This window comes from Candidatus Gastranaerophilales bacterium, from assembly GCA_028696075.1.
Lineage (GTDB): Bacteria > Cyanobacteriota > Vampirovibrionia > Gastranaerophilales > JAILCC01 > JAQVHS01.
In genome coordinates this window covers 1-57,671 of the sequence record JAQVHS010000009.1, presented here as the reverse complement: position 1 = coordinate 57,671, position 57,671 = coordinate 1, and the positions used below count along the sequence as shown (strand labels likewise).

The following is a 57,671-nucleotide window of genomic DNA, read 5'->3' as shown; positions in this document are numbered from 1 at the left end:
CCTGTTGTCAGAAACTTGCATTCCATAATTAATTATTCGGTTGACCAGAATGAAGATAAATTTGTTCTTTTTGGGCATAGCGCAGGTTCTTTTATAACTTTTGAGTATTTGCTTTATAAACTTCCTATGATTGACCCTATAGATTTTTTAAGACAAAGGAAGGTCAGCGAAGCCCGGCTTATGGAATACAAAAAAATATATTCTAAAAATACCTGTGTTGACGGGTTATTATTATCGGGAATTGCAAATTATCTGAGAGACGGTTCTTTTGTTTTAGTTGATAGGGACCATTTAACCGAAAATTATAAAAATATGGCAAATGTTACAAAAGATGCCTGCGTCGCGGATGGCAGTTTAAAGGGCATTGTTTTATTCGGTACACCCGTAACTTTATTTTATTCAGGATTTAATATGAGTTCAAGTAAGCTCTATTTGCATTTATTAAAATACATAATAGAGAATAATATGTTCCTTATATCTGTTAACTATGCCGAAGACCCGTTAGGATTTCCTATATCAACTAATGATAATTATGATTTGATTGCAACGTTTCAGGATAAATACGATTGTACGATAAAACCTAACCATGGTTTCCTTTATGATAAGTCCAATATACGTTCAAACAAATTCGTTGCCTCTGCACACACCTCATATTGGAAAACCCCCAAGTTATTTTCCAAGTCCATTATTGAAGCTTATAACGAGGGGTATGGCAGCTACTACGTAAATGCCATAAGGAAAAAAGAAACATCAGATTCTGATGCAATAACAGACTTAGAGCTTCTGCAAGAAAGCAAGAAGCTATATACACCGCAGAGAAAGAGGATATTCATAAGAGCGAGATAATTATTCTTCCGCTTCTTCTTCTTCTTTTATCCCAAATTCCGCTATGGCTGCTTCTATAGCTGCTTTAACTTCCGGCAGGCGGTCAGGTGAAAAAGTTACCCCTTTTTTTGTAGGGTTCCAATTAATACCGTCATCGGTTGTGTAGTAAACCCTTAAATCAAGATATTTTTTACCTTTATATTCATTTATTGCAATTTGAACCTCTTCGGTAGCGCTTCTTGGAATACTTGCTAAAATATTTGAATCAGACATTTTCATTTCTCCTTTAATTATTTAAACTATGTATTGGAGCAGGGATGCGCCCTTTTCTGTTGATAAATACAGAGTTATTAAACGAATTAACTTTCATAACGGGGGCTTCTCCGAGCAGTCCGCCAAAATAAGCGTAATCGCCTACTTTTTTGCCGGGTACAGGAATAACCCTGACAGCGGTTGTTTTTTTATTTATCATACCTATTGCCATTTCATCTGCTATAATTCCTGATATTATATCGGATGAAGTATCACCGGGAATGGTAACCATATCAATACCGACTGAACATACACTTGTCATAGCTTCAAGTTTATCAAGGCTTAGCGCGCCTTTTTCAACAGCTTCAATCATGCCTGCATCTTCGCTTACGGGGATAAAAGCCCCGCTTAATCCGCCTACATAAGAGGTTGCCATCGTACCGCCTTTTTTAACGGCATCATTTAAAAGGGCTAACGCCGCAGTAGTACCGTGCGCGCCTGTATGTTCAAGCCCCATTTCTTCAAGGATATTAGCAACGCTATCTCCTACGGCGGGTGTCGGTGCAAGCGATAAGTCTATAACTCCGAACGGGATATTTAATCTTTCTGCCAAATCTCTGCCGACAAGTTCGCCCGTACTGGTTATTTTATAAGCAATGGACTTGATTTTATTTGCTACAGCGCCAAAATCAGCATCCTTAGGCAGAGAGTGTAATGCCGCACGTATAACTCCCGGACCCGAAACTCCTATATTTAGCGCACACTCGGGTTCGCCATATCCATGAAAAGCCCCTGCCATAAAAGGGTTATCTCCCGGCACATTACAAAAGACCACTAATTTTGCGGCGCCTAAACCGTCTTTGTCAGCTGTCAGTTCTGCGCTTTTTTTTATGATTTTGCCCATTTCCCATACAGCATCCATGTTTATACCTGCTTTTGAGGATGCAACATTTACGGAAGAACACACTCTATTTGTTACCGAAAGCGCTTCGGGGATACTTTCTATTAATGCTCTGTCGCCTTTGGTATAGCCTTTTTCAACCAAAGCTCCGAAACCGCCTATAAAATCCACATCAACAGCAAAGGCTGCTTCGTCAAGTTTTTTGGCTAAAAGAATATAATCCGGCTCTTTTGCACTTTCACCTATAAGAGATATGGGCGTTACCGCTATACGCTTATTTACCACGGGGATTGAATATTCTTCTTCCGCTTCTTTTGCGTAACGGGCAAGGTTTTTGGCGTAACGGGTGATTTTTTCGTATATCTTATCCCCGGTTTCCTTTATATCGGAAGAAATGCAATCTCTAAGGCTTAAAGACAGTGTAACCGTCCTTATGTCCAGGTTGTGCATTTTTATCATATTAATTGTTTGGAGTATGGATTCTGTTCTTATGTTAAACATTGTTGAACTTCCTAAATAGTGTGCATATTATCAAAAATTGCTTTTTTCTGAACCCAAACTTCCATTTTTAACTCTTGAGCCTGCTTTTGGATAGCCTCTTTTATTTCAAGAAAATTGTAGGTTGATTTTTTTATATCACAAATCATAAACATAACGAAATAATCCTGCACAATCGTCTGGCTTATATCGTCTATATTGATGCTGTATTGTGACATTACCCGGGCTATTTCGGCAACTATGCCTACTTTGTCCGCACCGAAAATTGTTACGATGATTTTTGTGTCTTTCATATTCAACCCCGATTACTCTTCGTTATTGTCTGTTTGTTCTTCGATAAGTTCATCCGCTAAATCCTGAACTGTCTGAGAAGTTAAAGACTGTTGCTCAAAAGTTATTTGCGGGTTATCCGAGGCGGAAGTTTCAGGCAGGGTGTTTTCATCAATCTCCTTATCGTCAGGGTCAACAATTTTGTTAACAACAACAACAGTATCCCCGTCTACAAGGTTTTGTACCCTGACACCGGTTGCAGGTCTTCCCTGCTGTGATATATTACCTGCTTTTTGCCTTGAAACAACACCGTTAGCGGTTACAAGCATAATTTCATCCAACGGGTCTACTATAGTAAGGGTTGTTAATCTGCTTTGTGCGTTTTTAAACTTGGTACAGATTAAACCTATACCGCCCCTGTTTTGCGGTCTGAATTCGGATAACTTGGTTCTTTTCCCGAATCCGTCTGTTGTAATGACAAGTAAATCCGCGTCTTTGTCGTTAGGAACTATATCGCAGCCGATTAAAGAGTCGTCGCGGCGAAGCTTCATAGAGTTTACTCCCCTTGCGCTTCTTCCAAGCGGTCTTAAATCACTGATGGCAAACCTTATTGCCATACCATGGCTTGTTCCTATAATAATTTCGTCTTTTTCATCAGCTTCCTTAACCCAGTACAAATCATCATCGTTATCCAAGCCTATGGCGATGATACCTGTTTTTCTGATATTTTTGAAATTATCAAGCAGAATACGTTTAATATAGCCTTTTCTGGAAAGCATAATTAAATTTTTATCAGCACTAAATTCGCTGACAGGAACTACAGCGGTAATTTTTTCATTTTGGTCTATAGGCAAAATGTTAATAACGGGTAATCCTTTAGCTTGTCTGCCTCCTTCAGGGAAATCATAGACATTAAGGCTGTAAGCCGTTCCTTTTGAGCTGAAGAATAGCACTTTATCATGCATCATAGCGGTAAAGAAATGTTCAACATCATCGTTTTCTTTGGTCTTCATCCCGCCTTTGCCCCTTGTGGCACGGTTTTGTCTTTCAAAGGTATCCAATGCAATTCTTTTAATATACCCCTGACGGGTTATAAAAATAGCCATAGGAATATTCGGGGTTAAATCTTCTATGCTTAAACCGTCATCTTCTGCCGGAACAATTTTTGTTCTTCTTTCATCCGCATATTTATTTTTATCTTCAATCAATTCGGTTTTAATAATAGTTAAAATTTTATTTCTGTCCGCCAGAATTGCTTCGTATTCAGCGATTTTAGCCTTTAATTCCGCATATTCGGCTCTGATTTTATCCTGTTCTAAGCCTGTTAAACGTCTTAATTGCATTTCAAGAATAGCATTCGCCTGGTCGGTATCCAGCCCAAAGCGTGTAATCAAACCGTTTCTTGCTTCTTCTGCGGATTTTGATTTTTTAATAAGTTCAATAACTTCATCCAAAGAACCTAACGCAATAATTAAACCTGCTAAAATATGGGCTCTCATGCGGGCTTTTTTAAGGTCATATCTTGTTCTTCTTGTAACAATTTCTACCCTGTGTTCAATAAATTCATTCAATACTTCAGGCAGATTTAAAAGTCTTGGCTGTTTGCCCACCAATGCAAGCATGTTTACGCCAAAAGTTGTTTGCATTGTAGTGAACTTGAATAAATTATTTTTCACTACTTCAGGTTTAGCATCTCTTTTAAGCTCAATAACTATACGCATACCATCTCTGTCAGACTCATCTCTTAAATCCGATATGCCGGTCAATCTGCCTTCTTTAACGAGTTCTGCGATTTTTTCAATCAAAGCGGCTTTGTTAACCTGATATGGTAATTCCGAAACTATAATGGCTGTTCTGTCATGCCTGCCCGGTCCGCCTGAAACTTCTTCAAAGTCAGCGACAGCCTTCATTACAATGCTGCCTCTTCCTGTTTCGTAAGCTTGTCTGATACCGTTCATTCCGACTATATTAGCTGCGGTCGGGAAGTCAGGACCTTTTATATATTCAGTCAATTCAGACGATGTAATTTCAGGATTGTCAATCATTGCAATAATACCGTCAACAATTTCACCTGCGTTATGGGGCGGAATATTTGTCGCCATACCCACAGCAATACCGCTTACGCCGTTTAAAAGAAGCATAGGTAATCTTACGGGAAGCACCGAAGGTTCTTCTAAACTGCCGTCGAAGTTCGGAACAAAATCAACGGTTTCGCTTTCGATATCGCCAAGCATAGACATTGTAATAGGCGCCATACGGGCTTCCGTATAACGCATTGCAGCGGCGCTGTCCCCGTCTATACTGCCAAAGTTGCCATGCCCGTCGATTGTCTGGTAACGGGTTGAAAAATCCTGTGCCATTCTGACTAACGCTTCGTAAACCGCGCTGTCACCATGCGGGTGATACTTACCGAGAACTTCACCGACGATACGCGCACATTTCTTAAACGGCTTGTCCGAAGTCATCCCCAGTTCGCTCATTGCGAACAAAATTCTGCGGTGTACGGGTTTTAAACCATCTCTTACATCAGGCAGCGCTCTGCCTACGATAACAGACATAGCGTAATCTATGTAAGATTTTTTCATTTCTTCTCTTATATTTACAGGAACTATATTTCCATCACCAAAAAGTGTTTTTTGTTCGCTCAATTTACTCTCCCCTTAACAATTAATTTTTCTTGTTTATACCTAAATATTAACACAAGCAAGCTTTGCTGACAAATAGGTTAAGAAGAAGGAGTATTTCTAAATTTTGAAAATACTGATACTATTAATTTAGTAAATTGCGTAAGGAGAAGAACATGAAAGCTAAGTATAGAATAATTAAAGAGGTTGCTAAAATTTCAGATGATTCTGATGAAATAATTATTTTTACAAAAGCCTTTAAAGCAAAGGGAAAGTTTGTAACGGATTCCACTCTGGACGATGTTATTGCATTAAGGCATGTAAAGGTGGTTCCTGTGGGTATGGATTTTGAACATGATTCCAGTCCTTCCAAAGACGGGGAAACGAGCTGGCTAAATGTGTTTGCTGATGAGGTTGTAGCATTTAGCTTTTTGAAATAGGCAAAGTGAACTCAAAAACCGTTTCTATATCAGGTTTGCTTTTAACTTTAATTTCGCCGCCATGCATTGTGATTATTCTTTGAGATAAAAATAGTCCCAGCCCTGTGCCTATTTTTCTGAATTTTTTGGCGGTAGTGTAATATTTTTCAAAAATTTTATTTATTTCCTGCGGTTCTATCCCTTTGCCGTTATCTATTACCGCGACTTTTACGGCTGTTTTGGCGGAGGAGATTTTTATCCTTATTACAGAGCCTGTATTAGAGTAATTTATTGCGTTGGTGATAATATTTTGAAACACACGCGATATTTCGGCGGCGTCAAATTTTATTTCAGGGATTTTGTTTGCGGCTTTAAGGATTAATTGCTGCCCTTTTTTATCGGCAATAGGCTTTAACTTTGCGATTTCTTTGGCTGCCACTTCAACAATATTATTCGGTTTTTTGCGGATACGATAAGAACCGTCATCTATTTTATAAGTTTCTAATAGCGTATTTACAAGGTTGAGTAAATCATTGTTATTTTGAGCCATATTTGTCAGAACTTCTTTTTGTTCCGTTGAAATTTTGCCGAAAGCTTTATTTTCAAAAAGTTTTATAACGTTAGCTTCCGCCAGAATAGGAACTCTTAAATCATGCGTTAGCGTTGCTATGAAAGAATTTTTCATATTTTCAAGTTCTATTTGTGAGTCTATATTTTTTGAAATTACTAAAATATTTGCGGTATTGTCTTTGTTTAAAAAACGTATGGCTGATATTTCAAAAACCCATTTTAAAAATTTGAACTCCACTTTTATTTTAAGTGTTTTTAATTTTTTATTTTCAAATGTAGACGGTGTTAGTTTTTCGCCGGAATCGTAAAAGCTTATATCGTATTTTTTTAATACATCAAAAATACTTTTGCCTATTAAATCTTTTTTTGATTTGTGCAGCCATTCTACCTGTTTTGCGTTGACACGTATTATTTTATAATCTTCAGAAAGTATCATTAACCCTTCGCTCATAAGATTAAACAGCATACCAAGATATTCGGTTTTTTCGAGCAAATTAATCCGGTATTCTTCAAGCATGCGCTCTCTGTCTTCACAAGCTTCTATCATTTTATTAAAATTAACGGCGGTATTAACATTTTCAATGTTTTTGGACGTGTCGATACGTTTCGATAAATCACCGTACCTTACGGCTTTTATCACTTTATCGATATCTTTTAAAATTTTATCCGGCATAGAAAAGCCTTTTTAAGTTGTGTAACTCTGCTGTTTTATAATATAATTATTAATATAATAATACAACAATCAGATACTTGGTTTGAAGCTCAGAATTAAAGGAGTAAAAATGGCGAGAGTAATGATAGTTGATAATGTGGCATTTGAGCGCATTTCAATGAAAGACATAATATCAAAAGCAGGGCATGAAATTGTAGCGGAGGCGCTTACGGGTAGTGAGGCCATAAAAATGTATCCTGTGTGCCAGCCTGACTATGTAATTATGGACATAGCCATGCCCGATGACGATGGAGTAGCGATTTTGAAAGAAATGCTTCAAAAATACCCGGAAGCCAAAATCTGTATATGTACAGCTTTGGCGCAGCAGGCAATAGTTATAGAGGTAATACAGGCAGGGGCCGTGGATTTCATAGTAAAACCTTACAGGGCGGAAAGAGTTAAGCAGTCAATAAGAAGGGCGTTAGAACAATGATGAAAAAAACATTTTTCTGCATGGTTATTTTGGCTGTTATGATTTGTTTTTCCGGTGCTGTTTTAGCTCAAGAAGCAAGACCTGTTATGCAGCCGTTAAAACTGGAGCATAAAAATAAAAAAGACTACCAATACGGCGATTTTAAGAAAAATTATAAGCCTGTTTCAAATACGGAAGCTAAAGGTGATTTTAGTAACGAAGCGCAATATCCGGCTAAAAAAGAAAAATCCGTGTTGGATATTTTTGTGTCGCTTACGTTTGTCGTTCTTTTGATTTTGGTTACAGCGTGGGTTTATATCCAGTTTAAACGTATTAACCCTCAAAGCCTTCTTAGCGGCAAGTTTTCCAAGCTTGATGAAGACACTTTTAAGATTATATCTTCAATGCAGCTTGGGGCGGGTAAAAGTATTTACCTTATTGAAATTAACGACAAACGTTTAATCGTGGGAACTACACCCTCAAGCGTTAACTTGCTCTCCGAAATGGAGAAAAAAGACGAAAATAAAGCTATGACAGATGAATGCATAGAAAAAATATTTAAAGACAAAGCGATGGATTTTGAACAGCTTGACCAAGAAGTAAAAGAATAATGTCAGATAACAAAGTTATTTTAACCGAACGCAAAAACCATGATACCGTTAATATAGACTTGGCTTCTTCATTGGAAATAGCGCAGATGATTTCTAACGAGGACAAAAAAGCGGTTGAAGCCGTCGAAGCGCAAAAAGAAAAAATTGCGGAAGCAATAGATTTAATAACCGAAAAAATCCTTAAAGGCGGCAATTTGTTGTACTTTGGGGCAGGCACAAGCGGACGGCTGGGGGTATTGGATGCTTCTGAGTGTCCTCCGACGTTTGGAGTTGAGCCTGAACTTGTATACGGTTATATCGCAGGAGGGGATAAAGCTCTAAGGACTGCAATAGAAGGTGCGGAAGATGATTTTGAACAAGGCGGGATTGATTTTTTAAATTCAAACTTTAATGAAAATTCCGTTGTTGCCGGAATAAGTGCAGGCGGTAATGCGCCATGGGTTTGCGGGGTATTGTCTAAGGCAAGAGAAAATAATATTTCTACCGTAGCGATAACATGTAATAGTGAAGCAAAGATTAAAAATCTCTGCGATATTTTTATTTGTCTTCTGACAGGTGAAGAAGCAATTACAGGCTCTACAAGGATGAAGGCGGGAACGGCGCAGAAACTTGTTCTAAATATGTTATCCACGGGAGTAATGGTCAAAACAGGCAAAACGTATCAAAATTATATGATAGACCTTAAGCCGACAAATGATAAACTCAAAGACAGAGCCGCAAGGATTGTATCAGAGCTTGCGAATGTAGATTATAACGCAGCCTGTGAAGCTTTGATTTTGACAAAATACAATGTAAAAGCTGCAATTTTAACCCTGAAATATAATTTTAGTTTAGAAGAAGCTTTGCATATGCTAAAATTAAATGACGGTATTTTAAGGAAAACAATAGTTTATATTGATAAGGAGGGTTCTTATGAGAAATAAATTTTCATTGTTGATAATATTTGCTTCAATTTTGCTGTTTAGCGGATGTGAACAAAATCTTTCCAATCTTGATGTTCAAAAATTGAATGAAAAGGCGCAAGTCTATATGGAACAGGGTGAATATGATAAAGCCATTGCCAGATTAGAGTCGGTTATAGATTTGAATGACACTTTATATCAACCTTATTACAATCTTGGTATTGCTTATAACGAGAAAAAAGATTATAAAAAATCAATAGAAGCTCTTGATAAAGCAATTAAACTAAAACCGGATTTTTCTGATGCATATTATGCACGTTCGATTTCTTATGAATCGGCCGCATTTGCAATTATAAACGGCGAAGAGGACGAAAATTCCGAAGAGGTTTCATCCTCTGATAAAGCGCCTGAACTTACTATAGAACAAAAAGCTTTTGTAGCTGAATATTTTGAAAAATCAAAAGCCGACCTTAATAAATACATAGAGATTTTAAAAGACCCTAAAGATGCTTCGGAAGTCAAAGAACGGATTTTACAGCTTGAAAAAGATATAGAAAAATACAAAGGGAATCATTAATGCTTTCTTCTCCGGGTGCAATTGCCATAAGTACGCCGTTTATAAGTATATATTGGTATGGTATTATTGTTGCGTTTGCGTTTTTTATAGGGCTGGGTGCTGCCGCTTATTTTGGCAAAAAAATATACAACGACAATAATGTCATTGAAAATATTTATGAAATTGCCTTTTGGGTACTTTTGGGCGGAATAGTGGGGGCACGTTTGTATTTTGTGCTGTTAAGTCTGCCTTATTACCTGCAAAATCCGGTTGAAATACTAATGATAAACAAGGGCGGCTTGTCCATTCATGGCGGCTTGTTAGGCGGTATGATTGCAGGGTACTTTTATATCAAAAAGCATAATTTGAGCTTTTTTAAGTATGCGGATTTATTTGCACTTGCTTTGCCGTTGGGGCAGGCGGTGGGAAGATGGGGGAATTTTTTCAACTCTGAAGCATTCGGCAAGCCTGCTGATATTTGGTGGGGGGTTAAAATCCCTTTAGAAAACAGACCCGAAATTTACAAAGCTTTTGAAGTCTTTCATCCTGCTTTTTTGTATGAGAGCCTTTGGAATATTTTTATATTTTTGGTTTTATATTTTGTAATTAAGAGGTTTTTTATTGCGAAAGAGGGCATAGTATTCTTTTCCTATTTACTTTTGTATTCCATAGGAAGAATACTTATAGAAACTGTAAGGGTTGACAGTGTTCTAAATATACTGGAGATACCGGTTGCTGTTTGGGTGAGTTTGGTTCTTTGCGCAGTATCAGTCGGCGGTTTATTTATAAGTTTAAAAGAAAAAACAGACCCGAGCTGAGAAGCATAATAATTGATGAAAATATTAAGAAATAATATACCGCATTATTGCCTCTGGTTGACTCAATAAATCTGGGCTCGCCGTTGTTAATTGGTTTTATTTCTTTAAAATGCTCATAATCATACTGACAAAAAGGGCATAGTTTTATTTTTTCTACAGGTTTTTCCTGGTTGTGTAAAAATTCTTTTTCTAAATTTTTATGGATTTCATGGTTTTGGGCATAGAATTGGAGTATTTGGTAAATAAAAGGCAGTCTTTCTTCTTTTGTTTTGAAAATTTTTTTCATAAATTGTTTCCCCTTTTAATCTAAGTAATTGTTTAAATCCTCTTTAAGTTTTGAGCGGGCTCTTGATAAACGTGATTTAACGGTATTAATATTAATTTTTTCTTTTGAAGCTATTTTTTCATAAGATAACCCTTTTAATTCACGTAATATAAGCATATCTTTTAATTTAACCGGCAAGTCTTGTATTGCGATTTCTATTTTCCCCTTGAGTTCCTCGGCAAGAGAAAATTCGATAGGTGTTTTATCGGTATCAGGTACTTCTTGAAGCGCTCCGATACTTTCAGGTAAGAAAACCGAATGGAATTTGCTTTGTCTTTGTTTTTTTCTTAAAAAATCCAAAAACACATTATTTACTATCCGATTTAACCATGACTTGAATAAAAGCGGGTTTTTCAGGCTTTTTATGGATTTTGTCATCTTCAAAAAAACCTCTTGGGTTAAATCAGGTAAATCATCAGCCTTGGTTTTTTGAGCATTGAAATACTTGTAAATACTGCTTTGCTCTTGTCTGATAAGTTCTTCCAATGCTTTTTTGTCATTTTGTTGAGCAAGCTTTACCAACTCTATAAGAGATTTGTCTTTGTAATCTGTCATAATTAACTGCCTTAGTCGATATTAACAAATTACGATATTTGTGGTGAAAAATGTTTGCTCTTTGTTATATAATCATTAGGTAATAAGCTCGTATTGAAAATAGCCCGATTCGGCTAAATTTAAAGAGGATATGAAAAGAATAATTGATGTGAATGTTAATCGTGCAACGGAAGCACTTAGAATTCTTGAAGAAATTTCAAGGTTCTATCTTAACGATGAAAACTTTTCACGTGAGTTAAAATTTATCAGGCATGAAATTTCTGATGCGTCAGACAAAGCATATAATGCTTTGTTAAATTCAAGAGATGTAGAAAATGATGTCGGTACTGATATTAAGAACCCGACAAAACGAAATGACCTGATGAATATATTCAAAGCTAATTTTAAAAGATTAGAGCAGTCATTAAGGGTTTTGAGCGAATATGCGCCTTTATGCGGTATGAATTTTGAAACATTTGAAAAAAGCAGGTATGCATCTTATACATTGGAGAAGAAAATGTACGAACAACTTCAAAATAAATTAAATAAATACAGACTGGAAGATAAGAAGCTGTATTTGGTAACCAATTCAGATAAATTTGACACTGAAGACGAGTTTTTAAATGCCGTAGCCTCGGCGCTGAAAGGCGGCGTTCAAATAGTTCAGCTTAGGGAAAAGACGGCAGATGCGGCTAAAATAATAAGATTGGGTAAAAAGATAAGAGAACTGTGTTCTATTTATAACGCTTTGTTTATAGTGAATGACAGAATTGATATAGCACAAATTACCAAGGCTGACGGTGTGCATTTAGGGCAGGATGATGCGGATATTAAATCCGCCCGTGCAATTCTTGACCACAATACAATAGTAGGCATTTCCACACATTGCCCCGAACAAGCACTCAAAGCTGTTCAAGACGGTGCTGATTATATCGGGGTCGGACCTGTTTTTGAAACACCTACCAAGGCGGGAAGACAAGCTGTAGGGCTGGAATATGTTGAATGGGCTGTTAACAATGTTAATATTCCGTTTTTTGCCATAGGCGGTATTGACACGGAAAATGTTAAGATGGTTACAGGTCTTGGGGCAAAAAGGGTAGCGGTAGTCAGAGCTGTGATAAATGCCGCTAATCCGGAGACTGCTGCTGAAACCTTTACAAAATTTTTGCTTGAATAAGGGCTTTATCCATGCTTTTATAATTTAAGCATAGAGAAAAGGAGTCAGCTGTTGGGAAAATCCAAATTAACAATGTTTATACTTCTGAGTTTAATTTTGGGTGTTATGTGCGGATGGCTATTTCCTTCTTTTTCAGTTAAACTTGCTCCTTTAGCGGACGGTTTTTTAAGACTTATTAAAATGATTATCGCCCCTTTGATTTTTTCAACACTTGTTGTGGGAATAGCCGGACATGGCAATATGAAGGGGATAGGCAAGCTGGGGATTAAAACCCTGATTTACTTTGAGATTGTAACAACCATTGCACTTATTTTAGGTTTGGTTTTTGCTAATTATTTCCATCCCGGAAGCGGAGTGAATATAAGCGTGTCCAAGGCAAGTATGAATGTTGTCGAGCAAATGCAAAGTTCTGCACATACTGTTAATACTGGCAATATTTTACATGACACGATAGTTCACCTTGTTCCTGAAAGTGTTATACAATCAATGGCACAAGGTAATATTCTTCAAATAGTGTTTTTTGCGGTATTTTTTGCTATTGCACTCGCTTCTATAGGTGAAAGAGGTAAAAATGTTACGGCTTTCTTAAGTTCTATCGCGGATATAATGTTTAAAGTTACCGAATATGTTATGTATTTTGCGCCTATAGGGGTATTTGCCGCTATTGCAAATACGGTAGGTCAAAACGGTATATCCGTGTTGACGGTTTATGCCAAGCTTATCGGAACATTGTATTTAGCGCTTATTGTATTTGTGATTTGTGTTCTGCTGATAGCGTGCAAAATAGTCCGTATCCCGTTCTTAAGCTTGCTTAAAGTTATAAGAGAACCTGCTTTGCTTGCTTTTTCAACGGCAAGTTCGGAAGCTGCATTGCCTAAAGCTATGGAAATTATGGAAAAATTCGGAGTTCCAAAGAATATTGTCAGCTTTGTAATGCCTACAGGATATACATTTAATTTGGACGGAAGTACCCTTTATTTATCTTTTGCAGCGCTTTTTGTTGCACAAGCCAGCGGGATAGAGCTTACCCTTACGCAGCAAATAATGATGATGTTGACACTTATGCTTACAAGCAAAGGTGTAGCCGGAGTTCCAAGGGTTTCTTTGGTTATTTTAACGGGAACTTTAGGTACATTTAATATTCCTATTGCAGCGGTTGCGATTTTATTGGGTATTGACCAGGTTCTTGATATGGGAAGAACAACGGTTAACGTTATAGGTAACTGCGTTGCTACCACTGTTGTTGCCCGTTGGGAAAACTCTTTCTACTACGATAAAATGCATGCGTTTATTTCAAGGAATAAATAAAGAATTATCTGCGTGTATATTTTGAAATAATCGACAGAATAAAAAGCAATAAACATATCAGAACGATTATAGTCAGGTATAAATGCAATGCCCCGACCATAGAGGTAGCAATAATACCGGCTGATACAGTTAAAAGCATAAAAACAAAAACAGTACGATTGGGCGTTAACCCTGCTTTCAGCAGTTTATGGTGCAAATGTTCAGCGTCGGGAGTGAACGGGCTTTTGCCTTTCATTAACCTTCTTAATGTAGCAAAGCAAATATCAAACAAGGGTACTGCCAAAATGAAAACCGGCAAAAATATAGTAAATGCAATAGATTTCATAACGCCTACAATGGCAAGTGCAGCCAGCAAAAATCCCATAAACAAAGAGCCTGAATCGCCCATAAATATTTTTGCAGGGTTATAGTTAAATACCAAAAAGCCTGCCAAAGCACCTGCCAAAATAAAGGATATTAAGGTGCTTGTCGATTGTTCCGGCGTTACAAACAGCGCAACAGTTCCAAGCGTTACAGCTCCTATAACTCCAACCGTACCGGCTAATCCGTCGACTCCGTCAATAAAGTTCATAGCATTTGAAATTCCGACAATCCAAATAATTGTCAGAGGCAGACCCAAAACCCCAAAGTAAACATGTCCTATAAAGGGAAAATTCGCATACAGAATTTGTACACCCAGCAAATAAGCTATTAATGCGCAGCATATCTGTATGAAAAGCTTAAACTTGGCATTAAGTCCGTAGGTATCGTCAACTATTCCCATCAAAAACATAATTGTACCGCCTGCTAAAATGGCGCTTATGCTGTTGCCGAAAGGGTATTCGCCCTGGATAATAATTACTGTGATAAGAGAAAATAATGTTCCTAAAAATATAGCTATACCGCCTAACCTGGGGATAGGTTTTTTGTGTATTTTTCTCTCATCCGGAATATCATAAAATCCTTCTTTTAAGCACATTTTCCTGACCAAAGGAACAAGCGAAACGCTTATTATAAAGGCAACTACAAAACCTGTTATTTGAATTAAAGAAATATTGGGCAGTTCCATCATCTAAGCTTTCATTTCAGGGTAAAGAGGGAATTTTTTGCATAAGTCTAAAGATTTTTGTGCCAATTGCGCAAGTTTTTCTTTATTATCCGCATATTTAACGGTATCTGCAATTATTTGTCCTACTTCTTTTACAGCCTCCTCATCAAACCCTCTTGTTGTAACAGCAGGCGTTCCCAGACGCACTCCGCTTGTAACAAACGGTGATTGAGGGTCGTTCGGAACGGTGTTTTTATTTGCCGTTATATGAACTTCTTCAAGCAAATTTGCAATATCTTTACCCGTTTTACCGCTTTTTCTGAGGTCAAGAGTCAGAAGATGATTATCCGTGCCGCCGCTTACTACCTCCAACCCGTTGTCAATAAGAGTTTGAGCAAGTACTTTTGCATTTGCCGCAACCTGTTTGCAGTATTCTTTGTATTCCGGTTTTAAAGCTTCGCCGAACGCTACTGCTTTTGCAGCGATAATGTGTTCCAGCGGTCCGCCTTGAATACCGGGGAAAACAGCCTTATCTATACCCATTGCATGTTCCTCGCCGCACATAATTACACCGCCCCTTGGTCCTCTTAAAGTTTTATGTGTGGTAGTGGTGATAAAATGAGCGTAACCTACAGGCGAGGGATGAAGCCCTGTCGCTACAAGCCCTGCGATATGTGCTATATCAGCCATTAAATAAGAGCCGGCTTTGTCTGCAATTTCTCTGAATTTTTTGAAATCTATTATTCTGGGGTAGTTGCTTGCACCTGCAATTATCATTTTAGGCTTATGCTCAAGCGCTAGTTTTTCAAGTTCATCATAATCAATATAGCCTTCATCATTAACACCGTAGCTTACAACGTTAAAATACAGCCCCGAAAAATTTACCGGAGAACCGTGGGTGAGGTGTCCGCCGTTTGATAAATCCATCCCCAATATTGTATCGCCGGGTTTCAGGGCATACAAAAACACTGCCATATTTGCCTGAGCGCCGCTGTGCGGCTGTACATTAGCATGTTCAACCCCGAAAAGTTTTTTTAGCCTTTCCTGCGCAATAGTTTCAATTTTATCCACTACTTCGCAGCCGTTATAAAATCTTTTATAAGGCTTTCCTTCCGCGTACTTATTGGTTAAAACCGTTCCGCATGCCGCAAGAACAGCTTCACTTGTGAAATTTTCACTTGCTATAAGTTCTATAGTGTTTTGCTGACGGTGCAGCTCTTCTTTAATAAGTTCGGCAATTTCACTGTCAGTTTTTTTTATTATATCTAATTCCATGTTATTCTCCTCTATTTCCTTACCTCTATTATATATGCTACAGGGAAAAAGGTTTAATGAACTTGAAAATTTCTCTGACTATAGTCTTTTAAGCCAATAGGTGTATACTTAAATTGTTGGTAAAATAAAACAGTGCTTTTGTTAAAAATTGTTAACAATTAGCCTTGTGAGTAGTAAAAAAACAGCTTCACTCGTTTAATATTAACATAAGAAAAGAGTTTAACTATGATGATACATGCAGCTGATTTTAATACGGGATTTAAGGCAAGTAACAGGCTTATGGCTTATGATATAAGCAAGATGCCGGTTAACTCTTTTGCTATAAATGAAAAAGAAGATTATTATACCCCTAAAAAACGTACAAACAGCGCTTATTGGACAAAATTCTTTACAGTGGCAAGTTTTGCATTAACAGGATTATATCTGGCTCACAGAAATAATTTATTTAACCCTGTCAAACGTGAAGCACGCAAGATTTTGAGGTCGGAAGAATTGACTAACAAGCTTAAGGAATATATCTCAACGAAGCTTAATCCCGATTCTTACAATGATTTTACCAATAATTTACTCAAAAAATACGCCGGTGATAAAACAAGGACAGAAGGATTTGTTGCTGCAGCACAGGAAATTATCGGGGATGAAAAAAGATTGACCAAACTGTTTGACAAAGTTTCAAGCAGGCTTGCCGACGACGGAGAGGCGCTAAGACATGGTAATGGCTTTGTATCAGATATGTTAGACCTCTTGGGTATGAAGATAGAAAAACTTGTTCAGTCCTGTAAAAATAATAATTTGCCTTATAAAAATAAACAGGGCGAATTCATGGATAAGCTTTTTTCGGCAAATAACGGAAGCAGTGTAGCTGATGAAACTTTATTTGATATTTTTAAATCAAGAGCGGGTTCTATAGTGGAAAATTTTGTTAAAGAAGCAAATATCAGCTCTACAATTAACAAAGTTTAGTACTTCCTATTAAACTATTATTTATGATAGTATTATCTCATAGAGGATTTTTGAGTGAGGAATTAAGATGGCAAAAAAATACAATATCGGTGTGGATATTGGCGGTACCAACGTAAAAATAGCTTTGATTGATGAAAAGGGGCATATTGCTTATTCCAATAGTGTGCCAACCCGTGCGGAAATGGGTTATGAATACAGTATCAATAATATTATTACTACTATCAGAGAGTCGCTTAAAGAATCTAATAACCCTGTTGCATCAATAGGGGGTATAGGTTTTGGTCTGCCGGGACAAATTGACTCGGTTAACGGTATTGTGAGAATATTGCCTAATGTCCCGGGGTGGATTGATGTTCCTTTAGCAAAAATGGTACAAAAAGAGTTTAATGTGCCTGTAAAAATGGATAATGATGTAAGAGTTGCAACTTTGGGCGAATTGAACTTCGGTGCCGGTATCGGCTGCAAAAATCTTATTTGTTTGACCGTAGGAACAGGTGTAGGTTCAGGTATAGTTCTAAACGGGCAGCTGGTGCGCGGAGCAAGCATGTCAGCAGGCGAAATCGGTCATGTAATGGTAGAGCGCAATGACGGAGCTATTTGTGGATGCGGCTCTACAGGCTGTTTAGAAGCTTACGCGTCAGGGCCGAGCATTGTAAAAATGGCAAAAGAATATATTGCAGGCGGCAAATCTACAAAATACAAAGAAATAGCCGCAGGCAATGAACTTACGCCCTATATGGTTTATGAAGCTGCAAAACAGGGTGATGCCGTGGCAATAAGAATATTTACCATCGTAGGCGAGTATCTTGGCAGTGCGCTGGTAAGTGTAGTTAACCTCTTGAACCCTGAAAGAATTATAGTAGGTGGCGGAGTAGGTCAGGCGGGAGATTTGCTTTTAAATCCGATACGTGAAATTATCAGGAAAAGATGCATCCCGACATCTGCAAACGCTGTGGAAATTGTACCGGCTCAACTCGGTGAAAGCGCAGGGGTTGTAGGTGCAAGTATTTTAGTGGAACAAAAATAGGTAGTTAAAATGCCTGTTAAGCTTATAACCGGTGATGAAAATTACGATATTGAACTTTGTTTGCACGGACTTCGCAAACAAATTCTGACTGATGATTTTGGGTCTATCTCACACAGGGTTTTGCACACCGATGATATGAAGCTCATCATAGAAAATATCGAAACTACCCCGATGATGTTTGGAAATCTTTTGGTGGAAATCCACACTAAAACTCTTTTTACAAGGGGTAAAACAGAGGATGAAAAAAGTCTTAACCGTTTGTGTGAGGACTTGCAAAACCTCGGAGAAGCTTTGCATGTGGTTTTTGTAAGTGAATTTGAACGCGATTCAGGTAAGAAGGCGGATTCTGCGAAAAAACTTTTTAAACTTATTAAACAAATTGGTGAAGTCATTGAGTATAAAGCATTTAAACCTTATGAAACCGATAAAATTTCTGACCGGATTATAAAAACAGCTAAAGAAAAAAAGGTTATCATTTCAAAAAATGCCGCTAACCTTCTTCAACAGCTTGCAGGCTGTGAGCTTAGGACTTTAGACAGTGAGCTTGAAAAACTTCAAACTTTTATTTATCCCGAAAAAGAGATTACGGAAACAGCTGTAAAGCAGATTTGCCAAAATAATGAGAATGTGTTCAGGGTGCTTGATTTATGGCTTCAAAACGATAAATATAATATGCTTGTTGAACTGAATAAAATTTTGTCAAAAGAGCCTGCTCAAAAAATTATTGCTCTCTTCCAGACAATTTCTAAAAGATGGCTTAGAATGAAGCTTGAAGCAAGACAAAATTCACCTGCGGAAACAGCTAAAATAATAGGTGCGCATCCGTTCTTTGTTCAAAAAGAACTCGAAAAGCTCAACAGAACAAGCAAAGATGAACTCGTTAATTTAAGAAAACGCCTGAATCAGGCGGAATTTGATATGAAGACGGGAAAAACGCAGCCGAATTTAGCGTTAGAAACGGCTCTTGTATTATGATAGATGAAGCCTTGAAAACAAAATTTAAAGCCGCATCGGATTTTTTTGAAAGAGCTTTTCTGAAGAACAAACTTTCCCATGCGTACCTTTTTACCGGTAATAATTCTTTTGCGCAGTACGCTTTTGCGCTTAATATTGCGCGTATGCTTAATTGTACGGGTGATAAAACAGACAAATGCGATTGCCTCAACTGTCAATGGGTAAATGCCAACAGGCATCCCGCCGTGATAACGGTTTCACCCGTGGATTTTTATGAGGTAAACAAGGATTCTAAGCCCAAGACGGTTATCACTGTCGAGCAGGCGAGGTTTTTAAATAAAGAACTATCCAAATCCTCAGAATTTCACCGTGTGATAATTTTCACTTCAGCTAAGGAAGGTAATGAATATCAGGCGCTTTCGGAAAATATGAGAAAATTATTTAACGTTCCTGAACCTGCGCTGAGCGGCGAAGTTAAAGAACGATTTTGGCATCCTGTGCCGCTTGATTATATGACTCTGCCCGGGACAACAGCTAATACTCTGCTAAAAACCATTGAAGAGCCTAATTCAAATATAACTTTTTTCTTTTTGACAAAATCTACGGAAGATATGCTGCCTACAATTGTTTCGCGCTGTGCGCAGGTGCATATTTCATCTAACGGCTGTGCGCTTCCCGATAGCAGCCTTGCAGATGAAATATTGGCAGATTTTCCGCCCAAAAACGAGCTTGAGGCAATTTATTTAGCAGAAAAAGTAATGAGCTTATCAAAGATGCATGAAATCCCGCTTGTCAGAATTTTGGATATGCTGCAGCGCAGATTTGTTCAAACTTTGCACAATGATTTAACTTATTCAAGGAAACTTACCGCCCTTATTCAAGCGATTGAAACCGCAAAACTTCAATTAAACAGCTATGTTAACCCAGACAGCGTTTTAGAAACTATGTTTATCAATTTTATGTAAAATTTTATAAACCTAATTGGTATAAAATATCAAAAAATATTTATTTTATAAATAATATAAATATTAATGAAATGTATTGGATTTTTTCGTGCAAATACAAAAAATAAAAACATGTCAGAGTAATAAAAAAGAATTATTTCCGTTAGGCTTTAGTACGGATGAAATAAAGTTCAAAAATTCCGCTATTGGTACTAAGTATTGTTATAATTGCAATGTTGATAAATATCAATTCTCACAAATGAGTTTTAATCCAGGCAATAATATTTCTTTTTGTGGAAGAGATTTTCCTGAAAAAGCACATTGTCGGGGTATAATACATGGCACAACATTAGCTTGTGCTGCAATTTCTGCCGCTGCAGAAGAAGCCAATGCTTGCTCGATGGATGCTTTTGCACTGAGAGGAGTGCAGGGTTTTATGCTATATCTACTGGCAGATGAGCTTAAAGTTTCGAAACAAGCCTCTGTTGTATATGGAACAACGTCTTTTTTTTCCGGGGCTTCAGTTGGAGTTGGATTATCAAAAATGATTACCAGTACAGCAGGTATAGCCGCACATGGCGCTTCAGCAGGAACGGGGACTACCACCCTTACCGGTGGAACATCTAATGCTGCAATATCCGGTGCTGTAAGATTTGTCAATGGCGCTCTTAGTGCTTATATAACGGAAAGAATCGGTTGGGGATTTGTCAAAAGAGTTAACCAAGGTAGAATGACGCTTAAAAATCAGTTTGGTGAAGCTCTTACTTATGGAGCTTCTGCAGGAATGATTCATTATGGGAACGATTTAATAGGAGATTTAACAAGTTTCGAGTCAGTTTCTTCTTTATTAGCAGGAGTTGATTCTTCTAGTGCCAGCTTAGTCGGTGAATTGTATGATTTAATTCATGAAAATGGCATTGATTCTTGTTTAGGCATGTTTTTGATTAATTTAACAACAAGATACATTGAAGTACGTATAAATAGTAAATATCTTACAAAAGAACAAAAAATTGAAATAATAAAAGATTCCATACTTATGACAGCGGCTTTTTCAATGGCAGACAGGTTAGTCACCCAAGGTGCGAATCAACAGGTTCTTGAGCAAAAAGCAAAAATAGAAAATTTAATCAATAATAGCCCTGAAGATTTCAAACCGTTTATTAGAGAAATTAAATATTCTGAATTAATGCAATTGACATCTCCTTCTGCAGATATTATCAATAATTACAAATCCAAAGAATCTATCAGAAATCTTTCTGATGCTATAAAAAGTATTATGGACCAGCTTGATACATCGATAAGAACTGCCAATCAATCTTTTGAAACAAAAAAGTTAAATAAAATAAATCAGCATAAAGAAAAAATAAAAGAAAATGACCTTCTTCCAATATTATGTGATCCTATTAAATTGGAACAAATGGGTGAAAAAGTTGTTATGCCTAATTGTATAATGTTTGAAGGCTTTAATGCTCAAATAAATGAAGATTTAATCAAGTGGTTAGGAGAGAATACTGTATGTAATTTTATTCAACTAGATGCATCTGATGATATGTTGACTTTTCTTGAAACTGCTGAAAAGAATTATCAAAAGAATAAAAAAAGAACTCTTTTTTACATAAAAGGACTTGATATTTTATTAAACCCTGAATTATCAACACCCGCTATAATAGGTCATTTAAAGGATATAATGTCTTCTTGCGCTAAAGATTATCATTCCAATATTATCTTTCAAGCACAAGATGCTTCTAAACTCGATTATATTGCACTGAAGCCCCACCGCGTAACAATCATTAATACCAACATGGAGTAGTTTATGGATATTTACTTTAATGGAACAATTAAATCTGATTTTTTGGCGAAAGCTAATAACAATTCTTTTCGTGGTATCAGTATAGTTGATGTGAATAAGAATGAACACAAAGAACAAGACATATTGACAACAATAGATGATTTTATCAAAGAACTTGGTTTATTGCGTAAAAGTACCAGCAAGGAAGTTTTTGATTCTTTTGAATCACAGAAAGACTTAGCCTTGGATGGTGTTAATAAAGAATATCAAGAAATCTTGGACAAAAGAACTGTTTGGCAAAAATTTATTGATAAACAATTTCCTGTAGCTAAAGAATTAATAATATATAGAATTAAGCATCGCTGTGTGAACCAAAAAGCTAAAAAAAATGAAGAAGTAGAAGAAGGAATTAATTTAGCTACAAAAAAAATGGAATGCCTTTTAGCAGATATTTTAAAAAAAGAAAAATCAATGGAAATAGAGAGATTGAAAAAAGCTTCATTTAACCAAAATAATTTATCAGCTGCAAATTCAAGTTTTGGTTTTGAGCGAATAGCAGGTTATGATAATATCAAAAAAATCTTTTCCAAATATTTTGTAGAAAAAATCAGGCTTGAACAAGAAGGAGAACCTCAGGATATTTATGGAAGCGTATTGTTCTTTGGGCCTACCGGGAATGGCAAGTCAACTTTTGCCAAGGCTTTTGCGGATGAAACAGGTTGTACTCTTCTTACCGTAAGGTGTTCTTTGGATTCAGAGGTTAATAAATTAAAGGAAAAATTCATTGAAAGGCTTATGCAAAAGGCTGAAGGGTCAGAAAAGAACTTTCAAGCAACGGGGAAAAGATCTATTTTATTGATAGAAGAAATAGATAGAATTATAAATGATAATTACGATAAAGATTCAAATTTCATCCGCTTTTTTACTGATTTTCTTAAAACTTGTTCTGTAAAATATCACTGCACTGTTTTCGCGACATCAAATTTCCCCAGAAATATAAACCTAGATATGAAAGACAAGGAAATTTTTCCTGTAAGAATAGCAGTTGACCCTCCTGATGATAACATTATGAAACTCGTTTTGCATCATTATTTGCAAAGATATAGTGCCCAACCTATTGATTATGATGCGATAATAAAAGAATTAAATGACCAAAATAATGGCTACTATAGCAATTCTCAAATTAGGAATATTTGTGAAGCAGCATATCGTTCTAAACAAACATTACTAACTACCGGTGATGTGATAGAATTTATAAAGAATAACAGCAATAAAATAAAACCTGCCATAGACGCAGGTATAATAAAAGATTTTAAAGAGGACACTGCAACATTAATGATTAATGAATTATCAGGAGAAGTATTTTAATGCCGGTAATTAACCCAATACCATCTATTTATAGCGATTTTCGACCGATAAAAAATGTTTATTGCGATACTTCTGCTAATAACAGTAGTTCAAAAATATTTATAAATAGACCTTCAATTACACAAAAAGAATTTTGGGACACAGGTACTACATTGGCTACAACACTTACCGGACTGGGAGGAAGTGCGTTAGCTTATTTTTCTTCTAATCCCAAGGTTACTAATCCTGAGTTTAAAAAATTATCTGCCCTTGAGAACAGTTTAAAAAAAGATTTTCAACAAAAATTATCCAAGGTTGAAGCTGTTTTTGATCGTTTGTATTCCGTATTTTTAGACCCTATTACTTTAGAAAAAACATATGGGCAGAAATGTCTTTTTCCAAATTGTATTATGATAGAAAGTAAAGAATCTTCTGTAAATAGGTATTTAATTAATTGGATTAAAGAAAAAACAGCTTGTAACTATGAAACTGTTGATATTTTCAAAGATGATATTGTGAATCAACTGGAAAAAGCTGAAGAAATTTTTAAGAAAAATAGAACAAGAACTCTTTTACACGTACCGAATTTAGAAGATTCTATCAATCCTGCTCTTAGCAAACCGCATATTATAGCTACTATGAAGGATATCATGTCTTGGTGTGCTACAGACTACCATTCCACACTTATCTTTAGCACAAAAGATTCTTCTAAACTTGATTATATTGCTATTCAACCTCATAGAGTTACAATAATAACCCCTGAATTTGACAGTGCTTTTATAGGTTCTATGGAGTCAACTAAAAATAACCTTGATAAATTATCCAAAGAATTGAAAACAATATTGAAAAATACTCCAAGAAAGACTTTTGCTGTTTTGTCTTTTATTGTTTTCGGTGCAGTTGGGAGTATTTTATATAAAAATATTAAGGAAAAAATTATGAAAGGAGACAAAAATGCAAGTTACTTTTAATAACAATGTGTCTTTTTCTGCAAGGAAGTACCCTTCTGATGTTTATAGCGAATGGTTTGTTGAAAGAGTAAAAAACATGATGGATTTGCCTGATGATGTTTTTATATCGACTATTAAGAAGTTTGATGGTGCAAACTCCGGCAGAGATATTGACTATCATAATCTAAAATTTGATTTATTGGAGGAAAAAGAAAATAAAAAAAGAATAGAAAATAATAATTCTATAATAACTAAAGAAAATAGTGTATCGAGAGAAAAAAATAATTTATTTCTAAAAAATAAATTCCTGACACCAATATTTTGTGACCCAATCCAACTTGCTAAAGAAAATCATAATACATTAATTCCTAATTCCATAATGATAGAGGGTGAAAATGAAAAACTAAACGAAGAATTAATAGAATGGACTGCTAAAAACTCCAATTGCAGATTTGTAGAAATTGATAAAGACGAAGATATTCTTGAAACATTAGAGTTTTACGAATCTATGTTTCAAAAAACACGCGAAAGAACTTTACTTCATATAAAGAATTTTGATACTCTCTTAAATCCTATTCTTTCCAAACCTTATGTTATAGCTGCTTTAAAAGATATACTATCTTCTTGTTCCCAAGATTATCACACTACTATAATATTTAGCGCATCTAATGCTGCTAAGCTTGATTCTATTGCATTGCAGCCCCATAGAGTTCAAATAATTGATGCTAATTTTGTTAATGGTTCTGATAAAAAATTTGATAAAATGGAAGATAATTATGTAGACTCTTGCATTGACGAGATATATTTGGGGTTTGCGAGTGAAGGGCAAAGAACTCAGTATGAAATTTACCGGAAAAAATATGACCCTGATTTAGAGTATGAAATAAACAAGATTAAAGATAACAGCATTACAGGCATGATTGGTTGATTTATCATCAAAGATAGAAACTATGTTTATCAATTTTGTAAATAATTGTAAAGTTGACGTTTAAAAAAATATTTACGTGGAAAGCTTCATAATAGAGGTGCTTTTTAGGTTGTAGCTTTTAGGCTATAATTAATTACATTCTTTTTGTATATTTGAACATATTCTTTTTAGGAAGTCGAGTGAATACATTTTGCATAGATAATATAAAGGCAGATTACGAGGCAGTTGAGGAGAAGTTTTTATCAAACTACGCCTGCCGCAGCGCCAATTCTTTAGGTCGAGTTTATCCTGAAGAGGAATGTGCTTTAAGAACGGTTTTTCAGCGTGATAAAGACCGTATTTTACACAGCAAAGCTTTTAGAAGATTAAAACATAAAACCCAGGTCTTCCTGTCTCCCGAGGGAGATCATTACAGAACAAGACTTACACACACTCTTGAAGTGGCGCAAATTGCCCGCACTATATCAAGAGCGTTGCGTTTGAACGAAGATTTGACGGAAGCAATAGCGCTCGGACATGATTTAGGGCATACGCCGTTTGGACATACAGGCGAGGAGGTACTTAACTCTTTGCTGAAAGGCGGTTTTAGGCATAATGAACAAAGCGTAAGGGTTGTAACTTACATAGAAGATTTGAATTTAACAAGAGAAACTATTGACGGCATAGCACATCATACGGGACAACCCCTCCCTTTTACGCTTGAAGGTCAGGTTGTTAAAGCATCAGACCGGATAGCTTATTTAAACCATGATATAGATGACGCGCTAAGGGCTGGGGTTATACAATTAAAAGATATTCCCCGTGCTTGTTTGGATTTTTTGGGAACATCAAACCGTACCCGAATTTCTAAAATGGTGCTTGATATTATAGAAAATTCTTTTAACAAAGATACTATCTTAATGAGCGAAAAATGCACCGATAATATGAAAGAATTAAGAAGCTGGATGTTCAATAATGTGTATGTAGGTTCAAGTGCAAAAAAAGAAGAAGACAAAGCAAAGAAAATTCTCCATGACCTTTTCCATATCTACTTGCTTAAACTACAGGCACAGTACGCTTCTTTAGGAGAAGATACAAGATTAGAACAAGTGGCAGCCGATTATATTGCCGGCATGACAGACCGTTATGCACTTAAGAAATATAAGCGATTTTTTATCCCTTCTAATTCACCGGAACCTGATGATGATTCATTTTTGTACAAATTGGCGGCAGAAAGCTTGAAAGGCAGCAATGGCAGTAACTAAAAACAGAGCAATAGAAGAAATAAAAGACCGTATTGATATTATCGAAATAATATCAGACTATGTTACTCTGAAGAAAAACGGGCGTAATTACTGGGGTTTATGTCCTTTTCATGGTGAAAAAACACCCTCTTTCTCCGTAAATGCCGAAAAAGGGATTTTTAAATGCTTTGGCTGCGGCGTTGGCGGTGATGCCATAAGTTTTTTAATGCAACATAATAACCAATCTTTTATGGAGGTTATGGCAGATTTGGCAGTGAAATACGGTATTGAGCTTGACTTTAGCGATAATACGGGAGAAGGCGCGGAAACAAAGAAACTTATTTTAAAAGCTAATTCTGTTGCAAAAGATTTTTATGTACACAATCTTGATAATACATCTAAAGCCTTTGAATATTTAGAAAAGCGCCGTTTTGAAAAAGGAACGCTTGATACTTTTATGCTTGGTGTTGCGCCTGATAAATATGATGCTTTATACAACTATTTGACTGTTGATGAAGGGTTTGACGCAGAGTTGCTTGAAAAAGCGGGGTTAACGGCAAAACGCAGCGATGGCAAGGGGTATGTGGACAAATTTAAAAACCGTATAATAATTCCGATAGCTGATGAAAAAGGCAATATAGTGGCATTTGGAGCCAGGATTTTCAATAATGAAAATGCACCTAAGTATTTGAACTCACAGGAAACGATTGTTTACAACAAAAGCCGTACCCTTTACGGGCTTTATCAGGCAAAAGAATCCATCAGGCAGAATGACAGCGTTGTTATAATGGAAGGCTATTTTGACGTTATAACCGCCCATTCTAACGGAATTACAAATGCTGTAGCTTCTTGCGGTACAAGCCTTACCGAAGGACATATTAAAGTGCTTAGCAAATACACTGATTCCAAACGTATATATTTGGCGTTTGACAGCGACAGTGCAGGAGTTAAAGCTACACAAAGAAGTGCGGAACTTGTTAAAGAGGCATTTTCTCCGTTAGGTGATATTAAACAGTTTGATACGAGCTTTGCCAAAACTAATATTAAAAACGAATATGCCTGTGAAATCAGAGTTGTGCAGACGAATTCAAGCAAAGACCCGGATGAATTTATAAGAGAAAACGGCGGTGAAGTTTACAGGGAATGCATAGAAAATGCTCCGCTTTTGATTGATTTTCAAATTAATTCCGTGTTGGATTTTGGCGGTAAAACACCTACTCCTCAAGAAAAATTGCAGATAGTTAAAGATATTGCCCCGATTTTAGTCCAAATTAAAAACAGAATAATCTTTGAAGAGTATATAAACAGGGTTTCTTTGAAGCTTGATATAGATAAAACCGTTTTGTATCAAGAGATTAGGCTTGTAAGTGGTGTTATAACCTCTGCTGCTAAATCAATCTCAGGGAATGTAACAATTTCTTCAAATAAATTAATAATGTGTCAAAAAAATTTATTGAGCTTGTATTTTATAAATAGCAATAAAATACCAGTATCATGGTTGGCAGAAAAAATTAAGGAGGCAAATTTTACAGATGTAAATCTGTTGCAAATTAAGGAAACGGTGGAAAAATTATCTACAGATATTGCTGATGTTGATGAATTAATTAAGTTGTTGATGACAGAGTTTGAGGATTCAACAGAGGTAAAAAAAGAATTGGCAGATATAATTTATTCTATTGATGACAAAGTAGAATTACCGGACAATGATTTGTTAGACGATTATATATACGAAAATATTCTAAGTATAAATAAATTAATAAATAAAAATACTACAAAAAAACTGGAATCAAGCTATCACAATGTTAATGACGATGATAAACTGGCGCTTGAACTTCAGCAAAAAGTAATGGAACAGTTGAAAAGAAGATAAGATCGGAGTAAAAAATAATGGCGAAAAGAAAAGGTAACAACGACGACATCAATTCAGATGAATTTGTGGAAAATGATAATATGGATGATATTCTGGGGTCGGATGAGGAGGAGATTTCTAACATCTATTCAAGAACTACCGCTGTAGGTATGATTGAACCTGACAGTGTTTTCATAAAATCTGATGTTGAAGAGGAAGAAATTGAAACTAATGACATTTCTATTCCACGAGGTGTAGCGGTGGATGACCCTGTAAGGATGTACTTACGGGAAATAGGCCGCATTAAGCTTTTAAGCGGCGACCAGGAAGTTGACTATGCCAAAAAAATCGTAGCAGGCGGCAAGGTCGGTGAAATCGCTAAAAGGAAGCTTGTTCAGGCGAACTTAAGACTTGTTGTTTCAATCGCAAAAAAATACGTAGGCAGAGGAATGCTTTTCCTTGACCTGATACAAGAAGGCAATTTGGGCTTAATTAGAGCAGCAGAGAAATTTGACCATGAAAGGGGCTATAAGTTTTCCACTTATGCCACCTGGTGGATAAGACAGGCAATTACAAGAGCAATTGCAGACCAGGCAAGGACTATCAGAATTCCTGTTCACATGGTTGAAACAATCAACAAACTTAAAAAAGTTACAAGAAAACTGGCACAGGATTTAAGCAGGAAGCCGTCTGAAGAAGAACTTTCAGAAGCAATGGGTATTACTATTAATAAACTAAGAGAAATTATTAAAGTAGCTCAAGAGCCGCTTAGCCTTGAAATTCCTATCGGTAAAGAAGAAGACTCCAGACTTGGCGACTTTATCGAAGACAAAGATGCCGATGCTCCGGTAATGACAGTTGCACATGAACTTTTACGGGAAGACCTGCATGAAGTTTTAGGCAGCCTATCTCCAAGAGAACGTGATGTTCTAAGGTTAAGATTCGGTATGGACGATGGCAGACAAAGAACACTTGAAGAAGTCGGACAGCTGTTTGGTGTAACCAGAGAAAGAATCAGACAAATCGAAGCAAAAGCATTAAGAAAACTTCGTCATCCAAACAGAAGCAAACGATTAAAAGAATATATCGAAAACTAAACATAAACTAAAAACGAGGTGATTATCACCTCGTTTTTTATACATTATTTTATCTGCTTCCCTTATCCTACCATGTTGTATCTTTATGAAGATAATTCATATTACCGCGCTCAATAACCCAACGCGCGCAACCTATTCCATTTGAAGACATGTTTTTGCAAGATGCATTATGATAAATATGACAGTACGACGTGGAGGAACCGCCACTTGGTACAATACCTTCTGTTGTGTTGCAAAAGAAGAACATGTCTTTCCCAAACAAGTTAGGAGGTTTAGCTCCATTTATACCAACAGTCAGAAGGCTGCAAGACTTATTTTTATAGTATAAGCTTCCATAGGCAGAATCATTACAACCGGGAGAGAAAAATATGTAAACTCCTGCCCCATCATTTAAAACTACTTTATAAGCAGTATTATAGCCTTCTACATTATAGTATTCTTGAGATTCAACATAGTTATCTCCATTTATTAATTTGTATTTTCCTGCGCAGCCTAGAGCTTGGGTTCCGCAATCTTTTATAACGGGAAGATATTTTGTAAGCGCTTTTGCATACTCACTAACGGTGGTATAAGAGCTTGCTACCGGACCGTTTTCATTTTCTGCAAGTTTAAAGGCTTGTTGCAAAGCCGCATAGGTTTTTCTCAGTTGAGATACTGCAGCTCTTTCTTCAAAAGACTGAACAAGGCTGGGAATGGTAATCGCTGCAAGAACTCCGATAACCATAAGAGTTATTAAAACTTCAGCGAGAGTGAAAGCATCATCCTTTTGTGCATGATATTTGTCCATAGGTCAAATATATCAAAATATAAGGATTTTTACCATGTTGTATTTTTATATCAGAATTGTTTGCCTCTGCTTACAAAGATAGAACATTAGAGAAAAGCAAACTCTTAAGTTCTCCACCTAATGTTCCGGCTTCTCAGCTGCTAAACTTCTCGGCTTCCTGATTACAATATTTCTTTCAGCACATTCTTTAATGCTGTTTTAACGTGAGAATAGTTAATACCGCCTTGCATATAAGCTACATAAGGCTCTCTCAAAGGACCGTCAGCGCTAAGTTCGATGGTTGAACCCTCTATAAAGCTGCCGCCTGCCATAATAAGCCTGTCATCGTACCCCGGAACTTCATCAGGGATAGGGGTGAGGTATGAATTTACCGGGCTGCTTGCTTGTAATGCTTTGCAAAAACCTATTAACGGTTCAGGTCTGCCGAATTCTATTGCCTGGATTATATCCGTTCGTTTATCAAAAGGGTCTGGGGTAGTTTTATAGCCCATATCAAGCAAAACCTTAGAAACCAAAACAGCGCCTTTTATTGCATCTATAACGATAGAGGGCGCCATAAATACACCCTGTAGTATTAATCTTGATTGATTGAGCATACTTCCGCCTTTTGCCCCTATGCCGGGGGCGGTTAGTCTTGCAGCGCTTAAATTGACTAATTCTTCTTTACCTGCAATATATCCGCCGCACTCTACAATTGACCCGCCGGGGTTCTTGATTAAAGAGCCTGCAATTATATCAACTCCCGCTTGAGTGGGTTCTTTGTCTTCTACAAATTCACCGTAGCAGTTGTCTGCAAAGCATATACATTCAGGATTTTTGAATTTTATTATTTTTACGATTTCTTCGATTGTATCTATATCAAGCGATTTTCTTGTGCTGTAGCCCCTTGAGCGCTGTATTAAAACCATTGTGGTATTTTTATCAACTTGTTTTTCGATGGCTTTTAAGTCAATCAGGTTATTATCAATAAGAGGTACTTCCTCATAATCTACATTGAAGCTTTTCAGGCTGCTTTTAGTATCGCCTCTTTTGCCGATGACTTCTTCCATTGTATCGTACGGGCTGCCTGCAGCTGAAACAAGTTTATCGCCGGGTCTTAAAAGCCCAAATAGTACGCAAGAGAGCGCATGAGTTCCTGATACAAAGTGGTTTCGCACGATGGCGCTTTGTGTTTGAAATATATCGGCAAAAACTTTATCAATAGTTTCTCTGCCCATATCATCATGCCCGTAGCCGCTTACGTAAGCGAAATGTTCTTCCCCGACTTTGTTTTTTATAAAGGCATTTAAAACTTTTTCCTGATTAAAATCCCTTATCTTATCGTATTTTTTAAATACATCAAATAGTTCTGTTTCCGCTTTTTCTATAATTTGAGTAATATTATCCATAAATTTTCCATTAAAAAAGGCTCTTATCTAAAGAGTTTGACGGAGCCTTTTTTTGTATTCATTATTATGCTTCTGCAGTTTCAACAGCAGCTTCTTCTTTAGCAGGCGCTTCCTCTTCTGTAGGAGCTTCTGCAACAGCTTCTTCTTTAGCAGGCGCTTCCTCTTCTGTAGGAGCTTCTGCAACAGCTTCTTCTTTAGCAGGCGCTTCCTCTTCTGTAGGAGCTTCTGCAACAGCTTCTTCTTTAGCGGGCGCTTCCTCTTCTGTAGGAGCTTCTGCAACAACTTCTTCCTGGACAGGAGCTGGTTCTTCCTTGGGAGCTTCTGCCGCTGCTTTTGCTTCTTCTGCGGCTTTTGCCTTAGCTTCCGCTTCGGATTTCTTCTGTTCTTCCAATTTTGCTACAGCTTTTTTAGAAAGTTTTTCTTTTTCAGCTTTTTTGTAGTTTAAAGTACCGTCTTCGTTGCAGTTGTTCAATAAATATTGTACGGTTTCGCTGGCTTGAGCGCCTTTTTTTACCCAATCTAAGGCTGCAGCTTTATCTAATTTCATTTCTTTTGTTTTAGGGTTATAGAAGCCCAATTCCTGGATAGGACGACCTTCTCTTTTTTCTCTTGAATTAATAACAATAATTCTAAAGACAGGGTTTTTCTTATAACCTAAGCGTTTTAAACGAATTTTTACCATGATACGATTTTCTCCTTTTGATATTTAATTATATTGATACCACAAGCATTCAATATAGACAAGCAGTTTTTAAAATACCTTAACATATTAATAAAACTGGATTTTTATTAGATGATTTGTTATAATCTTACCAAAGTTAGTATACGAGTTAGGTTTGAATTTAAAGATGAAAAAAGGTTTTACTTTGGCTGAGGTATTGGTAACCTTGATGGTTATAGGTATAGTAGCGGTTTTAACTATACCGTCAATACTGGAAAATATACAAAAAACACAATTAGTAAGTGCGTACAAAAGAATGTTCTCTGAAACATTCAGCGCTGTAACCGAAATGGTGGTTAAAGAAGATTGCGGAAAAAGATTTCTGTGTACGGGGCAATTTCAGACTGATGACCCCTTAGAGTTTGGCAATAGTTTAACTTCCGTATTATCAACCGTTGTAAATTGTAAAAAAAATGATATGGATTGCTTTACTCAGTTTGTTAACCCCAACTATGACGGCAGCGGCACAAGCGATTCTATAGTAAATCAGGTTGCTGCTTTGAATGATGGAGAGGCTGCCACTTACTACTATTTCAAAAATGTAAGAGGGGCTTCTTATTTAATTCACAGTTTTGGTACAGATTGTGAAACCAATCTCTCTACGGACAACACCATTGATAACCCGATGAGGGGTGTTTGCGGTTATATGGTAATTGATGTTAACGGAGAAAAATCGCCTAATGCCTGGGGACGGGATGTTTTCGGTATGTGGATTACCGATTACAAAGTTTTGGAGCTTTATCCTTTCGGAGGGCAGTATGACAATAAAATCCCTAAGACTACTTGTCGTGCAGCTGATACAAACGGTATGGGTTGTGCCGGCCGGATATTAGAAGACGGCTGGACGATGCAGTATTAAATTATGGAAAATGTAAGAATTGGACAGGGGTACGATATTCATGAATTGGTTTCTAACAGGAAGCTGGTTATTGGCGGTGTTACAATCCCTTATATAAAAGGTTTGTTAGGTCATAGTGATGCTGATGTTTTGATACATGCCATTATTGATGCTATGCTTGGAGCCTTATCTTTAGGCGATATAGGAACACATTTTCCTCCCGATGATGAATTATACAGAAATATCAGCAGCCTTAAATTGCTGGAGCATGTTAACCATCTTATTTTGGATGAAGGCTATACTATAAGTAACTTAGATTCGACTATTATTGCCCAAAAACCTAAAATGAATGATTATATTCCTCTGATGAGGCAGGCGCTTGCCGATACCCTGAAGGTTGCTCAAACACAAATTTCCATTAAAGCAAAGACCAACGAAAAACTGGATTCTATGGGTGAGGGGCGTTCTGTTGCAGCTCAGGCGGTTGTGCTTTTAATCAAAAGATAAGTTTACGTATTTTGCGTTAGAAAATTTTTATTATAAAATTATTTTTGAATAGTGAGAGGGATTTTTTGTATGCTATTTAATTCATATATTTTTATGCTTGCGTTTTTACCCATAGCGGTAGCTGTGTATTTTCTTTTGAATAAGAACAGATTGCTGATAGCCGGAACAACATGGCTGCTTTTTGCTTCTTTGGTTTTTTACGGATGGTTCAACCCTAAGTATTTACTCTTGATTTTTATTTCTATGATGTTTAACTACGCAATTGGCAGTGCGCTTGTAAGGGATGACTTTCAAAAGAGTACAATCAGTCCCAAAGCGCTTTTAGCTTTTGGTATAGTGATGAATATTTTGGCGCTTGCTTATTACAAGTATTTTGACTTTTTTATAAGCAATATAAATACTGTTTTTCACGCAGACTTACCGTTGCTTAAAATAGCATTGCCTTTGGCTATCAGCTTTATTACTTTTAAACAGATAGCATATTTGTCTGATTGTTACAAAAAAATTGTGAAAGACTATGATTTTTTGAATTATTGTTTATTTATTTGTTTTTTCCCGCCTTTAATATCAGGTCCTATAGTTCACTACCAAGAGATTATGCCTCAATTTGAAAAGCTAAGAAACAAGGTATTGAGCTATAAAAACATCACATGGGGACTTTTTATGTTTGCAATAGGGCTGTTTAAGAAATCTATTATGGCATCTTCCTTTGCAGAAATTGTAAACACAGGATTTGTTCCCGGATTGGAGGTAACTCTTTTTAGCGGTTGGTTAATTGCTGTCGCCTATGCTTTTCAATTATATTTTGATTTTTCGGGTTATACTGATATGGCCTTTGGTGTAGCTAAAATGTTTAATATTGATTTGCCGCTTAACTTTAACAGCCCTTATAAGTCTGACAGTATACAGGATTTTTGGCGCAGGTGGCATATCACGCTGGGGCGTTTTTTGAGGGATTATATTTATATTCCTTTGGGCGGAAGCCGCGTCGGAAACGTCAGGACATACGTGAATTTGTTTACGACGTTTTTAATAGGAGGTTTTTGGCACGGTGCAAGCTGGATGTTTATTATCTGGGGCGCTTTGCAGGGCGGGGGGCTTGTGATACACAGGCTGTGGCGCAAGCTTAATATAGGAATGCCCAGATTTATCGCCATTGCAATTACCTTTGTATTCTCTGTGATTTCATTTGTTTACTTTAGAGCTGCGGAAATCCCGATAGCAAATAATATAGTAAAAGCTATGTTTGGGTTTAACGGTATTGTACTGCCGCGATTTAACTATAATACTATTAAATTTTTGAAAGATGGTGCGGATTATATTGTTATGTCTGACAGTGTTATATTATTTGCAGCTTCTTTTATTTTAATATTCTTCTGCTTAAACTCTAATGAAATTATGGCAAGGTTTAAATTTAAACCTTGGATGGGTTATGCTTTAATGTTACTTTATGCTGTTATTTTATTAAATATGTCAAAAATCAGCGAGTTTTTATACTTTAATTTTTAGGAGAAAAAATGTACAAGACTTTTGTTCGTAATTTTATAATTTTTATAGGATTATTTGCGATGCTTAATTTCTTTTTATGGAATTATTGTGTTGAAGAAGTAGTTACCTATGCACCAAAAGGCAACTATTTTTTTGGTGATATTTCAAGGCTGGGTTATGTAAGATTTACAAAAACAAATATATGGGATTTCCCCGAGTTTACTAAAAAGCACATTAAAGCTAAAAATTATAAAGGCGAAAAAGTTGATGTTCTTACTATCGGAGATTCTTTCTCTAACGGTATCGGCAAAGCGTCCTATCAGGATATAATAGCTACAAACAATAATTATAACGTTTTAAATATACCTGTTTTGAGAACAGGTGATTTTATCGAGCAAGTTATAGAAATGAATAACGGCGGCTATTTTGATGTAATAAAACCCAAATATATTATTTTAGAAAGCATTTTAAGAACCTCAATGGAGCGTTATGCAAAGGATGATATTGATTGGAATAAAGTACCGACAAAAGAAGAAATGATTCAAAAATATCCAATCCTTGCTTATAATCAGCCGCATGCGCATGATTACGAAAATAATCAGTTAACCCCGCCCAAGCCTGATTTGTTTAAGGTTTTGTTTGAAAAAATCCAGGAGAAACTTAACTTTAAAAAATTTATTACAGCTAAGCCTAAAAAAGAGGTAGAACTGGATGTCGCAACACCTACGGGAAGCTACCATTTTATTAATACAGGTAATTTTAAATACTTATATAATTTAGCCAAACTGCATTTTAATGATGAAAAATTGACTTTAAACGATGTTGTTTATTTAAGAAAATTAAAGCAGCCAATGTTTACAAGCCAAAGACCTGATGTAATTATTTACTATAAAGACGATATAGACCTTTTAGATGATTTTGTGCCTGAAAAGATGTCAAGAGCCAATGACAACTTAAATAAACTGGCAGATATACTTGCTGAAAAAGATATTAAATTGATAGTGATGACCCCGCCTGATAAATCTTTACTTTACAGACCTTATTTAAAAGAAGCTGACTTCCCTGTTAATCCTTACTATGTTTATACCAGAACATTGCCTAAGAGATATACTTTTGTTGACGCTGATGTGATTTTATCCCAAGCACTTAAAGACGGGGTTAAAGATTTATACTGGGCAGGAGATACCCATTGGACTCCTAATGCTATAGTAGCTTTGTTCGATAAAAAATATAATTACTTTAAGTAGGGTTATATGAAAATTAGAAAAATAGTCTTTTTGATGTTTTGGTTGTTACTATCAGCTTTAATTTTTGTAGCTGTGAACTTTGCGCTATCATTTTTCTTTACTAAGGAGCTAACTACCCAAACCCCTAAAAACCCTGATTTTTATATAGGGGATTTAAATCGTTTAGGTACAACTTCTATAGGTATTACAAGGAAAAATATTTACAGCTTAAAGCGCCACATTCAACTGAAAGATTATAACGGGCAACGCATAGATATGATTACAATCGGTGATTCTGTTTCTAACGGAATAGGTAATCAGTTTTATCAGGACTCCATTGCTGATAATTTTAATTTTACTGTTTTAAACATTCCTCCTTTTGGAAGTGAAATTAAAGACGTTAAAGATTTATATTCTATAGAAACCATAATAAAACTGGCTAACAGCGGTTATCTTGATGAAATTCAACCAAAATACATTCTTATTCAAAGTAACGAAAGATACGCGCAAAATCGTTTTTCCAAAGATTATGATTTCACACAAACCGCAAAAATTGAAGATATTAAAAAGGCTTATAACGGAGTTGATTTAACCAAGCTTACTGATTTTGTAAAAGTATACTTTCAAAAAGGTTATTTTTTTATAAACAAAGATAATTTTAACTATTTGAAAAATATTACGCAGCTTAAATTATTTCCTGATAAACCTTTAAACAACCAAGTTCTTGTTCGGGATTTGTCAAAGCCGCTATTTAGCACTTATAACCATAACGATAAAATTTTATTTTTTGTTGAAGATACGGAATATGCTTCTCAAATTGATAAGAAAAAATTAGAAAAATTAAATAACAATTTTAATGAACTTGCCGCGCTTCTTAAAAAGCACAATATTGAGCTTATTTTTATGCCGACTGTTGATAAGACGACCTTATACAGAGATTATGTAAAAGGCGAAAAATATCCTCAAAGTATGTTTTTCCCTTACATGAGAGAATTTAAAAAAGAATATATTTTTATTGATACCGATAAAATACTTAAAGGGTCTTTAGAAAACGGGGAAAAAGATGTTTTTTGGCCTAATGATACCCACTGGACACAAAAAGCAGGGCAAATAATTTTTTCAAAAGAAAACAAAGAAAAATTTTCATTTTAGTAGTAATCTAAAGTTATGAAACTAAAGTTAGATGAAAATCAAAAATACAGCGTTTTTGTAATAATTATATCGGCGATATTTGCCTGTATTATTACTGTTCAGCTTGTTTACTATTCAGGATACAAAGAACCTGACAGTGCAATGATGAAAAAAATAGAAAGTCTGGTAGGGATACTAAAAGAGTTAAACACCAGTAATGAGCAGCTAAATCAGGAAGTAATAAGGCTGGAGCGAGAAATATTTGAACTGAAGCATGGTATCAACCCTGCTTTGAAGTCCAAACACCTTGAAGAATTATATATGGACGCGGGTTTGACGGATATAACAGGGAAAGGGCTTGTTATAGACGTTGTAGAGCCTATGCAAAAAGAAAAATCAGAGCAGAATTATACAAATGTCCTTCAGAGCGATGACTTGCTTAAACTTGTTAATGCCCTTAAAATTGCGGGAGCGCAGGCTATTTCCGTAAACGCTGAAAGACTTATAGCTACAAGTGCAATAACTACTGTTGACAATGCTATAGTCATCAATAAACGTAAAATTAACCCCCCTTATCAAATAAAAGTGATAGGTGATTATGATACTATTAACTCTGCATTAACAATGCGCGGAGGGTTGGCTGAATATTTGAAATTATTTGCTATCGAGCTTTATGTACAAAAGAATGATAACCTTACAGTGCCAAGGTACAAAAAATAGTCCTTTAAACTTTCTGTTGTTTATGGTAAAAGATAAACAGTAGCAGCGAAGAACGAGGAGAGATATATGCAGCCGTCAAAAAGATTAGACAGAATTCCGCCATATTTATTTGCGGAAATAGACAGAAAAATTGATGAAGCCAAAGCCAAAGGAATAGATATAATAAGTTTGGGAATAGGCGACCCTGATACCCCGACGCTTCCTAATGTTGTAGAAGCAATGCATAAAGCTATTGATGACCCTTCTACACATGATTATCCTCCTTATCAGGGTACGTTGGAGTTTAGGCAGGCAAGCTGCGATTGGATGAAGAAAAGATTCGGCGTTGAACTTGATGCTAACAGCGAAATGCTCGCTATGATAGGTTCAAAAGAAGGGATTGCCCACATATTTTTTGCTTTTGCTGACCCCGGCGATATTACACTCGTTCCGGACCCCGGATATCCTGTTTACCAAAACGGTACAATTTTAGCAGGCGCAGAACCATATTATATGCCGCTTCTTGCTGAAAATAAGTTTTTGCCTGATTTTGACAAAATCCCTGCCGATATTGCATCAAAAGCTAAACTTATGTTTTTAAACTACCCTAATAACCCTACAGGCGCTACTGCAACATTGGATTTTTTCAGAAAAGCTGTTGAGTTTGCTAAAAAATACGATATTTTAATCTGTAACGACCAAGCTTACAGCGAAATGACTTATGACGGTTATGTCGCGCCGAGTATATTGGAAATTGAAGGCGCAAAGGATATTGCAATCGAATTTTATTCCCACAGTAAATCATATAATATGACAGGCTGGAGAATAGGTTTTGCCTGCGGTAATGCTAAGGCTGTCAAAGCTTTGGGTACAATTAAAAACAATATCGACAGCGGTGTGTTTAAAGCCATACAAAAAGCAGGTACAGAAGCTTATAACACCCCCAAAGAAGTTATTGATAACCTTAATAAAATGTATCAAAAGAGAAGAGATATTATTGAAGAAGGTTTAAAAGATTTAGGTTGGGATATTACGCCTTCAAAAGCTACTTTTTATCTTTGGCTGCCAACGCCTGCGGGCATGAGCAGCGAAGAGTTTGTTACTTTAATGCTTGAAAAAGCGCACGTAGTAGTTCCGCCGGGAACAGGCTACGGTAAATGCGGTCAGGGTTACTTTAGAATAGCGTTAACCAAAGATGAAAAAATCCTTAAAGAAGCTGTTCAAAGAATGAAAAATGCAAACATTAGATACAAATAACTATATTTATGAAGTTGAAATAACTTCGATGGCAAACGGCGGAGCAGGTATCGGCAAGATTGATAACCTTGCGGTCTTTGTTGATGGTGCTGTTACCGGTGATATAGTAAGGGTCAAAACTTTTTCAAAAAATAAAAGTTTTTATAAAGCGCAGCTTCTTGAGGTTATTAAGCCTTCGCCTTCCAGAGTGAAGCCGATTTGTGCTTTGCATAATGTTTGCGGCGGCTGTCAATGGCAGTTTATTGATTATGATTATCAGCTTGAGGCTAAGCAAAATATAGTGAAAGACTGCTTTAAAAAAATAGCGGGAGTTGATTTTGATGTGAAATCAACCGTTGCAAGTCCTAAAACTACAGAATATCGCTGCAAAATTCAGCTGCCTGTATCTCAAACAAAAAACTCGAAGAGAATTTTGTCGGGTTATTATCAAAAAGGTTCTCACGAGCTCGTTAATATCAAATTCTGTCCCATACAGCCTAAGATAATCAATATTATAACGGAGTTTATAAAGAAAAGGGCGCAGGAACTGCAGCTTAGCGGCTATGCTGAAAAAACTCATAAGGGGCTTTTAAGACACTTTGTTTTCAGGTATTCATTGGAAGAAAATGTCCTGGTTTTGGTATTTGTGATAAATGCAAAAGACATTTTGCCGGCGTTAAAACGGCTTGCAAAAGATACTATGAAAGAGTTTGCACAGGTAAAAGGCGTGCTTGCAAATTTTAACACCGATAAATCAAATCTTATAATGACAGAAGATTTTGCTTTAATAAATGGTGATGATTTTGTCAAAGAAAAACTCTCTGATAAAATCTATAAAATCAGTGCCGGCAGTTTTTTTCAGGTTAATCCCTCTACCGCTTCCAATATAGTTGATTTTATAAAAGATAAGGTGGATAATGTTCAAAGTTTGCTTGATGTTTACTGCGGAGCAGGGGCTTTTAGTATTGCACTTAGCGGCAAAGCGCAAAATATTACTGGGATCGAATATTCTAAAAGTGCAATAGAGGATGCCAAAGAAAATTTGAAGCTTAATTCTGTTGATAATGTTGAGTTTTTGCAGGGTGATGCTCAGGTAATATTAGAAAGTTTGGCAGAGCAGGGCAGGAGTTTTGAAACAGCTGTAGTAGACCCGCCGCGTAAAGGCTGTTCTGATGAAACACTTACAACTTTGATAAAACTTGTTAAAAAACAACTTATCTACGTAAGCTGCGACCCTTCCACCCTGGCGAGGGATGTGAAGTTTTTGCTTGCAAACGGGTTTGAATTAAAAGAAATTCAGCCGTTTGATATGTTTCCCCATACCTACCATGTAGAAACGATAGCGATTTTGAATAAAACAAATTAATATGCAGCGGGCGGTTTTTGTAATAAAATTAACTTATGAAAATTTCATTTATTACAGCGAGTTATAATTATCAGGACTATATTGCAGAAACTATCAATTCTGTAATAGCCCAAACTTATGAGGATTGGGAGCTAATCATTGTTGATGACGGTTCAAAAGATAATTCGGTTAATCTTATAAAAGAGTTCTGCGCAAAAAATCCTAAAATAAAACTTTTTACCCACCAAAACAATGAAAACAAAGGGCTTGTAGAAACAATTAAACTTGGACTTTCAAAAGCTCAAGGAGAGTTTGTTGCTTTTCTGGAGTCCGATGATTATATTGCTCCTGATTATATAGAAAAAAAACTTGCAGTCTTAAATCAATATCCTGATGTTAAATTTATCTTTAATGATATTGAAATGTTTGGAAATCAGGAAAAAATAAACGAGATGAAAAAATATTTTGAAAAATTATATGGTGTTTTTGATAAAGTAACTGAGCCTGTCAGGATTTATAAATATTTTTTCTTTTATAATTTTGTGCCGACATTTTCTTGTGTTATGGTAAATCGCAACGTCCTTATGGAGTGCAATTTTGACTCCCCTATAAAGGCCTGGGTTGATTGGTGGCTTTGGGCTCAGATTTCATTTGAAAATGATTTTTACTTTTTAAAAGAAAAACTTACTTTTTGGCGGATGCACCAAACAAGTTATATAAACCGTGCGGCTAAAACGGTAGATGATAATCAGCAGATGTTTTTCAGAGAACTTTTAAAATTTTTAAAACCCGTTGATTTTCCTTATTATTTGCTGGTGGCGATAATTAAGACCCGCCGTATTGAAAAAATATTTAGAGGTTTGTTAAATAAAATTCTGGCAATGAACATTCTTGTTGTTTACGATAAAAAGCCAAAGACAGAGTAATTGAAGATGATAGTATTAGATAAACTTCCTGAAATATTTCAATATTCATCTTCTTTAGCGTTAGGCTTCTTTGACGGGCTTCATTTGGGGCATCAAAAAGTTATACAAAATGCGATTGATATGTCCAAACAGTTATGTACAAAAAGTGTTATTTTAACTTTTCAAAATCATCCTGTGGAGCTGCTTTATAATGTTAAGCCTGAATTTATAAAAACTCCTGATGAGCGTATAAAGCTTTTTCAAAAACTTGGGGTTGATATTGTTGTTATGCCCGAATTTTCCCGTGACATTGCTATTTTAAATGCACAACAGTATTTTGACCAAATTATAATGAAATTCAACCCTAAAAGTATCACTACAGGTTTTAACCATCATTTTGGCAGTCAGCAGTCAGGAAATAGTGCTTTTTTTATCAAAAAATCAAAAGAGTATGATTTTATATTCAGGGAAATTGAGGCTGTAAAAATTAAAAATGAAATTATAAGCAGTACGTTGATAAGAAATGCTATCAAAGCAGGTGATGTTGAGATTGCAGCTAAACTTTTATTAGAACCTTATAAAATTAAAAATATGGTTAAAGAAGGGGATAAAAGAGGTAAAACCTTGGGCTATCCCACAGCAAACCTTGAAATTCCCGAAAATAAAATAGCTCCTAAAGCAGGTGTATATTTTGGTTATGTTTCCGTGGGTAATATTAAATACAAAGCCGTTGCAAATGCAGGCTTTCACCCTACGTTTAATATTGCACCAAAAGAAATTTTGGAGGTTCATATTTTGGATTTTGACCGTGATATCTATGGTGAAACAATAGAGTTCACTTTTATTGAAAAATTACGTGATGAAATAAAATTTAAAACAGCAGAAGCCTTAAAAGAACAGATGGCACTTGATGTTGCTAAGGCCGGGTCGTTATGAAGGACTTAACCCTTGAGAAACTTGAATGGGACAAAATCACATCTTCACTTGAAAATTTTGCCCTTACTCAAAGGGGAAAGTTTTTATGCTCTGATATTGCGCTTAGCAGCGATATTGAACTTGTAAGCTATGAGCTTGATTTAGTGCAGGAAGCCGGGTTTTTGCTTGACAGAGCTTTGAAACCGCCTTTAGAACCTCTTTGTGATATGGAGGAAATTATTAAAGACGCTAAAGAAACATTGTTTCTTAACCCTCCCGAGATTATAGAAACGGCATTGAGCTTTAAGCTGGCAAGGCTGTTAAATTCTTTTTTTCAAAAAAATAATACTGCAGCGCCTAAACTTGCTGCACTTTGCTCTGAGTTTATTATAAATAAAGAGTTTGAGGAAGAAATATACTCCAAATTTAATGAAAAATTGGAGCTTAAAGACGATGCAACGTCTGAACTTAAGACTTTAAAGTCATCCCGCAGAGATAACCTTGCTAATTTAAAGACTTTGCTTAACCGTACTATAAGTTCTCTTGGTAAGTATTTGCAGGAAAGCGTTTATACAATGCGAAATGACAGGTTTGTAGTACCTGTCAAAGTTGAGCATAAAGCCCATGTTAAAGGCATTGTACACGATGTTTCAGCCAGCGGCTCAACGCTGTTTATTGAGCCAAAGGCTATAGTTGAACTTAATAACAAAATAGTAGCGCTTGAAGGAAAGATACAGCAAGAAGAAAAAAGAATTTTGAAGGAATTGACCTTTAAAATTTTGGATTACAGCGGTGATATAACCGCAAATCATAAAATAATCAGCAAGCTGGACTTCGTATTTGCAAAAGCTCATTACGCTATTGAAATTAATGCCGTACGACCTGACTTGAATGACAGTGGAACATTGAAGCTGGACGGGTTTAGGCACCCGATTTTAATTAAAATTATTGACGAAGTTGTGCCAAATAATATGGAGATTGGCAAATCTTATAATAGTTTGATAATTACAGGTTCAAATACAGGCGGAAAAACCGTTATTTTAAAATCCGTTGCGCTTTGTGTAATTATGGCAAAGGCAGGGCTTTTTGTTCCTGCACTTGAAGCCGATATTTATTTGTTTGATAAAATTCTTGTGGATATTGGAGATGAGCAAAGCCTGGTCCAGAGTTTGTCAACTTTTTCAGGCCATTTGAAAAATATAATAGAGATTTTAAATCAAAGCAGCGAAAATTCACTTGTATTGTTGGATGAGATAGGAGCAGGTACTGACCCTCAGGAGGGTTCGGCGCTTGCGCAGGCTATCTTGGAATATTTGAATAACAAAGGGGTCAAATCCATAGTAACTACTCATTATGGCGAGCTAAAAGCTTTGGCTTATACCCATCATGGGTTCCAGAATGCTTCGGTTGAATTTGATTCCGCAACGCTAAAACCGACTTACAAATTACTTGTCGGTATCCCCGGGAAAAGCAATGCCATCACCATAGCTAAAAATCTGGGGCTTAATGATGGAATTGCCCAAAATGCGCAGGAAATTTATTTATCTCAAAAAGATAACACGGCAAAAGTGCTTGAAGGTTTGCAAGGGGTTCAGAGGGAATTGAGTAAAACTACTATGGAAACACAGGTTAAAAAAGACGAGCTTGAAAAACTGGAAATAAGCTACCTTGAAAAACTGGAAAAAGTAAGAGCTGAGCGTAAAAAAACTGTTGATGTATATAAGAAAAAATATGAATCTCAGGTTATATCAGCAAAGCAGGAAATTAAACAAATACTTGATGAAGTGCGTGCAGCTAAAAGTGAAAAGCTTGCAAGACGCTCTTTTGCCAGGTTATCCCAAATTGAAAAATCAGCAACAGAAGGTTTTGACAGAGATTTAGAAGAAATAGCGCCTGAATATAAAAAAATGGAACCTCAAAAAATCAAGACAGGGGCAGCCGCTTACTTTAAGAACCTTAATCAGATTGTAGAAATAGTATCTGAACCTGTTAAAAACAAGGTTCAGGTAAAAATAGGCGATGTCATAACTACAGTAAAGATAGGCGACCTTTATATTACCGATAAAAAAGCAAATGCAGCGCCGTCTAAAAAGGTAAGAAAAGGCTTCAAATTTTCAAGGGTACAAGTGCCGAATGTTCTTGATATCAGAGGAATTAAAGTGCTTGATGCACTCGATATGCTGGATAAATACCTTGATGAAGCGAGTATGTCGTCTTTGCCTAGTGTAACTATAATACACGGGCATGGAACGGGTGCTTTGCGCAATGCGGTCAGAGAATATCTTAATGACTCACCTTACGTCGCCAAGTATCGAGCCGGCGAACAGGCAGAAGGTGCAGACGGCGTAAGTATAGTGGATTTAAGATAATTCTTGCTTTTTCTTTAGTTTAATTCTTGTTTTAAACAGTTTAAAGAAGTGAATATATAAGGCTTCAGGCGTTTTTTCAAACCTTATGGTTGAGCATTCTTTTATATGTTTAATAGTGTTGTTCTTAATCCTTGTTTTAAACAGTTTAAAGAAGTGAATATATAAGGCTTCAGGCGTTTTTTCAAACCTTATTGTAGGGGCTATATAAGACAAGAGTTCATTTAAAAATGTCTGCTTTTTTAACATTGAATTCGCTGTTTGTTCTATCTCATAATCTTTTTCACATATAAGCTTAATTTTTTTAAGATTTAACAATTGCAGAGTTTTTATGATTAAATCTACAACCAATTTGCTTCCATAAAATTTAATCAGGGCTTCAAAGAATTCTTTTTTCTGTTTTTCATTTAAGACGCAAAATAAGTCTGTTAAGTTTTTCAAGGTTCCATTACAGTGTTTTTGATTTAAATCAAACATGTGCATATAGCCATCAACACCTTTATGATTTTCAAGATTTATATTCTCAACAAGTTCTTCTTTCAACTTTTTATTCTTAAAGACCTGCATTGCATTGACAAAACCAAATTGCCAATAACAATTTGTCATATATGGGTGTTTTAAATTATTATTTACACAGCCTCTTGTATAGGAAGCATCTTCAAGATTATCAATCATCTTAACTGCCCAATTCTTACATATATAAATATTAAGATTATCATTAAGATACTTGGCAAAAATGCCCATTTGAGGAAACATAGTTGATATGTTATAATTGGCATTTATCATGGATGTGTCTGTAATATGCTCTGTTTTATATATTGCAGCCGGGACAAAGGTTAATTGTTTAATAAGGTTAACCTTATTTTCCTTTGGATTTAGATAGTTTGCCACCACAATTAAATCATAGTTATCATCAATAGCTTGTTGTACTTCATTCCAATTAGACCAGTCATATGTATCATCATCACACAAAACCCATACGTACCTGGCTGTTGCCATTTCAAAAGCTCTTGCAATATTTGCATTTCCACCTATATTTCTGTTGTGAATAATGTGTTTGATATTAGGGAATTTTTCTCTATATTCTTCAATTAAGTCAGATGTTCCATCTGTAGATTTGTTATTTAAAATAGTGATAGGCAAATATTTTATTGGTGAATCATCTGCAAAAATCTGTTCAAAAGTTTTTTGTAGGTATTTCTCTCTGTTATACGTGATTAGTATTACTTCTAATTCTTCTTTATAACTCATCAGCTTTCCTTCATATTAAACTTCATTTTTATTCCAAGAATAGTTATAACTTTATGCCAATTATCATCATTTTTAACGGAAAAAATTTGCTCTAAAAATGAATTCTGCTCAGATTTTTCATTCAATTCATTTATTACAGCTAACATGTTATCCGTTTTATTGTTCAAGTCATTTATTTTGTTCTTCAATTCTTCCTGGACTTCGAGTAATTCCATTTTTATTGCATTTATATCGTCAATATTTGAAAGTTTGATATTTGAACTAAATTCTTCTAAGTAATACATTTCTTGCTCATTTTTCTCTTTATATTCATAAGTTTGTGCAAATTGTTCAAGTTTATCTATAGCTTCTTTACCCGCTATATTTCCCGGGGCTAATGCGCCACCACAATAAACTATGTCAATCCCTAGGAGCTTGGCTCCGTAGTACAATTTGCCGGCTGCAGCAATCATTTCATCATCCATAATCTTGTTGGCACACATATCATAATCTATCGTAATAATAGTTTTACCCTTTTGATGTTTTTGCACTATCCTGGCAAGATTTAAAAAGCCAAATACATCTTTGTCAGATGTGTTTGAATGGTCAAATAAAAATATGTATTTTAGAATAATTTCTTCAAAAGAATCTGTTTTTGCATAATTTATAACATTGTTACATGTTGTAAAATATAAGTCCTGCCCCCTGACATTTTTGTAAGTTTCACTTGTTCCTGCGTCTATGGAGGTATACAATCGTTTTAGTATTTTTTTATTTACATAAGGGAATTTTTTAGCCAGGCTCTCAGCTTTATTTTTAATGGAGGCATTAGAAATAAACGAAACATCAGGGGTTGCATATTTTTCTGCTAAATAGTTTAGTGTTTCCGGTAAATCTTCAAATAATGAAGGTTCTCCTCCAGCCAAACCTAATCCTATATCATCTTTAAGAAGGTTTCCTTCTGCAAATTTTTGAACCAACGGTAGAACTTTTGTCCTTTCGGGTTTTAGTTTAGCGCCCAATTGTTCATGTGAGAAGTAACAATATTTACATCTCAAATTACAAGTGTCAAAAAGACCGATTGATAAATAGCTCACAGGTCCGACGTTTATTTCATCCTCTTCTTTTTCTATGATTCTTTCACAGCCCTGACAAGCTTTACCTTCATTTATCAAGTCTTGAAGCTTTTTTCTTTTTTGTTGTAATTCATCAAGAGATATTTTTGTATAGTCAAGGTTTTCTTCATCATACAAGGGTTTTGACGGACCGCAACAAGGATATATTTTATCATCCAGGATATTTAAGCCACCCCTAACGTTACTATCCAGCCATTCACAAGTTTTCTTTTTCATTATAAAACTCCTCTTATTTGCAGAACATCTCTTTTCCAGTTGATGTTATTTTTTACTATACAGGCAGGATTTCCTGCTATGATAACGTTTTCTTCCTTAAAATTTTTACTGACAACACTATTGGCTGCCACTATAGAATTATTTGGTACCACTCCATTTTTCATTATTCTGCACTCATCACCTAACCAAACATGGTTGCCTATATGGCATTTATTTCTTTGGTAGTTTATTATTTGACCATTGCTATTATCAACTATTGTGTGTCCGTCAGAACCTACGATTTTTACACCTGAAGCTATCATACAATCTTCACCGATTTCAATGCGGCTGCCTGTTTGATTAGATAAAATAGTTGCTTGACATATACTTACATCTTTTCCTATTTTTATCTCCATATCATAAGATTGCCCCATGTGAATATATAAATTATTTATATAGTTTTTTGTTGATTTTATCTCTACAAAGCAATTAGAAGCATCTTCAAAGTTTATTAAAGAATTAGAAAAATTTTGTGGAAGTTCGATTTTTATAATGTTATTTTTGCTATTTGTAGAAAATTTTGCCAATAATCCTTTAGGCAGATTTTCGGCAGGAATGTTTTTTTCTTTCCCATTTTCTATAAGTATAATTTGATTATCATTTATAATGATATTTTGAGGTTTTGCTTCAGGTTTGGATTTGGGCTCGGGTTCAGACTTAGGCTCAGGCTCGGATTTGGGGTTGTGTTCGGGTTCTACTCCTGAAATTTTTGCAGATGGAATTATTTTGTCTTTAAATTTGATTTTTATTCCCAAAATAGTTATAACTTTATGCCAATTATCATCATTTTTAACGGAAAAAATTTGCTGTAAAAAGCGTTTTATTTTTCTATAAATCATATCTTGGATATTACGCTTTTGTACGAGGACACTTATTATTCTATTTTTACCTAAACAATTGGTGTGTTCAACGATGTTATTTTCTAAAATTATAAAATCATCACGATTGAAGATGTAATCAAAAGTTTTCTGCCTAAAGAAACTTATATGTTCATGCAATGGGATTAAATCATTTTCAGTATATATATTAAAATAGTCTTCATAAGGAACTTCAACATAAAGAAAACCGCCATTTTTTACAAGATTACTTATCTTGTTGGTTATATTTAACGGATAATCAACATGTTCCAATACGTGGTTACACATAATCAAGTCCCACTTGTGTTTTTTGAGTTCTGTTTCTTCACTTAGCTGTTTGACACCTTCAACGAGTTCTATTCCTGAAATATCATAAACATATTTATTTGCCCAAATGAATTCAGCAGGAATAAATTGACCTTTGTCGCCGCCAAAATCTAATATAGATTTGATTTTTTTAACATCTGCAAACTTACAAAGCGTGTTAAAAATTAAATTTTTTCTGAATTCTAATTCAGCCGTGTCGTTTCCAAGGGCAAGGTTTAATTCCTTTGTGTAAGTAGGCTCTAATCGTTCTCTTTGTATTTGGTATTCTTCACCTCTGTAATCCGCATAAAGTTTTGCCATTTCTTCATCATTAGGTCTATAAGAAGAATAATGAAAATCACAATTTTTGCAGGTAATGAAGTATGTTTCAACATTTATATTATTAAACATTCTCTCGATTAAAAAAGGAACAAACGTTGCTTTTTTATGACTTATATTTTTATTTTTGCAGATTATACACTTATTTTTCATTACTTGCTTTCAATTATATTACGATTATATTCTTCCCTGTCTAAAAACGGGAACATGTCTTCCAAGCTGGGTGATATCATTGTACCATCCTCAAGTTTTTTTGCGGATAGTTTTGGCGAAAATGAGTAGTTATTCTCTACCATAACTTCGCATACTACAGGTTCATTACAGTCCAATACTTCTTTAATTTCGGCGGCAAGTGTTTCAGGCTTAGATATTTTTACGGATTTTAAACCAAAGCCTTCTGCCAGTTTGCAAAAATCAGGAACGCTAACGCCGCTGTCACTGCCTGAGCCTGTCATTCTGCCGTTAAAGAAATTTCTTTGAGTTTGTTTAATAGAGGCGTAACCGTCATTATTTATAACGAATATTTTTATCGGTAAATTATTATGTTTAATAGTTTGCAATTCCTGTAAATTCATCATAACAGAGCCATCGCCTGCCAAACATACAACACTTCCGTTATCTTTTGCGACGCTTGCACCTATCGCAGCAGGCAAATCATAACCCATAGAGGCATCACCGGAGTTCCAAAAAATTCTTTGTCCTTCTTTTACAACGCCCACTTGGAACAAACAAACGCAAGCCGAGCCGTTGGCAGCTACCATTATGTCATTTTCAGCCATTGCTTTTGTGAGTTCATGTACCAAATGGTAGGCTTTTATGACACTTCCTTCCTGTTCGTATTCGGGAGTGTTTTCAAATGAGTATTTATTTTGCAATTTTTTGCAAAAATCAAGCCAACTCCTTCTCACGTCATGCTGAACTTGGTTGACAAAGGGAACCACTAAGCTCTGCGAAGCGAGTGACCCTGTCTCCGTAGCGAAGCGAAGCCCGGGAGCATGTTGGTTCGATTCTGAAATGAATTCAGAATGACAATTAATTTTATTGAATAACTCGGGTAAAAACTCTTTTAAATCAGCACAAACAGCAATATCAGGTTTAACCGTCGGTTTGTTTAATTCTGCTTCATCTATATCTACAACTATTTTAAATGCGTTTTTGGCATAATTTTCCCAGTTGTAGCTTGCTTGTCTGATGTTATTTCTTGTACCCAGACAAAGTATCACATCAGCATTTTGTAGTGTAAAATTACCGCAGCGCTGACCTATTGTACCTATTCTGCCCACATAATTTTTGTGGTTATCGGGCAAAATATCGAAACCGTTAAAAGTTGTTACAACAGGGATGTTGGTTTTTTTTATAAATTCTTTAAACAATTTATTTGTTTTAGATAGCGTAAGCCCGTGCCCTGCTATAATCAAGGGACGTTTTGCCTGTGATAATTTATTTATAACTTCATCAATTTTTAAGTCATAATTTTGTGCTGCAGGCGGCTTAAATTCTAAAAGCTCATTTTCATCAATTAAAGCGCCTTGTACGTTCATGGGAATATCAAGCCATACAGGTCCCATCCTGCCTGTAGTTGCTTCATAAACGGCTTTATCAAGATGATATTTGATTTCGTTAGGTTCAGTTACCATTTTTGCATATTTCACTAACGGCTTGACTACGCCTATGATGTCTACTTCCTGGTCACCAAGCTGCCTCAAGGGAACGTCGGGACAAGCTGCTATAGTTGTAGAGAATTTTACCTGACCTGAAATATATAATACGGGAACGCTGTCTGTCCATTGCCCGAATACGCCGTTTAAACAGTTTAATCCGCCCGGACCTGTTGTAACATTAACTACCGCAAGTTCTTGATTGATTCTGGCATATCCTTCTGCCGCTATGGCACAAGCCTGCTCGTGATGGTTGGCTATGTATGGAATTTGTTGACCCAAACTGTCATTCAAATGCATAGCCCCGCCGCCTGACACCATAAAAAAATTCCTGACTTGATAGAATTCTTTTAATCTTTTTGCTATATAATCACTTAGCTTAATCATTCTATGGTTCCTTGCCTACTCATAAAGTATTCAATACCTCGCAATTTTTTATTCTATCAATAAACTCATTTAACACTGCTTTTGCTGCATCAGGTGCCATATCTGTAATTTTTACCATTTCATAACCGTCTTTTATCATAACAAGAGCAAGACCTTTACCCGTGTTTTTTTTGTCCTGTCCCATCGCAGCAATGGTTTTTTCTACATCTATACTAATTTTCGCCATATTTGTTTTTAACGACGGTAAAAGCACATTTTGTTTAATAAAATCTTTGTTTTCTTCGCTTAGAAGACCTCTTTTGCAAGCTTCTTCATTTGCCAAAAGCATGCCCGCGACGACACCTTGCCCGTGAGATATAGCAAAATCAGTTGCACTTTCTATTGCATGTCCGAAACAATGCCCGTAATTCAGCATATTGCGTTTTCCCATATCAAACTCATCGTCTTCAATGTAAGATTTTTTAATTTTCAGACAATTTTGAGTTCGCTTAAGTACGCATACAGGGTCAATTATATCCAATAACGGTAACGATTTTATAAATGTTTTTGTATCTTCTTCACCGTTCATAAGATGAAGCTTTGCCATTTCGCCTATGCCTGAATAATAGTCTTCTTTTGTGAGTGTTTTCAGGAATTCGGGGTAAATGTGGATTTCTGATGGTGGATAAAAAGTTCCGACAAGGTTTTTGAAGTGCTTAAAGTTAAGTGAAGTTTTAGCGCCGATGCAGCTGTCAACCTGTGCAAGAAGGGTTGTAGGAACAAATATCCAATTAACGCCCCTATATAAAGAAGAAGCCGTAAATCCGGTTACATCCTGTATTATGCCGCCTCCTATAGAAATAAGATTAAGATTTTTTCTTGGGGCATAAGACATGATTTTCTCGTAAAGTTCGCATACTGTTTCAATGTTTTTAATTTCTTCACAAACTTTTTGAATTATTAACTTTTCTTTCGGGATTGAGCTTAAACAGCCGTTTTTATGCAGATTCCAAACATTTTCGTCAACAATAAATACGCTATTCTCTAACATAGAAAGTTCTTTTAAGAAATTGTCGCTGCTTTCAAAATATACCGTATAATTTTTTATATTAGATTTTATAGTCAGTTCTTCTATACGCATGAAAATCCTCCGTCAATGAAGATGGTTTGGCCTGTAATAAAAGTATTTTCTTCACCGGCTAAAAAGTATATTGCTTTTGCTATTTCTTCAGGCTGTGCCATCCTTTTTATCGGCAAAGCCTCTTCCAGAATTTTAATTTGCTCAGGGGTATTGTTTTGAGCAGTTAATTCAGTGTTAACAAAACCCGGGGCAAGTGCATTAACCAGAATATTGTATTGGGATAATTCAACAGCTGCAGCTACAGTCAGACCCTTAACCCCTGCTTTTGATACACTGTACATAATCCTGCGTTCTTTTGAAAAATCACACCAAATAGAAGCTATATTTACTATTCTGCCGTAACGATTTTTTTTCATAGAAGGGGTCACAAGTTTTATTAACCGCATTTGAGATATGAGATTAACTTGCAGGGTTTCTGATATTTTTTCTTCAGTCATTTCTTCAATGGAGGCTAAATCATTGATGCCGCCGTTATTGATTAGGATATCTATTTCACCGATAGCGCTCATATATGCTTTTATACTATCGTTGGAAGCAAGGTCCATTTCGCTTCTTGCAGGAGCGAAGACGTTAAAGCCTTTTTGTTCAAAGAGTTCCTTTGTTGCTTTACCTATACCTCTTGAGGCACCCGTAATCAAAACCCTACGCATAAACTCCGCCGGCCTCTTCGATAAGTTTTTTATATCTTGCTTCAAGCATTGTTAGCCTCTGACAATCTTCTTCAAAGATCATTTTATAGAACTCTCTTTTATTCTTTAACCACATAAGTTCAAACCCTACCGCTTTTAGTATACCTTTATCGGAATTAGGGTCTTGGAGTGCTTTTTGTGCATCAAAGATAATTTTACGTGTTTCAAATTTGTATAAAGCATTTTGGGGCAGTTTTTTAAAGAAAGGAAGCGAATGTGCCGATACCCCGCCGCCTATAATGAAATTTTTATTATGTTCAAGAGCTTTTATGGCAAGATTATTAGCTATGTCAAAAATTTCTTCACTGTTAATATCTTCTCTTGATAAACCCATAGAACCTGTCATATCAACACGCCCGAGTACAATACCTGTCAAGTCTTTTGCTTCCGGAATAGCCAACATTTTATCAATATTCTGATATCCTGTTATAGTTTCTGTGTTTATTAAGAATGCAACGTCTTCCCTTTCTTCTTCGGGGAAAACAAACTTTGTAGCTTGAATATATTTCTTAAGAGCATAAGGGGTTTCAATCATTGGTGCAACTATCGCATTTACTCCGATTGTTCTTGCATCGTACATGTCTTTAATAGCTTCGCAGCCGCCTATTTTAATAGTCAAATCCAAGCCGGCCCTTGTAACGACTTCTTTTAGCCTTAAGGCTTCTTCCATTCTTGTGCCTTCAGCTTCAAACTCAGCTTTTATTCCAATTACATGATGGTTTTCCCGTAAATCAATCAAGGTTTGTACCATCTTTTTTTCTAAATTATTCATGCCCTTACCCTTATTTATCTTTTAATAATAATTGTTTATCTATTATATCTTTGTTTTTATCGTAGTAATTATATAACAAAGATACTGATTTTTCTATATTTGTAAATTTAATATCCATAAAGGCGTTTTTTAAACGCCGGTTATTCCCTGTATAATCAAGCCCATAGCCGTTATTTGCCACTTTTATATTTATATTTTTATTTGACAATTTCTTAACAATTTTTGCTAATTGCAGCAATTCAACTTTTTCATCAGGTACGATGTTATAACTTTTATGTTCAACATTGTTTTCTATAAAAAACTCTAAAATAGGCATTAAATCATCGATGAACAGGTAGCTGAATCTACGGTTTTGTCTTAAGGTTATATCCAACCCATAAATTGCTTTGCAAATAGCGTTTGAGATAAATCTTATTTGCCAGTCTTCGTATTTACCGAATATGCCGAATATATTGAGGTTAACGAAATTATCCAGTTTATCGATTTGTTTTTGCATGACATATTTACAAAAACTATGGTCATCTGTACCCATATTTTTATAAAGATCGTCCTCTTTTACATCGGAGTTATTTTTGGAAACATCATATATAGCGCCTGAGCCTAAATTAATGAATTTTTCATACTTGTCTTTATGCCTTTCAAGGTTTTCAAAAATTCTCATATTTGAATAAAAGCCGTTAGTCGGGTCTTTTGAGTTTCTGTGAGTGGGTTTTACAGCAGAATGGATAACAACGTCAAAGGTTTTATCTTTGAAAAATTCATCCACAGCGTCAGTATCGATTAAGTTGACTTCAAAGCTTCTCGGTGCAGTGATATTATACTTTTCGCCCAAATAGCTTTCTTTGATATTTTTACCTATAAACCCGCCGCTGCCAGTGAGAAGAACAGAAGCTGAGAAGCCCGGAGGCTGAGAAGCTGAGGTACTATTTTTCATTTGTATTTTTCCTTATCAGCGTTAACCTTAAAGCGTTAATACGTCGATTTAATACATCTATTTTATCATAGATATCTTTGTCTACTTCTGTAAAACTTAATTCTTCGGAAATTACAAGTATTGCAGATGCTTCTGAAAGCGAACCTGATGCCATATTCAAAAAATTCGCAAAATCTTTTGCGGTTTTTCTATTTTTACCTTCTGCTATATTTAAAGCAACAGATACAATGGCACGCTTAAGTTGAGCTTTTAAATTATACTCCTCAGATTTTGGTAAATTGTCAGCAATAGAATAAATTATTTTGATAAGTGCTATTGCCTCATTCCAAATAGCTAAATTTTTATACATTAAAATCCTCTTAGCTTCTTAGCTTTCCAGCTGCTTAACTGTCTAGCTCTTCACCCCTTAAGCTATTAGCTGCTTAACTGTCCTGCTGCTTGTTTGATAAACTCATGAATAACATCGGATGTCTTATCAAGCTCATTCTCTGTCAACGCAGGGAAGGTTCCTATCCAGAAAGTGTTGTTCATAATAAAGTCGGTGTTTGGAAGCATTTCATAATGTTCTTCGGTTAAATCTTTGGAGTTCAAAAGTCCGGAATAGGCTATTCTGAGAGAGATATTATCCTCAACCATCATAGGTTGCCTTAGAAGATTCCCTGCAAATAGCTGTCTTGTACCGATACCATTTTTTTCCAGATGTTCAACAAGCTCTTGTTTATTAAAGTCATTATTTGGCTTGACCGAAATTAAAAATCCAAACCAAGAAGGCTTTACTCTTTCATCTACCTCGGGCAAAATTAAATATGGTCTTAAATCATCAAGTTTTTTGAGTAAATAATTGGCATTCTCTGTTCTTCTTTTCAAAAACTCCGGCAGTTTTTTCAATTGAGCTAAAGCTATAGAAGCTTGCCAGTCAGTGATTTTAAGGTTAAAGCCTATATGAGAATATGTGTATTTGTGGTCGTATCCAAAAGGCAGGTTGCCAAGTTGCATCTTAAAACGTCTTTTACAAGTATCGTCTTTACCGGGCGGACACCAGCAATCTCTGCCCCAATCTCTGAAGGACATTATTATTCTGTATAATAGTGGGTCATTTGTCGCCACGGCTCCACCTTCACCCATTGTAATATGGTGTGCGGGGTAAAAGCTATATGTAGAAATATGCCCGAAAGTACCGACCTTTTTACCGTCAAATTCAGCGCCTAAGGCATCACAGCTGTCTTCAATAAGCCATAAGCCTTTTGACTCGCATAGTTTGGATATTTCATCAAGGTCAAAAGTATTGCCGAGAGTGTGAGCCAAGAATATGGCTTTTGTTTTTGAGCTTAATGCTTCTTCTATTTTTTCAGCCATAATATTATATGTACCGACTTCGCAATCAACAAATACAGGAACCAAACCTTGCTGCAAAATAGGATTAACTGTTGTGGGGAACCCTGCCGCTACGGTGATGACTTCATCACCTTTTTTTAACCTTTTATCTCCTAATTTTGTTGATGTTAAAGCCGATAACGCAAGCAAGTTTGCGCTGGAGCCTGAGTTTGTCGACAGCACATATTTTACACCCAGATATTTTGCGAATTCTTTTTCAAATTCATCGTTAAATCTGCCTGTTGTAAGCCACATATCAAGCGAGGCATCCATCATATTTTCAAGCTCTTCAACTCCTAATACTTTCCCTGATGCGGGTATGTAGTTGAATTCTCGTTTTTTATCGTAAATTGCTTTATAGTATTCTCTCGCCGCTTCTTTTACTTTATTTCTTAATTCTTGTTCCATTTTCTAAAATTTCTCCTTTTTATACAGTTAATATTTTTTCTCTTGCAGTACTTTTTTCCTCAAAATAATTTATTTGCGAGATTGTAAAGTTGTTCATTTTTTCGCCGTTATAGAAACGTTTATACCACTCAATAGTTGCTTGTATAGCTTCTGAAGCGTTAAAGGTTGGTGCCCAGCCAAGTAATTGCTGTGCTTTTTCGATATTGAGCATTAGAAGATTTGCTTCATGAAGGTCGTCTTTTTTATGCATAACGACTTCACCCTTGCCGTAAAATTCAACAACCTTCTGCGCAACATCAGCTACTTTTAATACGCTGTCTTCATTTGGTCCGAAGTTGAAGCCTTCTGCGTATTTTCTACCGTTTGTTAAAAGTTTTTCACCTAAAAGCAAATAACCCGACAGAGGTTCCAAAACATGCTGCCATGGTCTTACCGCTACAGGATTCCGTATTTCTATAGGTTTATTTTCATTGATATATCTTATGCAATCAGGAATTAACCTGTCTAAAGCCCAATCACCACCGCCGATAACATTGCCTGCTCTTGCTGTTGCCATAGAGTAGCCATCGTGAAGAAGATAAGAGCGTCTGTATGATGAGGACATAATCTCAACGCAGCCTTTTGAAGAGGAATACATATCATGCCCGCCCATAGGCTCATCTTCTTTGTAACCACGTTCTATTTCCTTGTTTTCATAGCATTTGTCTGTTGTAACATTGACAAACGCCTGAACGCTTTTACATTTTCTTGCTGCTTCCATAACATTCAATGTGCCTATAACGTTGGTTTCATACGTTAAAAGAGGTTCAGAATAAGAAAGTCTTACCAAAGGCTGTGCTGCCAGATGAAAAACCACATCGGGCTTGAATTTATTAAATGCTTTTTCCAGTTTTTTAATATCTCTTATGTCGCCGAAAATGTTTTTTATATGTTTGTCTATTTTAAGCTCTTTAAACATGGAGGGAGCTGTGTTTGGTCTTAATGAATATCCCAAAACTTCCGCTCCTAAAGTAGTTAGCCAAATAGCAAGCCAGCTGCCTTTAAACCCGCTTGCACCTGTTAATAGAACTTTTTTCCCTCTATAGATATTATTGTACATTCTTGCTCCTTAACCGTTTAAGCCAACAGCCTGTTTTTGCCAGACTGCCCAAGGCGCTTTGTATACCTGCCATAATTCTGTGAGTTCTGTTTTATCTCTCAGTGTATCCATAGGACGCCAAAATCCGTCGTGTTTAAAGGCGTTCAGTTGGTTATCTTTAGCAAGATTTTCAAGCGGAGTCCTTTCAAATATTACATCATTGCCATCGGAAATGTAGTCCAGAACTTCCGGCTGGCATACAAAATATCCGCCGTTAATCCAACTTTCCTCTCCCTTTGGTTTCTCCATAAAAGAGGTAATCATATTGTTGTCTTTTATTATCAATGCGCCAAAACGACCTGAAAGATGCACTGCTGTCATTGTTGCCAGTTTCCCTGATTGTTTATGAGCAGCTATAAGGTCGTTAATATTAACATCACAAACACCGTCGCCGTAAGTAAGCATAAAAGGTTCGTTACCGTTATAATC

At 35.9% G+C, this 57,671-nt stretch carries 54 protein-coding genes and 1 pseudogene (1 of these 55 running past the window's edge); 31 read left to right on the top strand and 24 right to left on the bottom strand.

Annotated features, from left to right (window positions below; genetic code table 11):
* Window positions 1–846: the 3' portion of a hypothetical protein gene (locus PHX18_06825; protein ID MDD3594323.1), read on the top strand. Its footprint begins 405 nt before the window's first position; only the last 846 of its 1,251 coding nucleotides appear in the window; its start codon lies off the left edge, out of view; the stop codon is at window positions 844–846.
* On the opposite strand, the gene PHX18_06820 is transcribed toward PHX18_06825, so the two are convergent.
* From PHX18_06820 to gyrA, 4 genes are read right to left on the bottom strand one after another with little or no spacing between them, the layout of a single operon-like run.
* A complete protein-coding gene (locus tag PHX18_06820; GenBank protein MDD3594322.1) occupies window positions 847–1,098 on the bottom strand; it encodes a transcriptional coactivator p15/PC4 family protein in 252 nt (83 codons plus the stop codon).
* A 13-nt stretch (window positions 1,099–1,111) separates the two neighbouring features.
* Window positions 1,112–2,479, bottom strand: a complete 1,368-nt coding sequence (locus tag PHX18_06815; GenBank protein MDD3594321.1) for a PFL family protein — start codon at window positions 2,477–2,479, stop codon at window positions 1,112–1,114.
* An 11-nt stretch (window positions 2,480–2,490) separates the two neighbouring features.
* The gene (locus tag PHX18_06810) at window positions 2,491–2,769 is read right to left on the bottom strand and encodes an ACT domain-containing protein (protein ID MDD3594320.1); all 279 of its coding nucleotides are present in this window, start codon (window positions 2,767–2,769) and stop codon (window positions 2,491–2,493) included.
* A 12-nt stretch (window positions 2,770–2,781) separates the two neighbouring features.
* Window positions 2,782–5,394, bottom strand: coding sequence for a DNA gyrase subunit A (gyrA, locus tag PHX18_06805; protein MDD3594319.1), 2,613 nt, complete (start codon window positions 5,392–5,394; stop codon window positions 2,782–2,784).
* Window positions 5,395–5,546: 152 nt separating this feature from the next.
* Between gyrA and PHX18_06800 the strand changes: the two genes are divergently transcribed.
* A complete protein-coding gene (locus PHX18_06800; GenBank protein MDD3594318.1) occupies window positions 5,547–5,810 on the top strand; it encodes a hypothetical protein in 264 nt (87 codons plus the stop codon).
* Here PHX18_06800 and PHX18_06795 read toward each other — a convergent pair.
* Complete coding sequence (locus PHX18_06795) at window positions 5,794–7,032, bottom strand: PAS domain-containing sensor histidine kinase (GenBank protein MDD3594317.1); 1,239 nt, start codon at window positions 7,030–7,032, stop codon at window positions 5,794–5,796. The two genes, PHX18_06800 and PHX18_06795, sit on opposite strands and share 17 nt — an antisense overlap.
* A 109-nt stretch (window positions 7,033–7,141) precedes the next feature.
* Here PHX18_06795 and PHX18_06790 point away from each other — a divergent pair, with 109 nt between their 5' ends.
* The 5 genes from PHX18_06790 to lgt are packed head-to-tail and all read left to right on the top strand — an operon-like array spanning window position 7,142 to window position 10,370.
* Window positions 7,142–7,504 carry a response regulator gene (locus tag PHX18_06790; GenBank protein ID MDD3594316.1) on the top strand — a complete coding sequence of 121 codons (363 nt, stop codon included), beginning with the start codon at window positions 7,142–7,144 and terminating at the stop codon, window positions 7,502–7,504.
* The gene (locus PHX18_06785) at window positions 7,501–8,094 is read left to right on the top strand and encodes a flagellar biosynthetic protein FliO (protein ID MDD3594315.1); all 594 of its coding nucleotides are present in this window, start codon (window positions 7,501–7,503) and stop codon (window positions 8,092–8,094) included. The genes PHX18_06790 and PHX18_06785 overlap by 4 nt, the downstream gene beginning before the upstream one ends.
* Window positions 8,094–9,017, top strand: a complete 924-nt coding sequence (gene murQ / locus PHX18_06780) for an N-acetylmuramic acid 6-phosphate etherase (protein ID MDD3594314.1) — start codon at window positions 8,094–8,096, stop codon at window positions 9,015–9,017. Before PHX18_06785 ends, murQ begins: the two co-directional genes overlap by 1 nt.
* Complete coding sequence (locus PHX18_06775) at window positions 9,007–9,573, top strand: tetratricopeptide repeat protein (GenBank protein ID MDD3594313.1); 567 nt, start codon at window positions 9,007–9,009, stop codon at window positions 9,571–9,573. The genes murQ and PHX18_06775 overlap by 11 nt, the downstream gene beginning before the upstream one ends.
* Window positions 9,573–10,370, top strand: coding sequence for a prolipoprotein diacylglyceryl transferase (gene lgt / locus PHX18_06770; GenBank protein MDD3594312.1), 798 nt, complete (start codon window positions 9,573–9,575; stop codon window positions 10,368–10,370). The genes PHX18_06775 and lgt overlap by 1 nt, the downstream gene beginning before the upstream one ends.
* On the opposite strand, the gene PHX18_06765 is transcribed toward lgt, so the two are convergent.
* Together PHX18_06765 and PHX18_06760 are read right to left on the bottom strand one after the other, a co-directional pair.
* The gene (locus PHX18_06765) at window positions 10,336–10,656 is read right to left on the bottom strand and encodes a hypothetical protein (GenBank protein ID MDD3594311.1); all 321 of its coding nucleotides are present in this window, start codon (window positions 10,654–10,656) and stop codon (window positions 10,336–10,338) included. The genes lgt and PHX18_06765 overlap by 35 nt on opposite strands.
* 15 nt (window positions 10,657–10,671) lie before the next feature.
* Window positions 10,672–11,250, bottom strand: a complete 579-nt coding sequence (locus PHX18_06760) for a sigma-70 family RNA polymerase sigma factor (protein ID MDD3594310.1) — start codon at window positions 11,248–11,250, stop codon at window positions 10,672–10,674.
* A 130-nt stretch (window positions 11,251–11,380) separates the two neighbouring features.
* Between PHX18_06760 and PHX18_06755 the strand changes: the two genes are divergently transcribed.
* Window positions 11,381–12,406, top strand: a complete 1,026-nt coding sequence (locus PHX18_06755; protein ID MDD3594309.1) for a thiamine phosphate synthase — start codon at window positions 11,381–11,383, stop codon at window positions 12,404–12,406.
* Window positions 12,407–12,457: 51 nt separating this feature from the next.
* Complete coding sequence (locus tag PHX18_06750; protein MDD3594308.1) at window positions 12,458–13,714, top strand: cation:dicarboxylase symporter family transporter; 1,257 nt, start codon at window positions 12,458–12,460, stop codon at window positions 13,712–13,714.
* 4 nt (window positions 13,715–13,718) lie between these two features.
* Here PHX18_06750 and PHX18_06745 read toward each other — a convergent pair whose 3' ends face one another.
* On the bottom strand, window positions 13,719–14,765 hold the full coding sequence (locus tag PHX18_06745; protein ID MDD3594307.1) for an MraY family glycosyltransferase: 1,047 nt from the start codon (window positions 14,763–14,765) through the stop codon (window positions 13,719–13,721).
* Window positions 14,766–16,016 carry a serine hydroxymethyltransferase gene (locus PHX18_06740; protein ID MDD3594306.1) on the bottom strand — a complete coding sequence of 417 codons (1,251 nt, stop codon included), beginning with the start codon at window positions 16,014–16,016 and terminating at the stop codon, window positions 14,766–14,768.
* Window positions 16,017–16,241: 225 nt separating this feature from the next.
* On the opposite strand from PHX18_06740, the gene PHX18_06735 reads away from it, so the two are divergent.
* The 11 genes and pseudogenes from PHX18_06735 (at window position 16,242) to rpoD (ending at window position 29,087) form a co-directional block, all read left to right on the top strand.
* A complete protein-coding gene (locus tag PHX18_06735) occupies window positions 16,242–16,979 on the top strand; it encodes a hypothetical protein (GenBank protein MDD3594305.1) in 738 nt (245 codons plus the stop codon).
* A gap of 67 nt (window positions 16,980–17,046) precedes the next feature.
* On the top strand, window positions 17,047–18,006 hold the full coding sequence (locus PHX18_06730; GenBank protein MDD3594304.1) for an ROK family protein: 960 nt from the start codon (window positions 17,047–17,049) through the stop codon (window positions 18,004–18,006).
* A gap of 9 nt (window positions 18,007–18,015) precedes the next feature.
* The gene (holA, locus tag PHX18_06725; GenBank protein MDD3594303.1) at window positions 18,016–18,981 is read left to right on the top strand and encodes a DNA polymerase III subunit delta; all 966 of its coding nucleotides are present in this window, start codon (window positions 18,016–18,018) and stop codon (window positions 18,979–18,981) included.
* On the top strand, window positions 18,978–19,925 hold the full coding sequence (locus PHX18_06720) for a hypothetical protein (GenBank protein MDD3594302.1): 948 nt from the start codon (window positions 18,978–18,980) through the stop codon (window positions 19,923–19,925). Before holA ends, PHX18_06720 begins: the two co-directional genes overlap by 4 nt.
* A gap of 88 nt (window positions 19,926–20,013) precedes the next feature.
* On the top strand, window positions 20,014–21,714 hold the full coding sequence (locus PHX18_06715; protein MDD3594301.1) for a hypothetical protein: 1,701 nt from the start codon (window positions 20,014–20,016) through the stop codon (window positions 21,712–21,714).
* A 3-nt stretch (window positions 21,715–21,717) separates the two neighbouring features.
* Window positions 21,718–23,061 carry an ATP-binding protein gene (locus tag PHX18_06710; GenBank protein ID MDD3594300.1) on the top strand — a complete coding sequence of 448 codons (1,344 nt, stop codon included), beginning with the start codon at window positions 21,718–21,720 and terminating at the stop codon, window positions 23,059–23,061.
* Window positions 23,061–24,011, top strand: a complete 951-nt coding sequence (locus PHX18_06705; GenBank protein MDD3594299.1) for a hypothetical protein — start codon at window positions 23,061–23,063, stop codon at window positions 24,009–24,011. The genes PHX18_06710 and PHX18_06705 overlap by 1 nt, the downstream gene beginning before the upstream one ends.
* Window positions 23,995–24,918 (top strand): hypothetical protein, encoded by a 924-nt coding sequence (locus PHX18_06700; protein MDD3594298.1) that lies wholly within the window; start codon window positions 23,995–23,997, stop codon window positions 24,916–24,918. The genes PHX18_06705 and PHX18_06700 overlap by 17 nt, the downstream gene beginning before the upstream one ends.
* Before the next feature lie 179 nt (window positions 24,919–25,097).
* Window positions 25,098–26,162, top strand: coding sequence for a deoxyguanosinetriphosphate triphosphohydrolase (locus PHX18_06695; GenBank protein MDD3594297.1), 1,065 nt, complete (start codon window positions 25,098–25,100; stop codon window positions 26,160–26,162).
* On the top strand, window positions 26,149–28,011 hold the full coding sequence (gene dnaG / locus PHX18_06690) for a DNA primase (protein MDD3594296.1): 1,863 nt from the start codon (window positions 26,149–26,151) through the stop codon (window positions 28,009–28,011). Before PHX18_06695 ends, dnaG begins: the two co-directional genes overlap by 14 nt.
* A 173-nt stretch (window positions 28,012–28,184) precedes the next feature.
* Window positions 28,185–29,087, top strand: a pseudogene (gene rpoD, locus PHX18_06685) (RNA polymerase sigma factor RpoD).
* Window positions 29,088–29,154: 67 nt separating this feature from the next.
* Here the strand turns inward: rpoD and PHX18_06680 are convergent.
* The 3 genes from PHX18_06680 to rpsP all read right to left on the bottom strand — a co-directional run bounded on the left by PHX18_06680 (window position 29,155) and on the right by rpsP (window position 31,944).
* Window positions 29,155–29,874 carry a prepilin-type N-terminal cleavage/methylation domain-containing protein gene (locus PHX18_06680; protein ID MDD3594295.1) on the bottom strand — a complete coding sequence of 240 codons (720 nt, stop codon included), beginning with the start codon at window positions 29,872–29,874 and terminating at the stop codon, window positions 29,155–29,157.
* A gap of 161 nt (window positions 29,875–30,035) precedes the next feature.
* Window positions 30,036–31,262: a methionine gamma-lyase family protein gene (locus PHX18_06675; protein MDD3594294.1), complete on the bottom strand. Its 1,227-nt coding sequence runs from the start codon at window positions 31,260–31,262 to the stop codon at window positions 30,036–30,038.
* A 64-nt stretch (window positions 31,263–31,326) separates the two neighbouring features.
* Window positions 31,327–31,944, bottom strand: coding sequence for a 30S ribosomal protein S16 (rpsP, locus tag PHX18_06670; GenBank protein ID MDD3594293.1), 618 nt, complete (start codon window positions 31,942–31,944; stop codon window positions 31,327–31,329).
* 166 nt (window positions 31,945–32,110) lie between these two features.
* On the opposite strand from rpsP, the gene PHX18_06665 reads away from it, so the two are divergent.
* From PHX18_06665 to PHX18_06615, 11 genes are all read left to right on the top strand, one after another.
* Window positions 32,111–32,842 carry a type II secretion system protein gene (locus tag PHX18_06665; GenBank protein MDD3594292.1) on the top strand — a complete coding sequence of 244 codons (732 nt, stop codon included), beginning with the start codon at window positions 32,111–32,113 and terminating at the stop codon, window positions 32,840–32,842.
* 3 nt (window positions 32,843–32,845) lie between these two features.
* The gene (ispF, locus tag PHX18_06660; protein ID MDD3594291.1) at window positions 32,846–33,328 is read left to right on the top strand and encodes a 2-C-methyl-D-erythritol 2,4-cyclodiphosphate synthase; all 483 of its coding nucleotides are present in this window, start codon (window positions 32,846–32,848) and stop codon (window positions 33,326–33,328) included.
* A gap of 69 nt (window positions 33,329–33,397) precedes the next feature.
* A complete protein-coding gene (locus PHX18_06655; protein MDD3594290.1) occupies window positions 33,398–34,837 on the top strand; it encodes an MBOAT family protein in 1,440 nt (479 codons plus the stop codon).
* An 8-nt stretch (window positions 34,838–34,845) separates the two neighbouring features.
* Entirely contained in the window at window positions 34,846–36,063 is a 1,218-nt protein-coding gene (locus PHX18_06650) for a hypothetical protein (GenBank protein ID MDD3594289.1), read from the top strand.
* A gap of 6 nt (window positions 36,064–36,069) precedes the next feature.
* A complete protein-coding gene (locus PHX18_06645; GenBank protein MDD3594288.1) occupies window positions 36,070–37,194 on the top strand; it encodes a hypothetical protein in 1,125 nt (374 codons plus the stop codon).
* Window positions 37,195–37,209: 15 nt separating this feature from the next.
* Window positions 37,210–37,893 (top strand): DUF881 domain-containing protein, encoded by a 684-nt coding sequence (locus tag PHX18_06640; protein MDD3594287.1) that lies wholly within the window; start codon window positions 37,210–37,212, stop codon window positions 37,891–37,893.
* A 66-nt stretch (window positions 37,894–37,959) separates the two neighbouring features.
* Entirely contained in the window at window positions 37,960–39,129 is a 1,170-nt protein-coding gene (locus tag PHX18_06635; protein MDD3594286.1) for an LL-diaminopimelate aminotransferase, read from the top strand.
* The gene (gene rlmD, locus PHX18_06630) at window positions 39,107–40,474 is read left to right on the top strand and encodes a 23S rRNA (uracil(1939)-C(5))-methyltransferase RlmD (GenBank protein ID MDD3594285.1); all 1,368 of its coding nucleotides are present in this window, start codon (window positions 39,107–39,109) and stop codon (window positions 40,472–40,474) included. The genes PHX18_06635 and rlmD overlap by 23 nt, the downstream gene beginning before the upstream one ends.
* A gap of 35 nt (window positions 40,475–40,509) precedes the next feature.
* Entirely contained in the window at window positions 40,510–41,379 is an 870-nt protein-coding gene (locus PHX18_06625) for a glycosyltransferase (GenBank protein MDD3594284.1), read from the top strand.
* Between the two features lie 6 nt (window positions 41,380–41,385).
* Window positions 41,386–42,294, top strand: coding sequence for a riboflavin biosynthesis protein RibF (gene ribF, locus PHX18_06620; GenBank protein MDD3594283.1), 909 nt, complete (start codon window positions 41,386–41,388; stop codon window positions 42,292–42,294).
* The gene (locus tag PHX18_06615) at window positions 42,291–44,642 is read left to right on the top strand and encodes an endonuclease MutS2 (GenBank protein MDD3594282.1); all 2,352 of its coding nucleotides are present in this window, start codon (window positions 42,291–42,293) and stop codon (window positions 44,640–44,642) included. The genes ribF and PHX18_06615 overlap by 4 nt, the downstream gene beginning before the upstream one ends.
* Here PHX18_06615 and PHX18_06610 read toward each other — a convergent pair.
* The 12 genes from PHX18_06610 to PHX18_06555 all read right to left on the bottom strand — a co-directional run.
* On the bottom strand, window positions 44,634–45,890 hold the full coding sequence (locus tag PHX18_06610; protein ID MDD3594281.1) for a glycosyltransferase family 2 protein: 1,257 nt from the start codon (window positions 45,888–45,890) through the stop codon (window positions 44,634–44,636). The genes PHX18_06615 and PHX18_06610 overlap by 9 nt on opposite strands.
* A complete protein-coding gene (locus PHX18_06605) occupies window positions 45,890–47,221 on the bottom strand; it encodes a radical SAM protein (GenBank protein ID MDD3594280.1) in 1,332 nt (443 codons plus the stop codon). Before PHX18_06605 ends, PHX18_06610 begins: the two co-directional genes overlap by 1 nt.
* Window positions 47,221–48,915 carry a methyltransferase domain-containing protein gene (locus PHX18_06600; protein ID MDD3594279.1) on the bottom strand — a complete coding sequence of 565 codons (1,695 nt, stop codon included), beginning with the start codon at window positions 48,913–48,915 and terminating at the stop codon, window positions 47,221–47,223. Before PHX18_06600 ends, PHX18_06605 begins: the two co-directional genes overlap by 1 nt.
* Window positions 48,915–50,807 (bottom strand): thiamine pyrophosphate-binding protein, encoded by a 1,893-nt coding sequence (locus PHX18_06595; GenBank protein ID MDD3594278.1) that lies wholly within the window; start codon window positions 50,805–50,807, stop codon window positions 48,915–48,917. Before PHX18_06595 ends, PHX18_06600 begins: the two co-directional genes overlap by 1 nt.
* 19 nt (window positions 50,808–50,826) lie before the next feature.
* Entirely contained in the window at window positions 50,827–51,927 is a 1,101-nt protein-coding gene (locus tag PHX18_06590; GenBank protein ID MDD3594277.1) for a hypothetical protein, read from the bottom strand.
* The gene (locus PHX18_06585) at window positions 51,918–52,577 is read right to left on the bottom strand and encodes an SDR family NAD(P)-dependent oxidoreductase (GenBank protein ID MDD3594276.1); all 660 of its coding nucleotides are present in this window, start codon (window positions 52,575–52,577) and stop codon (window positions 51,918–51,920) included. The genes PHX18_06590 and PHX18_06585 overlap by 10 nt, the downstream gene beginning before the upstream one ends.
* Window positions 52,570–53,388: an aldolase/citrate lyase family protein gene (locus tag PHX18_06580; protein MDD3594275.1), complete on the bottom strand. Its 819-nt coding sequence runs from the start codon at window positions 53,386–53,388 to the stop codon at window positions 52,570–52,572. Before PHX18_06580 ends, PHX18_06585 begins: the two co-directional genes overlap by 8 nt.
* A 10-nt stretch (window positions 53,389–53,398) precedes the next feature.
* Window positions 53,399–54,322, bottom strand: a complete 924-nt coding sequence (locus PHX18_06575; GenBank protein ID MDD3594274.1) for an NAD-dependent epimerase/dehydratase family protein — start codon at window positions 54,320–54,322, stop codon at window positions 53,399–53,401.
* Window positions 54,312–54,671, bottom strand: coding sequence for a four helix bundle protein (locus tag PHX18_06570; protein MDD3594273.1), 360 nt, complete (start codon window positions 54,669–54,671; stop codon window positions 54,312–54,314). Before PHX18_06570 ends, PHX18_06575 begins: the two co-directional genes overlap by 11 nt.
* Window positions 54,672–54,736: 65 nt before the next feature.
* Window positions 54,737–56,104 (bottom strand): lipopolysaccharide biosynthesis protein RfbH, encoded by a 1,368-nt coding sequence (gene rfbH, locus PHX18_06565; protein MDD3594272.1) that lies wholly within the window; start codon window positions 56,102–56,104, stop codon window positions 54,737–54,739.
* 19 nt (window positions 56,105–56,123) lie between these two features.
* Window positions 56,124–57,203 (bottom strand): CDP-glucose 4,6-dehydratase, encoded by a 1,080-nt coding sequence (gene rfbG, locus PHX18_06560; GenBank protein ID MDD3594271.1) that lies wholly within the window; start codon window positions 57,201–57,203, stop codon window positions 56,124–56,126.
* 9 nt (window positions 57,204–57,212) lie between these two features.
* The coding region (locus PHX18_06555) for a sugar phosphate nucleotidyltransferase (GenBank protein MDD3594270.1) at window positions 57,213–57,671 on the bottom strand (459 nt) is incomplete at its 5' end.

Coding starts and splice junctions, on each gene's coding strand:
- PHX18_06820 (MDD3594322.1), bottom strand. CDS start 1,098: ATGTCTGATTCAAATATTTTAGCAAGTATTCCAAGAAGCGCTACCGAA.
- PHX18_06815 (MDD3594321.1), bottom strand. CDS start 2,479: ATGTTTAACATAAGAACAGAATCCATACTCCAAACAATTAATATGATA.
- PHX18_06810 (MDD3594320.1), bottom strand. CDS start 2,769: ATGAAAGACACAAAAATCATCGTAACAATTTTCGGTGCGGACAAAGTA.
- PHX18_06800 (MDD3594318.1), top strand. CDS start 5,547: ATGAAAGCTAAGTATAGAATAATTAAAGAGGTTGCTAAAATTTCAGAT.
- PHX18_06795 (MDD3594317.1), bottom strand. CDS start 7,032: ATGCCGGATAAAATTTTAAAAGATATCGATAAAGTGATAAAAGCCGTA.
- PHX18_06790 (MDD3594316.1), top strand. CDS start 7,142: ATGGCGAGAGTAATGATAGTTGATAATGTGGCATTTGAGCGCATTTCA.
- PHX18_06785 (MDD3594315.1), top strand. CDS start 7,501: ATGATGAAAAAAACATTTTTCTGCATGGTTATTTTGGCTGTTATGATT.
- murQ (MDD3594314.1), top strand. CDS start 8,094: ATGTCAGATAACAAAGTTATTTTAACCGAACGCAAAAACCATGATACC.
- PHX18_06775 (MDD3594313.1), top strand. CDS start 9,007: ATGAGAAATAAATTTTCATTGTTGATAATATTTGCTTCAATTTTGCTG.
- lgt (MDD3594312.1), top strand. CDS start 9,573: ATGCTTTCTTCTCCGGGTGCAATTGCCATAAGTACGCCGTTTATAAGT.
- PHX18_06765 (MDD3594311.1), bottom strand. CDS start 10,656: ATGAAAAAAATTTTCAAAACAAAAGAAGAAAGACTGCCTTTTATTTAC.
- PHX18_06760 (MDD3594310.1), bottom strand. CDS start 11,250: ATGACAGATTACAAAGACAAATCTCTTATAGAGTTGGTAAAGCTTGCT.
- PHX18_06755 (MDD3594309.1), top strand. CDS start 11,381: ATGAAAAGAATAATTGATGTGAATGTTAATCGTGCAACGGAAGCACTT.
- PHX18_06745 (MDD3594307.1), bottom strand. CDS start 14,765: ATGATGGAACTGCCCAATATTTCTTTAATTCAAATAACAGGTTTTGTA.
- PHX18_06740 (MDD3594306.1), bottom strand. CDS start 16,016: ATGGAATTAGATATAATAAAAAAAACTGACAGTGAAATTGCCGAACTT.
- PHX18_06735 (MDD3594305.1), top strand. CDS start 16,242: ATGATGATACATGCAGCTGATTTTAATACGGGATTTAAGGCAAGTAAC.
- PHX18_06730 (MDD3594304.1), top strand. CDS start 17,047: ATGGCAAAAAAATACAATATCGGTGTGGATATTGGCGGTACCAACGTA.
- holA (MDD3594303.1), top strand. CDS start 18,016: ATGCCTGTTAAGCTTATAACCGGTGATGAAAATTACGATATTGAACTT.
- PHX18_06720 (MDD3594302.1), top strand. CDS start 18,978: ATGATAGATGAAGCCTTGAAAACAAAATTTAAAGCCGCATCGGATTTT.
- PHX18_06710 (MDD3594300.1), top strand. CDS start 21,718: ATGGATATTTACTTTAATGGAACAATTAAATCTGATTTTTTGGCGAAA.
- PHX18_06705 (MDD3594299.1), top strand. CDS start 23,061: ATGCCGGTAATTAACCCAATACCATCTATTTATAGCGATTTTCGACCG.
- PHX18_06700 (MDD3594298.1), top strand. CDS start 23,995: ATGCAAGTTACTTTTAATAACAATGTGTCTTTTTCTGCAAGGAAGTAC.
- dnaG (MDD3594296.1), top strand. CDS start 26,149: ATGGCAGTAACTAAAAACAGAGCAATAGAAGAAATAAAAGACCGTATT.
- PHX18_06680 (MDD3594295.1), bottom strand. CDS start 29,874: ATGGACAAATATCATGCACAAAAGGATGATGCTTTCACTCTCGCTGAA.
- PHX18_06675 (MDD3594294.1), bottom strand. CDS start 31,262: ATGGATAATATTACTCAAATTATAGAAAAAGCGGAAACAGAACTATTT.
- rpsP (MDD3594293.1), bottom strand. CDS start 31,944: ATGGTAAAAATTCGTTTAAAACGCTTAGGTTATAAGAAAAACCCTGTC.
- PHX18_06665 (MDD3594292.1), top strand. CDS start 32,111: ATGAAAAAAGGTTTTACTTTGGCTGAGGTATTGGTAACCTTGATGGTT.
- ispF (MDD3594291.1), top strand. CDS start 32,846: ATGGAAAATGTAAGAATTGGACAGGGGTACGATATTCATGAATTGGTT.
- PHX18_06655 (MDD3594290.1), top strand. CDS start 33,398: ATGCTATTTAATTCATATATTTTTATGCTTGCGTTTTTACCCATAGCG.
- PHX18_06650 (MDD3594289.1), top strand. CDS start 34,846: ATGTACAAGACTTTTGTTCGTAATTTTATAATTTTTATAGGATTATTT.
- PHX18_06645 (MDD3594288.1), top strand. CDS start 36,070: ATGAAAATTAGAAAAATAGTCTTTTTGATGTTTTGGTTGTTACTATCA.
- PHX18_06640 (MDD3594287.1), top strand. CDS start 37,210: ATGAAACTAAAGTTAGATGAAAATCAAAAATACAGCGTTTTTGTAATA.
- PHX18_06635 (MDD3594286.1), top strand. CDS start 37,960: ATGCAGCCGTCAAAAAGATTAGACAGAATTCCGCCATATTTATTTGCG.
- rlmD (MDD3594285.1), top strand. CDS start 39,107: ATGCAAACATTAGATACAAATAACTATATTTATGAAGTTGAAATAACT.
- PHX18_06625 (MDD3594284.1), top strand. CDS start 40,510: ATGAAAATTTCATTTATTACAGCGAGTTATAATTATCAGGACTATATT.
- ribF (MDD3594283.1), top strand. CDS start 41,386: ATGATAGTATTAGATAAACTTCCTGAAATATTTCAATATTCATCTTCT.
- PHX18_06615 (MDD3594282.1), top strand. CDS start 42,291: ATGAAGGACTTAACCCTTGAGAAACTTGAATGGGACAAAATCACATCT.
- PHX18_06610 (MDD3594281.1), bottom strand. CDS start 45,890: ATGAGTTATAAAGAAGAATTAGAAGTAATACTAATCACGTATAACAGA.
- PHX18_06605 (MDD3594280.1), bottom strand. CDS start 47,221: ATGAAAAAGAAAACTTGTGAATGGCTGGATAGTAACGTTAGGGGTGGC.
- PHX18_06600 (MDD3594279.1), bottom strand. CDS start 48,915: ATGAAAAATAAGTGTATAATCTGCAAAAATAAAAATATAAGTCATAAA.
- PHX18_06595 (MDD3594278.1), bottom strand. CDS start 50,807: ATGATTAAGCTAAGTGATTATATAGCAAAAAGATTAAAAGAATTCTAT.
- PHX18_06590 (MDD3594277.1), bottom strand. CDS start 51,927: ATGCGTATAGAAGAACTGACTATAAAATCTAATATAAAAAATTATACG.
- PHX18_06585 (MDD3594276.1), bottom strand. CDS start 52,577: ATGCGTAGGGTTTTGATTACGGGTGCCTCAAGAGGTATAGGTAAAGCA.
- PHX18_06580 (MDD3594275.1), bottom strand. CDS start 53,388: ATGAATAATTTAGAAAAAAAGATGGTACAAACCTTGATTGATTTACGG.
- PHX18_06575 (MDD3594274.1), bottom strand. CDS start 54,322: ATGAAAAATAGTACCTCAGCTTCTCAGCCTCCGGGCTTCTCAGCTTCT.
- PHX18_06570 (MDD3594273.1), bottom strand. CDS start 54,671: ATGTATAAAAATTTAGCTATTTGGAATGAGGCAATAGCACTTATCAAA.
- rfbH (MDD3594272.1), bottom strand. CDS start 56,104: ATGGAACAAGAATTAAGAAATAAAGTAAAAGAAGCGGCGAGAGAATAC.
- rfbG (MDD3594271.1), bottom strand. CDS start 57,203: ATGTACAATAATATCTATAGAGGGAAAAAAGTTCTATTAACAGGTGCA.